Origin of the sequence: Anaerovirgula multivorans (assembly GCF_900188145.1) — a bacterium.
GTDB lineage: Bacteria > Bacillota > Clostridia > Peptostreptococcales > Natronincolaceae > Anaerovirgula > Anaerovirgula multivorans.
In genome coordinates this window covers 1-57,671 of the sequence record NZ_FZOJ01000010.1, presented here as the reverse complement: position 1 = coordinate 57,671, position 57,671 = coordinate 1, and the positions used below count along the sequence as shown (strand labels likewise).

40 protein-coding genes (1 of these 40 running past the window's edge) are annotated in these 57,671 nt (G+C 34.9%); 39 read left to right on the top strand and 1 reads right to left on the bottom strand.

From position 1 onward, the window contains the following. A protein-coding gene (locus CHB72_RS11810) for a hypothetical protein (protein WP_089283082.1) crosses the window boundary here: on the bottom strand, positions 1 to 1,609 show its 5' portion. Its footprint begins 809 nt before the window's first position; only the first 1,609 of its 2,418 coding nucleotides appear in the window; the start codon lies at positions 1,607 to 1,609; the stop codon falls past the left edge of the window. A gap of 269 nt (positions 1,610 to 1,878) precedes the next feature. On the opposite strand from CHB72_RS11810, the gene CHB72_RS11805 reads away from it, so the two are divergent. From CHB72_RS11805 to CHB72_RS11610, 39 genes are all read left to right on the top strand, one after another. Then, the gene (locus tag CHB72_RS11805) at positions 1,879 to 7,869 is read left to right on the top strand and encodes an IPT/TIG domain-containing protein (protein ID WP_089283081.1); all 5,991 of its coding nucleotides are present in this window, start codon (positions 1,879 to 1,881) and stop codon (positions 7,867 to 7,869) included. 249 nt (positions 7,870 to 8,118) lie between these two features. Then, positions 8,119 to 10,941: an S-layer homology domain-containing protein gene (locus CHB72_RS11800; protein WP_089283080.1), complete on the top strand. Its 2,823-nt coding sequence runs from the start codon at positions 8,119 to 8,121 to the stop codon at positions 10,939 to 10,941. A 204-nt stretch (positions 10,942 to 11,145) separates the two neighbouring features. Further along, positions 11,146 to 12,633 (top strand): S-layer homology domain-containing protein, encoded by a 1,488-nt coding sequence (locus CHB72_RS11795; protein ID WP_089283079.1) that lies wholly within the window; start codon positions 11,146 to 11,148, stop codon positions 12,631 to 12,633. A gap of 168 nt (positions 12,634 to 12,801) precedes the next feature. Beyond that, entirely contained in the window at positions 12,802 to 13,107 is a 306-nt protein-coding gene (locus CHB72_RS11790; RefSeq protein ID WP_141131391.1) for a hypothetical protein, read from the top strand. A gap of 573 nt (positions 13,108 to 13,680) precedes the next feature. Next, positions 13,681 to 15,279, top strand: coding sequence for a CTP synthase (locus CHB72_RS11780; RefSeq protein WP_089283076.1), 1,599 nt, complete (start codon positions 13,681 to 13,683; stop codon positions 15,277 to 15,279). A gap of 649 nt (positions 15,280 to 15,928) precedes the next feature. Beyond that, positions 15,929 to 18,139 (top strand): copper amine oxidase N-terminal domain-containing protein, encoded by a 2,211-nt coding sequence (locus CHB72_RS11775; protein WP_089283075.1) that lies wholly within the window; start codon positions 15,929 to 15,931, stop codon positions 18,137 to 18,139. A gap of 110 nt (positions 18,140 to 18,249) precedes the next feature. Beyond that, entirely contained in the window at positions 18,250 to 19,371 is a 1,122-nt protein-coding gene (locus CHB72_RS11770; RefSeq protein WP_089283074.1) for a TolC family protein, read from the top strand. A 19-nt stretch (positions 19,372 to 19,390) separates the two neighbouring features. Continuing rightward, complete coding sequence (locus tag CHB72_RS11765) at positions 19,391 to 20,161, top strand: stalk domain-containing protein (protein ID WP_089283073.1); 771 nt, start codon at positions 19,391 to 19,393, stop codon at positions 20,159 to 20,161. A 220-nt stretch (positions 20,162 to 20,381) separates the two neighbouring features. Then, positions 20,382 to 20,957, top strand: a complete 576-nt coding sequence (locus CHB72_RS11760) for a hypothetical protein (RefSeq protein WP_089283072.1) — start codon at positions 20,382 to 20,384, stop codon at positions 20,955 to 20,957. Between the two features lie 47 nt (positions 20,958 to 21,004). Further along, on the top strand, positions 21,005 to 22,171 hold the full coding sequence (locus CHB72_RS11755) for an efflux RND transporter periplasmic adaptor subunit (RefSeq protein WP_089283071.1): 1,167 nt from the start codon (positions 21,005 to 21,007) through the stop codon (positions 22,169 to 22,171). Further along, on the top strand, positions 22,171 to 25,227 hold the full coding sequence (locus CHB72_RS11750; protein ID WP_089283070.1) for an efflux RND transporter permease subunit: 3,057 nt from the start codon (positions 22,171 to 22,173) through the stop codon (positions 25,225 to 25,227). Before CHB72_RS11755 ends, CHB72_RS11750 begins: the two co-directional genes overlap by 1 nt. Before the next feature lie 229 nt (positions 25,228 to 25,456). Continuing rightward, positions 25,457 to 27,970 (top strand): CotH kinase family protein, encoded by a 2,514-nt coding sequence (locus CHB72_RS11745; protein WP_089283069.1) that lies wholly within the window; start codon positions 25,457 to 25,459, stop codon positions 27,968 to 27,970. Positions 27,971 to 28,079: 109 nt separating this feature from the next. Next, positions 28,080 to 28,283, top strand: coding sequence for a hypothetical protein (locus CHB72_RS11740; RefSeq protein ID WP_089283068.1), 204 nt, complete (start codon positions 28,080 to 28,082; stop codon positions 28,281 to 28,283). Between the two features lie 320 nt (positions 28,284 to 28,603). After that, positions 28,604 to 30,502: an S-layer homology domain-containing protein gene (locus CHB72_RS11735; RefSeq protein ID WP_089283067.1), complete on the top strand. Its 1,899-nt coding sequence runs from the start codon at positions 28,604 to 28,606 to the stop codon at positions 30,500 to 30,502. A gap of 296 nt (positions 30,503 to 30,798) precedes the next feature. Further along, complete coding sequence (locus tag CHB72_RS11730) at positions 30,799 to 32,004, top strand: GumC family protein (RefSeq protein ID WP_089283066.1); 1,206 nt, start codon at positions 30,799 to 30,801, stop codon at positions 32,002 to 32,004. 197 nt (positions 32,005 to 32,201) lie between these two features. Further along, positions 32,202 to 35,165 (top strand): O-antigen ligase family protein, encoded by a 2,964-nt coding sequence (locus CHB72_RS11725; protein ID WP_089283065.1) that lies wholly within the window; start codon positions 32,202 to 32,204, stop codon positions 35,163 to 35,165. 121 nt (positions 35,166 to 35,286) lie between these two features. After that, positions 35,287 to 35,820, top strand: coding sequence for a winged helix-turn-helix transcriptional regulator (locus tag CHB72_RS11720; protein WP_089283064.1), 534 nt, complete (start codon positions 35,287 to 35,289; stop codon positions 35,818 to 35,820). A gap of 41 nt (positions 35,821 to 35,861) precedes the next feature. Continuing rightward, positions 35,862 to 36,467 (top strand): sugar transferase, encoded by a 606-nt coding sequence (locus CHB72_RS11715; protein ID WP_089283063.1) that lies wholly within the window; start codon positions 35,862 to 35,864, stop codon positions 36,465 to 36,467. A gap of 239 nt (positions 36,468 to 36,706) precedes the next feature. Next, on the top strand, positions 36,707 to 37,786 hold the full coding sequence (gene rfbB, locus CHB72_RS11710) for a dTDP-glucose 4,6-dehydratase (protein ID WP_089283062.1): 1,080 nt from the start codon (positions 36,707 to 36,709) through the stop codon (positions 37,784 to 37,786). 3 nt (positions 37,787 to 37,789) lie between these two features. Further along, positions 37,790 to 38,662: a glucose-1-phosphate thymidylyltransferase RfbA gene (gene rfbA, locus CHB72_RS11705; RefSeq protein WP_089283061.1), complete on the top strand. Its 873-nt coding sequence runs from the start codon at positions 37,790 to 37,792 to the stop codon at positions 38,660 to 38,662. 20 nt (positions 38,663 to 38,682) lie between these two features. Then, complete coding sequence (locus CHB72_RS27965) at positions 38,683 to 39,672, top strand: WxcM-like domain-containing protein (RefSeq protein ID WP_089283060.1); 990 nt, start codon at positions 38,683 to 38,685, stop codon at positions 39,670 to 39,672. Next, a complete protein-coding gene (locus CHB72_RS11695; RefSeq protein WP_089283059.1) occupies positions 39,669 to 40,778 on the top strand; it encodes a DegT/DnrJ/EryC1/StrS family aminotransferase in 1,110 nt (369 codons plus the stop codon). Before CHB72_RS27965 ends, CHB72_RS11695 begins: the two co-directional genes overlap by 4 nt. Continuing rightward, positions 40,775 to 42,205 (top strand): lipopolysaccharide biosynthesis protein, encoded by a 1,431-nt coding sequence (locus CHB72_RS11690; protein ID WP_089283058.1) that lies wholly within the window; start codon positions 40,775 to 40,777, stop codon positions 42,203 to 42,205. The genes CHB72_RS11695 and CHB72_RS11690 overlap by 4 nt, the downstream gene beginning before the upstream one ends. A 260-nt stretch (positions 42,206 to 42,465) precedes the next feature. Further along, on the top strand, positions 42,466 to 43,401 hold the full coding sequence (locus CHB72_RS11685) for a glycosyltransferase family 2 protein (protein WP_089283057.1): 936 nt from the start codon (positions 42,466 to 42,468) through the stop codon (positions 43,399 to 43,401). Positions 43,402 to 43,572: 171 nt separating this feature from the next. Next, complete coding sequence (locus CHB72_RS11680) at positions 43,573 to 44,823, top strand: hypothetical protein (RefSeq protein WP_089283056.1); 1,251 nt, start codon at positions 43,573 to 43,575, stop codon at positions 44,821 to 44,823. Positions 44,824 to 44,846: 23 nt separating this feature from the next. Then, positions 44,847 to 45,965: a glycosyltransferase gene (locus tag CHB72_RS11675; protein WP_176431337.1), complete on the top strand. Its 1,119-nt coding sequence runs from the start codon at positions 44,847 to 44,849 to the stop codon at positions 45,963 to 45,965. Positions 45,966 to 46,023: 58 nt separating this feature from the next. Beyond that, positions 46,024 to 47,148 (top strand): glycosyltransferase family 4 protein, encoded by a 1,125-nt coding sequence (locus CHB72_RS11670; protein WP_089283054.1) that lies wholly within the window; start codon positions 46,024 to 46,026, stop codon positions 47,146 to 47,148. A 25-nt stretch (positions 47,149 to 47,173) separates the two neighbouring features. Beyond that, complete coding sequence (locus CHB72_RS11665) at positions 47,174 to 48,019, top strand: glycosyltransferase (protein WP_089283053.1); 846 nt, start codon at positions 47,174 to 47,176, stop codon at positions 48,017 to 48,019. 47 nt (positions 48,020 to 48,066) lie between these two features. Further along, positions 48,067 to 48,816 (top strand): hypothetical protein, encoded by a 750-nt coding sequence (locus CHB72_RS11660; RefSeq protein ID WP_089283052.1) that lies wholly within the window; start codon positions 48,067 to 48,069, stop codon positions 48,814 to 48,816. A gap of 13 nt (positions 48,817 to 48,829) precedes the next feature. Beyond that, positions 48,830 to 49,597 (top strand): hypothetical protein, encoded by a 768-nt coding sequence (locus tag CHB72_RS11655; RefSeq protein ID WP_089283051.1) that lies wholly within the window; start codon positions 48,830 to 48,832, stop codon positions 49,595 to 49,597. A gap of 64 nt (positions 49,598 to 49,661) precedes the next feature. Continuing rightward, the gene (locus tag CHB72_RS11650) at positions 49,662 to 50,531 is read left to right on the top strand and encodes a polysaccharide deacetylase family protein (RefSeq protein ID WP_089283050.1); all 870 of its coding nucleotides are present in this window, start codon (positions 49,662 to 49,664) and stop codon (positions 50,529 to 50,531) included. Then, positions 50,503 to 51,441: an NAD-dependent epimerase/dehydratase family protein gene (locus CHB72_RS11645; protein WP_089283049.1), complete on the top strand. Its 939-nt coding sequence runs from the start codon at positions 50,503 to 50,505 to the stop codon at positions 51,439 to 51,441. The genes CHB72_RS11650 and CHB72_RS11645 overlap by 29 nt, the downstream gene beginning before the upstream one ends. Positions 51,442 to 51,500: 59 nt before the next feature. After that, complete coding sequence (locus tag CHB72_RS11640) at positions 51,501 to 52,541, top strand: NAD-dependent epimerase (RefSeq protein ID WP_089283048.1); 1,041 nt, start codon at positions 51,501 to 51,503, stop codon at positions 52,539 to 52,541. Positions 52,542 to 52,605: 64 nt separating this feature from the next. Then, on the top strand, positions 52,606 to 53,775 hold the full coding sequence (locus tag CHB72_RS11635) for a nucleotide sugar dehydrogenase (RefSeq protein ID WP_089283047.1): 1,170 nt from the start codon (positions 52,606 to 52,608) through the stop codon (positions 53,773 to 53,775). A 45-nt stretch (positions 53,776 to 53,820) separates the two neighbouring features. Beyond that, positions 53,821 to 54,810 carry a UDP-glucose 4-epimerase GalE gene (gene galE, locus CHB72_RS11630; protein WP_089283046.1) on the top strand — a complete coding sequence of 330 codons (990 nt, stop codon included), beginning with the start codon at positions 53,821 to 53,823 and terminating at the stop codon, positions 54,808 to 54,810. A gap of 485 nt (positions 54,811 to 55,295) precedes the next feature. Further along, positions 55,296 to 55,586 carry a transposase gene (locus CHB72_RS11625; protein WP_242975113.1) on the top strand — a complete coding sequence of 97 codons (291 nt, stop codon included), beginning with the start codon at positions 55,296 to 55,298 and terminating at the stop codon, positions 55,584 to 55,586. Positions 55,587 to 55,691: 105 nt separating this feature from the next. Continuing rightward, positions 55,692 to 56,528, top strand: coding sequence for a transposase (locus CHB72_RS11620; protein WP_089283045.1), 837 nt, complete (start codon positions 55,692 to 55,694; stop codon positions 56,526 to 56,528). Positions 56,529 to 56,663: 135 nt separating this feature from the next. Next, positions 56,664 to 57,095 (top strand): nucleotidyltransferase substrate binding protein, encoded by a 432-nt coding sequence (locus CHB72_RS11615; RefSeq protein WP_089283044.1) that lies wholly within the window; start codon positions 56,664 to 56,666, stop codon positions 57,093 to 57,095. After that, positions 57,092 to 57,394, top strand: a complete 303-nt coding sequence (locus CHB72_RS11610; RefSeq protein ID WP_089283043.1) for a nucleotidyltransferase domain-containing protein — start codon at positions 57,092 to 57,094, stop codon at positions 57,392 to 57,394. Before CHB72_RS11615 ends, CHB72_RS11610 begins: the two co-directional genes overlap by 4 nt. The last annotated feature ends 277 nt before the right edge of the window (positions 57,395 to 57,671 follow it).

Sequence of the window (57,671 nt, the reverse complement as noted above, 5' to 3'; positions counted from 1 at the left end):
AATCATCAAAGACTTTACTTGGATAGGTAATACTGAGGCGATAGCTACTGTCCCTAGAATGGCTGAGAGAAATATTCATCTCAATTCCCTCAAAGTCCTCAAAATAATCTCTTAAGTAGCCTTGCATTTTAGATATGGAAAGAATATTTCTATAAGGATAAGCTGCCTTTTGATTTCTTTCCATTTCTTCCTTTTTGATCTCCAAATCTTTTTCAAGCTTTGTCTTTGTTTCATCTCTTTGGTCTAAGAGATTTCCTCCAAAGGCTAAGTAATTTTTACTAGCGAAATTGCTATCAGTTATCTTCAGGAGGCTTTCCTCTGGAAGATATTCAAATACCCAATAGAGAGCATCTCCTAAATCTGTGATAGGCATATAGATCTCTTCATCAACCATAAAGGGCTCCTTTAACATAGTAAAGGAAGTGCCGTCAATTTCTAGACCAGCATGGCTAAACCAAGCGGCAACAGTTCGCTTCACCACTGGATTTTGTTCCACCACCTTGGTCTCTGTCTTTATGGTAGAGGAGGGCCTTTTAGAGGTATAATCATCATCTGTTTTGTTATCTAAAAAATCAAAAAGAACAACCTCTTCTTCGGTATCGCTGTTAATAATCTTACCATAAGCATCTATTGGTCCATCGTAACTTCGAAGCACTCTTTCTAGGCGATCCAAATAGTTTCGCTGGGTAGTAGTGCTCCAGTCATAGAAGTTTTCATCATCAAAATATACAATCAAATCAATATCGTGGCGATTGGCATTTACTTTATAGTCAAAGTCTACACTGCTGTAGGTAGGTAGATTCTTTTTTAAATGCTTCTCCAATCTCGCTTCATCTATATCGATACGATTGCTATTACTGCGGTTACTGCTGGAGGTAGAGGAATCAAAACTATAGTTGAGACGATCTCCGCTGGTATCAAAGGAAACATGGGTTCTGTAGGGAGAAGCATTATCGCGGATATAACCATCGATACGAGCGCTATCATCATAGAGATGTCTTACAGTATATAAAATATCATCTAACCATTTCTCAACTACTCTTCTGGAGAGATCATTAAAGTAACTACTGTCTCCACTGGGGAGAGTAATATAGAGACGATAACGATAACTACTATCGTGACGGAAATCTATGGTCATAGAAATTCCATAGAACTTCCCAAAATAATCCTGTAGATAGGTTTCCATTTCCTTTACAGAGTCTATTTTCTTATAGGGAAGCCCTGTCTCCCCATTTAGAACCTCATCTTTCTCCTGCAGCTGTTGGTTTAAAACTTGGATTTCATAATCCTTCTGCAGTAAATTTCCTGCTAAAGTCCTAGCATTGGCGTCCTGCAATATATCGCCAGTACTAATCTTGACTATATTATTTGTGGCATCATACTGGCTATTGAGATAGAGCCATTGGGATAGGTCTTTAATCGGTACATAAACCTCCCCTTCATAAATAAAGGGCTCCCGAACCAGTGGTATGGAAGTATTATTTATGTTAAGTTGTATATTGCTAAATTCTCCTGTAATATTTCTACGATAACTCTGTCCATAGACAAAAGGTTGAAAGGCCAGGAGGATGAAAAGCACACTTAACAAAAGACATATTTTTCGCTTCATTGACAGTACTCCCTTCTTTATTATCTTCTATATAATTATATCGGAGAAAAGCCAAGAAAACTATAGCTTTTTTTCCATTACTTACCTTCACTACTTACGACCTATTGCTACATATTTTTCATTTTTATTACAATTAAAATAGAAAGGAAGGAAATATAAGAAATATATGGTATAATTACCATAATTAATTATGGAAAAATATTCTACTGAATATTATGGCGAATTTTGCCGATAAAAGAATATAAAGGTAGATAGACGGAGGGATAAAAATGCGGAGAAAAATGGCAATTATATTATTAATGGCTATGATAATGCAATTGATACCAGGAGTTGGGTTTATGGAGTATAGTTATGCCGATATACCCCCTAGTATTGACAGCATAGAGATAGAAGAAATTGTTAGTGTAGTGAATGACCAAAAAGTTAGCTCCTATCGAGTTATTTTTAATGGATACAATGTTAGACAGATACAGGCTATCCGAGTGAGAGAAATAAATTCATCTCCAGACCCATATCAAGTAGCACGAACAATCGGTCCAGCCCAATGGACTGTATTGGACGATAGCAACTTGGTGGCGGAGAATATCACCACTTTGACAGGCTTTTTTGGACAGGTTTTAGATAAAGATATTAAGCTTGGTATCGTTTATGACGGAGTAGAAGTTGATTACATACCTACGAATACCTTTAAAATTCCCAGTGAGAACCTTCCCGCCATTAACAGGATTCATAATGGGAATCAGTGGATAGATCCTCCTGATTGGCCTGCCAATGTTATAAAAGAAGCTGGTAATATCATGACATTAGAGGGAACAAACTTCTCTAATTTCTCAGACTATTCTCTTTGGATTCAAGGGACTGGATCCCCCAGCAAGGTAAACAGTTATAATGTTGTAGATAATACTGTAACTGTGGATACAGGACAAGCAAGTGTGCCTATAGGCAACAACATGAGAATAATTCTAGAAAAGAGCTTAGGGACTGTTACCATGCGGTATCGATTGGAAAATGCAATCAGTATCATCAGACCTTTGGATCTTGGAGAGGTTGATGAAATAGATATCTCCCCCTTGAAGGGTACCCAAGGAACTTTAGTAAGGATAAAAGTACCAAAATACAACGAACTGATTAATCCTCAGACTAAGGTGTATATCGGTGGGGTAGAAGCACCTAGAAATATTGTGGTTGCTGAAGGTAGGGACGGTACTTTTACCTACACGGAGAACGGGGTAGACAAAAAGGGTTTAGAGGTCATTGTTCCCCAGATGGCGGTGGAGGGACCAAAACAGATTATCATTCAAAACTATCTTGGAGATATCTATGTGCACAATAAAACCTTTTATTATTATACCGCAGACTATCCAAGATTGAGGGTAATAAGCACATTGCCTACATCCGGACCAGTAGGAAGAAGGAACAATATAGATTTTATTAACATAAGAAATGCTGTAGCGATACACAACCTAGAGGGTATTAATCAAGATACAGAGGTCACTGTACGAATAGCAACAAAAGACACCTTAAAGCATACCCCTTTTAAAACTGAAGCAGCACAAAATTCAAACTTATTATTTATTCAATACGAATTTGAGAAGGACGGAAGTACACACTTTATTGAACGTAGAATTTCCCTTACGATTGGACTGCCAGCAGAAATTACGGGGATTTCTGGGTTGCCTGGAAACCCGGTTAAACTTTCGGATTTGCCTTTAACAACGGATATGACTGCCATAACCGCTGCTGTAGGGACCGCAGGTAATGCCACTGTAAGGGTTCGAACAGAAACCGTACTGGTTAGTGGATCTGATCCTGACAATGAACTGGAATATGTGGTGGAACAGGCACCCTCTGTAGCCGCAGAGACCGTATATTATAATTTTATTGCCGATGAAACAACCCCTGTTATCACCAATATTATACCAAGTCAAGGTGCCTATGACAAAGATATAGTAGTAACCATAGAAGGACAGAACTTTAATGTTCGACATGTTGGAGGAGAAACATACTATCCTACCATAATTATTGGAAAAAATGGAAGATATAAAGTAATTAATGAAAAGGGTATGTTTTATAGTGACACATCCGATGGGAACTATGATAATACAAATGATGACAATATTTTTTATGGTTATAACAGCAATGGTGACTTGATTGATAGAACAGAAAACTATGTATCTATGACAGTTCTAGATCAAAATGGGAATGTGGTAGAGGGTCAGCTCCGTACCAGTGGAACCCGAATCAAACTTACAATTCCAGGAGATGACATAAGAGGTTATTATACAGGTGCGGCGGATGTAATAATAAGAAATCCTACTGCATCAGGAGAATTAGGAACTGCTGGTACCAAACAAAACGCTTTTGAATATCTGCCTAAGGCTAGTATAGAACCAACAATTACCTCAGTAATACCTGACAAGGTGCCAGTAGGCAGCAGAGAAAAAGTGACGGTAACTGGAAGCAACTTTCAACAAAACATGATTATCAGTGTAGACGGAGAGATTGTGCAAAACCCTGTTATTAATGTAGCAGCAGGAACCATACAATTTAACGCTCCTGATGGAAGAGCTGGAAAAACCTTTTTACAAATCATTATTCCTGCAACGGGAGGTATGGCTAGTCACCCGTTTGAGTTTATCCGTACCTATAGTAGTCCATATATTGAGAAAGTTATTCCCAATGAAGCAGGAAAAGACAGTCTTGTTATTATTAAAGGAAGCGGTTTTTACAAAGCAGATTCACAGGGACAAACAGAAGAGTTTAAAAAAGGCAGCACAGTGCTTATAGATGGTAAAGATGTTAACAAGAGCTATTCTCCAATAACAGGTAACGCTACGGCTTTTGTTCATCCAGTTACGGGAGAGACCATTAGAGACGACAATGGAAATCCTATTTTAACCTACGGATCCAACATAGCTGTTATAGACGATAAAACCATCTATATGATTGTACCGGATCCCAAAGATAGTTCAAAACCCTTCTTTATGAATGAATGGTTAGATATAACAGTGCTTAACCCTGACCTTGGAAAACATACTTTAACTAAAGGGTTTAGATTTATAGACGTAGCGAAAAAGCCTACGATTACCTCGATCACACCTACTTTGGGAGATTATAGAGGCGGCAACATTGTGCAAATAGAAGGAAGAGACTTCGTAGAAGGAGTGAAAGTATACTTTGGCACACAAGAGGCTCAGGTTTATCGCAGAAGCAATGTTGGACAAACCCTATGGGTTTATGTTCCAGCCTATCCCAACAACCTTCAGGATAACAACAAGGCAATTGTTCCAGTGACAGTGATAAATCCTGACAATGGTTCCTTTACAAAATATGATGGTTACACCTATGTAAATCCAGGGTATACACCTAAGATTACAAAACTCAGTCCAAACACAGGAAATACAGCAGGTGGAGATAGAATTTTAATTTCAGGAGAAAACTTTAGAAGTGTTACGGGCAGCGTATATGCAGGAGGTATGGTAAAACCAGATGTGTATTTTGGCGGAATCAAAGTGAAACCAGAGGATGTAACCTTTGTGCTCTCTCCAAATGATACTGGTGAGGGAACAAAAACCTCAGATATGATTATTGTTGAAAGTACTCCTGCAAATCCAGCTGGCAAAGTGGATGTTACAGTGATTAACTATGATGGGGCCACTGCCACCTTAAAAAATGGATTTGAATATGTTTCAAGAAAACCAACCATTACTCAAATTCTTCCTAACCAAGGTAGCCTTTTAGGTGGTGGAGAAATCACCATTATAGGAAAGGATTTTGTTGAAAGAGGATTACATGTTGTCTTTGGAAATGAAATTGGAAAACAGGATATATTATCGGGGCAGGCTACTGTTAAGGTAGGAGATATTATTGTACACTACAATGCCTTTGCTCCAGATGAAAACATCAAGCTTTATTATAAAAATTTCGATCCACAAAACCCTGACGAAAATCGTTTAAATGTTTTTGTAGAGGGAGAAACCACAAGAAGCAGCAGTTTCGACCTTCCGGATGATGATTTTCAAATATTCCGTTTACCTTGGAAAACCATAGCTCAGGAACAAGGAGAACCAGATAAGGAAGTGTGGGGAGATGAGAAGGTAAAGGTAGAATTGAATGGTTCGGAATTAGTGGTTACAAGAAGACTCGGAATTGTCCAGCGGGTAGAGGGTTCTGAAAGAATCGTCTTAAAAATACCCCCTGCTGCTGCCACAGGAAAAATAAAACTAACAGTTTATAACCATGATGGCACCAACGTTTCTGGAGACTTCACCTATACCAGTCCCTATCGACCACCTATCATTACACAGATTATACCTACTACTGATGTGGATGGGGTAAATGTGGAAGGAATACCATCAGAGATTAGTGTTGCTAATGGCGCCCCTAAAGGAGGCTCTCCTTTGATTATCGAGGGACAAAACTTTAGGGCAGGAGTGAAGGTCTATATAGGAGACAAAGAAGCAGAGATTAGAAGCAGGGGGCTAAATGATGATGAATTAATTATCACAGTCCCTGAAGCAGCTGATGGGACAGTAGGTCCTTATTTAAGAATTATGGTAAAAAACGAAGATGGCGGTACCGGTTATGGTGATGTGGTACCAGAGGGAAGCAATCGACGACCCTATTACTTCCAATACATTGTAGAGGGTAGTAGTCCTACCATTAGTTCAATAGATCCCAACAAAGGACCTATCTCTGGTGGCACAAAGATTACCATTAAGGGAAATGAGTTTAAAGATGAAGATTCTCTAGGAGCTAAGAAGGATGTAAGAGTATTTATAGGAGGCATCCCAGTAGCACAAACAGATGTAACCTATATTGACTATAACACCTTAGAGGTGAAGGTCCCAAAAGGAAAATTAGGTACCCAAACAGTAGAAGTGGTGAATTTTGATTATGGTCGAGCCATAGAAACAGATGGCTTCACCTATATTAGCGAACCAGAGATTACATCGGTGAATCCAACTAAGTTATTTACTAACGATACTGAAACAGAGGTTACCATCACTGGTAAAATGTTTTTACCAGGTGCAAAGGTGGTAATCGGGGGAAAAGTTATTAACGAAAATGATAAGACAGATGGTATGGTAGTACATGGTACAGGAATTAGAGGAGTTGACAATGAAGGGAAAAACAAGAATGTAACGGTTGTTGGGGGGATACTTGCAACCTCTGTAACCGTAGAAAATGCTGAGACCCTTAAGGTGAAATTCCCTGAAGCCTTTGACTTGGAAAGCAGCAGTATTATCATTATTAACCCTGATGGTGGTGTTTCTAAGGAATATGATGATTTCAAGCATGAGATTCCAGTCCCAATAAAACCTCTAGTACTAGAGGCCATCCCGGGATTTGAATCCACCGTACAATTGATATGGTCTGACTCAGCACCTGAAGTATTAAACGCAGCAGATAAATATGAAATTTATGCGAAAAGATCCAGCGACAGCAGCTACAGCTTTGTAGGGGATACCCAAGGAGCGGAGTTTTTGGTAAGAGGACTAGAACCTAGTACCCGTTATGATTTTATGGTAAGAGCTTTGAACCGCTATGGCAGTGCCTTAGAGTTTGCAGAGGTCAGAGTTAGAACCTTAAGCCCAAGCGAAGATGATAAGCTAAAGGATAAATTGGAGGAGCTTGAAAAGGCAGATGACAAACTGAAGAAGGAAGGAAAAGAAGAGATCGTGGATGGAGTTCTTGTAAAGACCATTGGTACAGAACAGATCGGCACCGGTACTTCTGCTTACACCATCGATTTCTCTTTAAGCCAATACAATAACCATAACAAGTTTGTCGTAGCAATCCCAGTATCCTTGTTATCCTCATTAAATAGAAACATCACGATCACTGACGGAAAGGCAAGTTTTACCTTTAGCCCTAAAAATCTTTACACCCGTGAAGTAATACAGGGGGCCAGCGGCAACCTAGAGGACGCTCACGTACAGGTTACCTTTGAAAGAGTAACTGGACAAGAAGCAGAGGGATTATACTCAGCGGTTGAAAGAACACAGAGAAGGGCTTCTGGTATCTACAGTGTAGACTTTAACCTACAGGCAGGCAAAAATAGCTCCACCATTAGACAAATGCTGCAAAGTGGAAATTTATCCATGACCTTTGATGCTAAGGCTTATCCAAATGTCGACAGCAGCAAACTATTTGTAGGAAAATATGATCCATCTAAACACGAATTTACCAGACAAAGAAACGGCAGTGCAGCCACTGTACAGGAACCAGCAAAATTTATGCTGATTGCCGATAGATAAAAAAGATATGTAGGGGCGTGGTTTCCACGCCTGTAGTAAGAGAGAACAAGGGGATTAGCAGAGCCATGGGGACTGTCCAACTGTCTTGCTAGGTTTTCAGCAAGACTGAGGGACTGTCCCCATGGCGTAGCGGAGCACAAAAACATGACAAACGAAACGTCCCCTTGTCTTGCATGGAGTCATGGGGACTGTCCCCGTGGCGTAAGGTGGTTATATTCAACCTGAAACTTAAGAAAGAGGAGGGCTACTATGCTATCCCCATACAAAAAAATATCCATTGTGTTAATAACGATTATCCTACTACAGCTTATTCCTTACCAAGCCTTTGGATTGGAGGCACTAACCCCTCATCCTACCTACAACGGCTTGGAAAATGGGGAAAAGCTGTATCAAAACATACAATTTAATGATATAGAAAACCACTGGGGAAAGACAGCTATCCAAGAAGCGGCTGCTCTATCTCTTATGACGGCAGCTGCAAACCAGCAGTTTCAACCAAATAACTCCTTAAGTCGTCTAGAGGGGTTGACCACCTTGGTAAAGGCCATGGGTCTGGAGGAAGAAGCTCAGCGGTTAGGAGAACAACAGGCACCAGCAAACCAACGGAATATTGTCATACTAAGTACAGCTGATCACTGGGGAAAGGGATACCTACAGGTGGCATTGCAAAATGGTATCGTGACACCTCAGGAAGCCAATCAAATCACGAACCTGACTCCACAGCAGATAGAAAATCTACAGGAACAGGTAGATGATCGTATGACTGCCTATGAAGACAGAGACTTAACTCCAGCAGAATTAACCAATCTTCAAAACCAAATTAGAGATCAGTTGGAGACTAGAGCCACATGGGGGCAGCCTGTAAGTCGCCAGCAAATGGCAGCATGGATGGCTAGAGCCTTGAATCTAGAAGGTCTATACGCCAACAATATGCTGAAGATTAATCAATTCAACGATAGGACACAAATAGATACAGAGAAGCTTCCTTTAGTAGAGGCAATACTCCAAAAGGAAATCATGTCTGGTACCTCCGATACCAACTTTTCCCCTAGACAATCGGTGACAAGGGGAGAAATGGCCCGTATGATAACCAAAGTGCAAGAGGAGTTATTAGAAACAAGGGGACTCATAAAAAAGGAAGGAGAAATTCTTTCCATAGAGGACCTGCAGCATGAAGGAGCAGGGAAAAAGGTATTTACCATCAACAATGATGACAATAGTAAAAACCTCATTGTAACGGGAATCTTCAAAGATGGAACGAGAACCTCCAAACATGATTTTCCCGTGCAAAAACAAGGGACATTAGGGCTATCCAATACGCTGCGAAAGGGAGACTGGATTCGTTACTATATCAATCAGAACAATGAAGTCATCTATGGAGCAGTAGATACCCAACCTATGACTGAACTGGAGGGTTTTATAGAAACCATTGATACTGCAAATCAACAGTTGATTATGACAGATTTTCAAAATAAACGACATATCTTACAGACACAGCCAGCCGCCAAAATACAAATTAATGGCAAAGATACCTCTTTAGCAGATCTGCTATACGGCATGGAGGTGGCAGTAACCCTAAAGAACAATAAGATCACTGATATCCAAGGCTATTTGGAGGAAGACCCAGACCGACATGGTTATATCCCTCCTGGCACCCGAGTCAAAGTGGGAGATGTGCTGTTTATCAGCAGTGATACAGTAGAGATAAATCATGGTGGCAATAGAGAAAGATATAAAATAACTACCAATACCCGTATATTGAGAAGTGAAAGACCCGCCAATCTGTTTGAGATAAAGACCGGCGATAGGGTAATGCTTTTCTTCGATGATATCTATAGTCCAGATATCGCCACCATCAGGGTGGAAGATCACGAACGACATCTTGATGGCATTTATCGAGGACAGATAGAACAGATAGACCAAAGAAACAAAGAAGTCATTCTTAAAAATGTTTACACCTATCAACAGGGAAAATGGACAAAATACTCTCAAGATCAGGTGAAGCTAAAGGCAGAGGGAGACCTCTTATACGAAGGGTCAACAAAGGTTTCCTTGAAGGATTTAAGCAGCAGAAAGGATCAAGAGGCCTATGTGGCGGTGGAAAACAGCTATGGGGTACCAAGAATAGCAAAACTACTATTAAAACAAGGTTCCTCCACACTACACCAAAGTACCATCAGCGATATTCAATACGGTACCAGCAGAATGGTGGTAGACAATGTAGGCTTTACCTTCCATGAAGGAACCATCGTAGTACAAAACAATCGCTTGGTGGATATGCTGAATCTAGATTTAAAACAAACAGTACATGTAGTAGGGGATGTTGCCAGAGGCAACCGAAATGCCTCCTTTGTCTCCATCGAATACACCGGCATGCTGGAGGAACGCATCGACCAAACACGATTAGTGATCTACAGAGGTACTGTGGCGGATATCTATGACTACGGCATTACCTTGGGAAGACTAGGCTATCGATTGGATTATCTGAAGTTAGAAGATAACCAGTGGACAGAAACTTCTGGAAGAAGAAGACTAACTTTATCAGAGGATACCTTTATCTTTGATAGCGAGCTAAAGAAGGAAATAGAATCTACTTACTTTATTGATACACGTTTCATTGATCCTGAGGACATAGAGGACAGAGAACTTCGTAGACGCATAGAAAACAACTTCTACCTAGGAAAAGGTGCTTATTTCGTTGTAAGAGAAACCGATATGGATGGGGAAACCTATGAAGAGGTACTGGCACTGAACTTGACGCCTAAAGCTATCCATGAGGGAGGAAAACTTCATATCGAACACAGTGCTATAGGTGAAATTGGAGATATCAATATAGACAATGAAACCATTACGTTAAACAATGTAAAACTCTGGAACAGCCTCAACAAACGTTGGGAGACATCTAGAACGGGTGAAACCATCAGCACAGATAGGGCAGTTATTCTTCTAAATGACACACCAATCAACAAAGATGAGCTTCATAAGTTGAGAAGTAAGGCAAAAGCCTATGTAGTGAAAAGCAAAAATGTCTCCACCGGCGATGATGCCTACGTCATTATAGTAGAACAGTAAGATATATAGAAGGAGCTAGTTAGTTAAGGGTTAAGGAGCTTAAATCCTTTCCCTCCAACTAACAGAGCCACGGGAACGAAGCCATGGGGACTGTCCATATGGCACACGTTTCTCAGTGTGCCGGAGGGACTGTCCCTGTGGCGTAGTACAGCAACCATGTAGGGGCGGGGTTCCCCCGCCCGAATACTCTAAGGGGGAAAAAACATGAAAAAAAGAACAACCCAAATCCTATTAATGTTCCTACTAATACTATCCTTTATTACACAAAGCTATGCCTTAGAAATCCCCGGCTATGAAGGGGGCATACAAAATCAAACCACCTACAAAGAGGTGATTTTTATCACGGGAGAACCCATTGTATTGGAGGGAACAGTAACCATCAGAGACCATGGAGACCGCATCACCTATACCTATAGAAAATTGGCCAATCCTAAAATGAATACAACCTTGACAAGAAATGTTACCTTAACAAGGGAAACAACCACCGACGGAAAGGATCAAAAACAAGAGGTATTAACCCTAGATAAATATAAGGAAACCATCAATGCCAACGGCGTTAGATATGAAACTGATGAAGAACAGTATCCTTGGAGTAAAGCCATGGTCTTTCATGAAAAGCCAGGGGCCACCTATTTTGCTGGCAACTGGGACGGAAGAAAAACCTACACCATCAATAAAAACCAAGGCACTGTAAACGTAGAATCTCAAGGAACGGTGGTGGGATATGACCACAACTGGGGAGCTACCAATACCCAAAGTATAGTCCACTTTATTGAATACAATAGAAGAATCAATAATGCAGATAATGGGGGAGAAGACGTTTCTTGGGAAGGAACAGCAGAAGTAAATGTAGTTCATAATCGTACCAAGGACTACCATTATGAAGCCAATACGCCTACACAAATCAGCTTTAGGGGAGGCTACCTAATAACAGAAAAGGAAGAAAACATTGTAAAATACAGCTATGACCTACCACGCGTAGCTGAGGACGGTAGTGTTTTAAGGGGAAGAAATTCTAGCTCCAGCAGCTTCACCCTGGATACCAATCCGATAAACAAGCGACTTAGCATCCCGACATTAACAGATATCTCTGGTCATGCAGCAGAAAAGGATATATTACTCCTAGCCAGTCTAGAGGCCCTGTACCCCAGCGGTAGTAACTTTGGTCCATCCCTCCCCATGAGTAGAGGAGAGTTTGCCAGGGCATTAGGGGTAATTCTAGGGATAGAGAAACAACAGGAGGAAACAACCAGAAGAAGAACCATCCAAGCTCAGGAACCTTCTACACTCTTTGTAGACGTACCTGCTGTGGACCCGAACCAACCTTATATTGAAGCTGTATTTGAAAAGGGTATTATGAAAGGCATAGGACAAGATCACTTTATGCCTAACCAAAGCATTACCAAGGCAGAGGCAGTGGTAGCTATCATCAAGGCTATAGGCTTTGAAAACCTAGCCCCTATTCAGCAATACTCCACTGGCTATAGAGATGACCCAAGCATTCCCCTTTGGGCAAGAGATGCCATCTACTTAGCTACAGAACTGGAATTACTGGAAGGTAACACCAACGATTATTTCCAACCCAACAGAGCTTTAACTAAAACAGAGGCAGTGGATATGCTGACAAGATTAATCAACTACCTACAAAAAGATATACGTTATGATTATAGAGAAAGAATCTTAAATTATTAAATCAAAAATAGCTTGAAAAAAAATATAGAAAAAAGATATAATGATAAAGTATATAAGACAAATTATCTATTTTACATTTCAATTTCCCCTAGAGCTGTCCCCTTGTGATGCATGGATTGGGGGAAAAGCTATTTGTCTAATGATGGGTATGAAAGGGGGTCGCCTGCATTGGAAGAAAAGATGTTTCTAATGTTAGAAAAGATTTATGGTGAATTACAAGAAGTCAAAGGCGAAGTAAATGGTTTGAAAGGTGAAGTCAAAGAAAACAGCAAGAGGTTGACTGGTGTAGAGGGTCGATTAACGAAACTAGAGACAAAAGTAGAGAACCAAGTGATTGATAAAATCGATGTTCTCTTTGACGGATATGTACAAAACACAGAAATTAGCAAAAGGATAGAAACGAAAGTAGATTACTTAACAGATCAAGTAGAAAAACAAGAATTAGAAATAAGGGTCATTAAAGGGGGAAGGTAGCATTTCTCTTCCCCTTTTAGGGTGACCCTTCCCTTTTTGTTATGTACAATAATAAAGCAATGATAAAAATTGATGTATTAAGAAAATTAGATATTGACATAATAACTAAATGTAGGATAAACTACTATAGTTGTTATGCATAAGAAAAATAAGCACCCAGTTAGGGTGCCCTCAAGAAGGTCACCCCTTATATAGGTGACCCTTCTCTTTTTTTGTTGTGATTTTACTATTTTTACCATGGGGATTTTCGGAATGTCTCTCTCACTTTTCGGTAAAGCTGAGGGTGAAATGACACTTGGAGAATTGAGGGGAGACGCGGCGACTGCACGAAGCCACGGGGACTGTCCATCTGGTTTATGTTCCCCAGCGAAGCCATGGGGACTGTCCATCTGGCTCACGTTTCCCAGTGAGCCCGAGGGACTGTCCCCGTGGCGTAGCGAAAATAAGCATGGCGTAGCGAGAACAGAACGGAAGATCAAGTATATAAAGGGATAAGGGGACAGTTTACCTGCCCCATGTCCCATGGTATATATCATAATTTAAATTGATTTATATAGGAAAGGATGAAACCATATGTCAACAAAATACATCTTTATCACAGGAGGGGTAGTGTCCTCCTTAGGAAAAGGCATCACTGCTGCCTCACTAGGACAGCTTTTAAAAAGCAGAGGATTAAAAGTAACCATTCAAAAATTTGACCCCTATCTAAACATTGATCCCGGTACCATGAGCCCCTATCAGCATGGAGAAGTATTTGTGACAGAGGATGGTGCCGAGACAGACCTAGACTTAGGTCACTATGAAAGATTCATCGACATTAACCTAACCAAGTTCAGCAGTGTAACCTCTGGTAAAGTTTACTCCGCCGTCATCAACAAAGAACGTAAGGGAGACTACCTAGGGGGAACTGTACAGGTGATTCCCCATATCACCAACGAGATTAAAGAAAGAATCTACCGTGTAGGCAAGGACGGAAACTTTGATGTGGTTATTACAGAGGTAGGAGGAACCGTTGGAGATATCGAAAGTCTTCCCTTCCTAGAGGCTATTCGCCAAATTAAATATGAGGCCGGTAGAGAAAATGTAATGTACATCCATGTAACCCTTGTACCTTACTTAGGAAAAGCAGGAGAGCTAAAGACAAAACCTACCCAGCATAGCGTAAAAGAACTAAGAAGCATCGGTATCCAACCAGATGTTGTGGTATGCCGTACAGAAAAACCACTATCACAAGAAATGAAGGACAAGATTGGACTCTTCTGTAACCTTGACCCAGGCCATGTGGTACAAAACTTAGATGCCGAAAGCCTATATGAAGTACCTCTATTACTAAAGGAAGAAAAATTAGACGAAATCGTCATCAAAAGATTAACCCTACAGGCTAAAGAGGCTGACTTAGTCCAATGGAAGGAAGTCGTAGTGAAGGATAAGAATCCTAAAGGCAGAACAAGAATCGCACTAGTAGGTAAGTATGTAGAGCTAAGAGATGCCTATCTTTCTGTATCAGAGTCTTTAACCCATGCTGGTATTCATAATGATGTAAAAGTAGATATTGATTGGATACATTCAGAGGACGTTAATGAAGAGAATGTAGAGGAACTCTTAAAATCAGCAGATGGCATCCTGATCCCTGGAGGCTTTGGAGATCGAGGTGTCGAAGGAAAAATTACTGCCATCAAATATGCTCGAGAAAAGAAGGTGCCATTACTAGGTATCTGTCTAGGAATGCAGTTAGCGGTAGTGGAGTATGCTAGAAACGTACTAGGGTTAACAGATGCCCACAGCTCAGAGCTAAACCCTGAAACGACGAATCCTGTCATCGATTTAATGCCAGATCAAAAAGATGTAGAGGATATGGGGGGCACCATGCGTCTAGGACTATATCCATGTAAGGTTTATGCCGATACCAAAGCTAGAGAAGCTTATGGTGAGGACCTAATCTATGAAAGACATCGTCACCGATATGAATATAACAATGAATTTAGAGAGCAGCTAACAGAAGCAGGACTTGTCATCTGTGGCATCTCTCCTGACGAAAGATTAGTGGAAATGATCGAGTTAAAGGATCACCCATGGTTTGTAGCAGTACAGTTTCACCCAGAGTTTAAGTCTAGACCAACAAGACCACATCCGCTGTTTAGAGACTTTGTGAAGGCATCTGTTACGAAATAACAAAAAAAACAGAAAAAAATATCATAAAAATTGGAAAAATAGCAGGAATTTTTTAAAGGACATAGAATATTATGATAGTGGGACAACAAGTCCTTGCCTAATATAGTGCTATTCTCACACTAAACACTTCGATTGTCATCCTGAACAAAGTGAAGGATCTTTTAAAGTGTATTGAGCAACAAAAAGGACAAGGGGACTGAGTAGCGGAGCCATGGGGACTGTCCATCTGGCTCACGTTTTCCAGTGAGCCCGAGGGACTGTCCCCATGGCGCAGCGGTGTGAAGTAAAACACCAACAAATAACCCTGTTGTTAAAAAACGAAAAGAATTTGTAACATACTTGTAATGGTTTTTTGCTGCGATTATGTGTATAATGAATTTAGTAGCGAGGAAAACACTAATTTTACAATTATGTTACAAACTACCATCAGAAGTTGACCTATTTACAAAGAGGTGGTATAATCGTAGCTACAGGTGGGTAAATAATGACTGTACAGTTAATTGCTTCTAGATTTTACATTTACTTACTGATTCAAAAAGCTTTTAAAGGTTTTAGCCTTTAAAATATATGCTTTGGGGGGTTGAAGAAAAAACATCCTAAAGTAGAAATTAAAAAAACATTATAAAAAATAAAAGGAGGAAGAAAAAGCATGAAAAGAAAAATAGCTTTATTATTAGCGGTAGTAATGATTCTTTCATTAGTACCAATGATGTCTTTTGCTGCTAGTGACAACAGAATAAATTCTGTGCCTACGGTATCAGATGAACATGAGTTTGATTTGAGTAAAGATGCTCCACTTTTAAGAATTGAGGAAAAAGATTCTGACTGGAGCGACAAAAAACAGATAATTAGATTGAAATTAGAGAATGCAGAATGGTTAAACGAGAAAGACAATGCTAACAAGAACATCGCAAGTGCGGCTGTAATAGCCGAGGTCTATAAAAAAAGTTCTGACATAAGTTCTGTAAAAATCTACAGAGATAGTGCTACTACAATTTCCGTAGAATTTGAAGCAAAACTTGATGAGAAGGGTGAAGTGCCGAAGAAAAGAGAAGCTGTGTTAACAATTCCTATGGTAGCAGAAATAACAGATGCAGGTGAAGCTAAAGTAACTATCGAATCTGTAGATTCTGCTGTAAGTACGGGTACCTATGTATTTGCTAAATCTGCTGAAGGCAAAGCTATAGTAACTATTGATGATTCTGTAACCTTTGGCAGTGGCGAGAAAGAATTAAAAACAATTGTAATTGATGAAACAAATTCTGGTGCTTATAACGGCGACAGAACAGTAACATTAAAATTAAATGGAAACTTTGACTGGAAGGACTTGGATCTATATAACTCAATTCAATTCCGTGGAGGGTATGAAAAGTATGAGCCTGAGACTACTCCAGAAGGTTCTAGTACAAAAAACATGACATATAACTTTAAAGATGATACTTTAGAAATCAAATTCAAAAACTTAACTGATACTAAATCAGGTACTAAAGGTACCATATATATTGAAAGATTAGTAATCAAATCCAATTCAGATTCTAAATTTGGAGATGTAAATGTAAGAGTAACTGGTAAAGATATTGACTCTACTACTTTATTAGTTGCTAAATACAAAGATTATGGTGTAATTGTTGAAGCTGATGGCGATGCAAAAGAAATCGTAGCTGGTAGATTAGAATCAAGCAAAACAGATGAAGCACACGAATTACAAAAACTTATCATCAAAGAAGATATCAAGGGTTCTTGGTTAGAAAGAACAACTAAGATTGAGTTTCCAAGCTGGGTAAAAATCAGAGAGATAGAAGTGGAAAAAAGCAAAAACATGGATGATCCTACAAGTGAATTTTCTTACAACAAAAACAGAAATGAAGTTGAATTCACACCTAAGATTAAAAGCGGTGAAAAAGGCGAACTAGAGCTTATCTTCCATGTATCTGTAGAAGGTGATGCAACTGGTGACATTACAGCTTTAGTATCAGGCAAAGCTTTAGACGAAGAACAAGAAGTTAAGCTTGGAAAAGCAGTAGCTCCAATTGAAGTAAAAACAGAAGTTAAAGATGTAAAAATTGGTGTTCAAAGCCAAGAATTAGGAAAGATTACTTTAAGTGAAAATGTAGCAGGGGCCTTCATGAAGGACGAAACTGTTGTAGTTAAACTTGAAGATGACTTTAGATGGAGAAATGAACCTACTGTTAAAGTAACAGAAGGTAAAGATGATTTAAGAATCGATAGAGTCAAAGTTGACAAAGAATCCTTAACATTCAGAGTAACAAGAGAAAGTGATAAACCAGCAGTAATCGAAATCACGGATGCAAAAGTAGACTTATACAGAACATTACCAGAAGGTGAATTTAAAGTATATGTAGGCGGAAGCGCACTTGTTCAAAACTTTGAAGAACTATACGATTCTAAGAAGGACGCGGACGAGTACGATGTTTCTTTCAAAACAGAATGGGTAGCTGAGCCAGTAGTTGCTAAAGTAGTTACACCAGCTCCTGGTGATGTTACAAAAGATTCAGTTAGCTTGACAATTGGTCAAATTCCAGCAGGTGGAGATGCTGCCCCATACGTGAAAAACAACAGAACTTACGCACCAGTAAGTGCTGTAGCTCAAGCTTTAGGCGTTAGCAAGAGCAACGTTGTATGGAATGCAGAAAGCAGAACAGTAACTGTATTTGGTAACAAAACTGTTCAAATGACAATTGGAAGCACAACATTATTAGTAAATGGAACACCTGTAGTTATGGACGCAGCTCCAGAAATTACAAGCAGCAGAACATTCTTACCAATCGCTTGGTTAGCAAAAGCTCTTGATGTAGAGTATAGCTGGGATGCTGCAACACAAACAGTTACATTTTACTAAGATATAGTAAATACTAAAGATATAAGATAAAAAGAAGACTCCTTCGGGAGTCTCTTTTTACATAGTACTATAAATATTGAATATAATGATATGGAGGAAGGAGGAAAAAAATGAGACTTAAAAAAGCAACTATATTTATGCTTATTCAACTTTTGATGATGTCTTTTCTTGCTGGCACTGTAGTTTATGGATTAGAAACTCAAGTTGAGGAAGAAGAAAAAACATTAACATATACTTATGAAGAACTCCTTGAAATAGCCAAAAAAAATAGTAAAGAACTTAAGAAAAAAGCACAGGAAATAGAACGTAGTGAACTTGTAAGAAAAGAAGTGGCAGACCAGAAAAACTATACACCAACAGGTATTGGAACAGGTGAAGCAGCAGATTTACAGGAAAGATCTATTTTGCAAGGGTTGGTAAGCGCTGATATAGGCCTACAAATGAAGAAAAAACAAGTAGAAATAGAAGAAGATAGGTTGGCTTATAACCTGAAAAAAGCATTTAACAAATTAGTATTGTCTAAAAGTCAGCTGCAGCTTGATGAAAACGCCAAGGAAATCAGCCAGCTAGAGCTTAATCTAGCCAATGTACAACATAATAATGGAGCTATTGGTAGATTTGAATTAACTCAGAGGCAAAAAAGTTATCAAGAAACAGAAAAAAAACTAGATGCTTCAAAAATTTCTTTGGAAAGTGCTTATCTCGAATTAAATAATTTGACTGGATTAGATAAGAGCCTGCGCTACAATTTAGAGGTAGAAGAAAAAGAAGAAAAAGAGTTATCATCACTGGAGCATCATGTCAACAGAGTTTTATTAAACAATCCCAGCATTTGGACATTAGAACAAAATGTAAGACTTTCTGAATTAGCAGTAACTCTCCATAGCTATAATGCAGGACAGGATCCTTATAATGCTAAAAAGATTGATGTTTCTACAGCAAAGTTAGACCTTGGTAACGCTAAAGAGACGCTAGAGTATTCTTTAAGAACCTTATATCACTCAATGGAACAACTAAAGGAAGCAAAGAATATACTGGAGATCAACTTAGAAAAAGCAAAAGAAAGCCTTGAAATGACAGAGCTTAAGCTGGAATTAGGAATGGCGGTACCATTAGAAACAAAAAAAATACAAAATACAGTAACAGAATTAGAGCATCAGCTATTGGATAACAGTTTGAAATATGAAGAAACTTTAGCTGTTTACCAAAAACCATGGGTAGCAGGTAATTAAAAAAATCGGAGGTGAAATTATGTTAAATAAAAAGTTGTTTAGCATAAAAATTCGATATTTAATCATAGGTATAGTTATAGGTGTATCTATCATGTCATCGGCTTTAGTTTTTGCCAATACCCCTATAACCGCTTGGGTAGCAAGCAATATAGGCTTTTACTTCAACGATCAATTTACAGAATTACCCCAAGGCTATGATGTTATACTTCACAATGGCAGAGTCTATACCCCTGCAAGATTTGTCGCTGAAGAATTGGGTGCAGAAGTCGTATGGGATGAAGCCACAAATAGGATTTACATCAATTATGAAGAAATAGTACCAGAAGTACCTTCTGAAAAAGCGATAGATATTGATGAAGAAAAAGAAGAAAAAGAAACAGAAACAGAAACAGAAGAAACTCAAAAACGAAAAAAAAATTATCAAAAACTCCCTATCAATATAACGGCTGAGGATGGAAGAATCGCTGTAACAAGTGTATCGTTTGATAATAATGAGACAATTGTGTACATAGAAGTTGAAGGCAGAAAGAATTACCCCATACAGCTAGACCAAAGTGCAGCTAGAATAGAGACAGAGGAGGAGATCTATAGGCAAAGTGAACTACAAAGAACAGCTAATCCTGTAGATACCAAATGGTATAATGATATTAGGGACGAAGAAAGAGTTACTGGATGGATAAAATTTCCACCTATGCCTGAAGATACGAAGGAGATGACTTTGTATTTAGAAATCTTTAGAAATGATGGCAGTAAGAAAACTACAGAATTAGAACTTGATATTGCTTTATAAAAAGACTTATATATTCTCTCAAGGAGAGATGAAGAATGAAGATTTATGATGAGGGCGGGCCTGAGGCCTGCTCTATTTGTATATGCGGTGAAAACAATCTTAATGTAAAGTTATATATTAGCAAAACTTGCAAAGTATGAAAAAAAAGGTTAATATTGATTTGGAAGGTAGATTTTATAAAACGATAATAGCAATATAATGCAGTAGGGAGATTGTATTAATGAAAAAGAAAGTATTTCGCATCATGATTCTTACATTAATTTTAATTTTCACATTGAAAGCGTTTCCCATATCTTCTCTAGTAGAAGAGGCAAAGTCTATAGATGTAATGGGATTGCATGCTAAAAGTAATCTTCATAAGGACAACCAAAATTATAAGGATTGGATCCACTCACAGGCTATTAGAAATAGATTGAGTGACTTCCGAAAACATTATTATTTTGGAATGATAAGCGAGAAAATGATAGCGTATTTGCCAAAGGTAATTTCAGAAATTGGTGAACTGCGGCATTCTCTTAGAGATAGAATCGATAGAAATAAAGAAATGCTGGCGCATTATAATATTCATGTAGAAAAAGAGGCTATTCTTCTAACCTCAACAGGCAGTAAAGAGATAACAGAACTTCGAGAAGACATATCAATCGTTGTAGATGTATTTGATGATGATATAGTGGATCAAAAGAAGAAAACATTTTTAGAAGCGTATCAACCTTCTGTTATCGCGAATCTAATAGAAGGGAATTGTATAGGCTTAAGAAGTCCGCCTGCCTTTAAAGGAGCTATACATTTAGTATAACTTAACCACACTATCGAAGGATAGTGTATTTAAAGGAGGAGACTACTTTGAAATTTCATAAAAAATATGCTTTAATAGCAATCTTAATCGCTGCTATGCTACTGCAGGGCTGCAGTAAATCTTTAGCTGATGAGGGGCAAGAAATTCTAAAACCAGTAAAAGTTAAGGCAGTAGAGACAGAAAATTATTCAAAAACAATGGAAATTAGCGGGAATGTAAAACCAGCTCAATTAATTCGAACAGGTTTTAAATCAGCTGGTGTGATTGATTATATTCATGTAGAGGAAGGAGATATGGTAAGAGAAGGGCAGGTTTTGGCGGCGTTAGAAACTTATGACTATCAACTAGGGGTGGATGCGGCATTAGCACAATATGAAGCAGTGGAAAGGCAATCTGACAGTGCTATTAATTCTGGGGTAAACCAAGCCCAAGCCAGTCTAGACTTTGTTCGCACCCAATATGATAGAATGAAAAGACTCTATGAAGAAGGTGCCATTCCCAAGACTACACTAGAGGAAGTAGAAACGCAGCTGGTGGTAGCAGAAAATAAATATCAAGAGTCACTGGATGCCTATGCCATTTCTGAAGCAAAATTGAAGCAAGTTAAAACAAGCTTAGAGGTGGCAGAAACAAAATTGGGAGATACTGTTTTAAAAAGCCCTATCAATGGCACTGTCATTCAGAAACTTTTTGAAGCAGGGGAGACTGTTGCGGCAGGTTATCCGACGATTGTTTTAGGAAGATTAGATACATTAGAAGTGGAGATCGGAGTTCCAGATACATTGATCGATACGATAAAGATAGGAAAAAAAGTAGATGTCCTGATCTATGGTATTGATAAAGAGTTACAAGGCAGCATTATTAATATTGATACAATAGCAGATCAAGAGACAAGAACCTTTGGTGTGAAGGTAGAGATCGATAACAAAGACAATAGAATTCGTCCGGGGATGATTGCCAAGGTAATCATGAACACTGACAACGTCACAACCATTATGATTCCTTCAAATTGCATCATGAACGATCCTGATGGAGCGAGTATATTTGTCTATAAAGAAGAAGGGTATGTAGAGGAAAGAAGCGTAGTACTAGGAGAGGTGTTTGGCGATAAAATCGAAGTGTTAGAAGGGCTGGAGGATGGAGAAAAAATTGTAGTTGAGGGCCATTATAGGCTAATAAATGGTGATAAAGTAAAAGTGGAGGTTGTAGAATAATGACGAAATGGTGCATAGAACATCGTAGTATTGTTGCGGTATTATCTATCTTCATCTTCTTGAGCGGGATTTACGTCTACACTACAATGGAAAGACAAGAGAATCCTGAAGTTGTTTCTCCAGGCGCTATTATCAAAACCATTTATCCCGGTGCTACACCAGAAGATATTGAAAAGTTTATCGTCAAACCAATGGAAAGTAAATTTGGAGAAATACCAAATATTAAATTGATGACCTCTTATTCTTTAGACAATGTAGGTGTTATCACGATACGGTTAGAGGATTTGAGTGACGAAGAGATCGATGATACTTGGAATACATTACGCCGAAAGGTAGATGAAGTAGAACTGCCAGAACAGGCATGGCAGCCTGAAGTCGATACCGAGCTCATCGATACCTATGGGATGCTCTTTACTATAAGTGGTAATCGCTTTAGTTACAAGGAGATGAAGGAGGTTGCCGATGACCTGCAGGAAAGATTAGAAAAAATGGAAGGTGTTTCTCAAGTAGATATCGATGGATACATTGATGATGAAATACAAATCAATCTAGATCTTCTACGGATGAGGAACCTCAATATCTCCTCCGACAATATTGCTACGGTTTTAAAGGCAGGTAACGTAAATATTCCTGGAGGCAGCTTGGATCTAAGGGATACCAAGGTAGCGGTCAGTACTACAGGTGAGTACAAAACTTTAGATGATATTAAAAACACCATTGTAGGCATGTCAGAATCGGGAAATGTCATCTATTTGAAAGATGTAGCAGATGTGCATCAGGTAGAAGGAGAAAGAGATGTTTTTGTTAGCAGCGATGGGGAAAAAGCCCTATTGATCAGTTTAAAATATTCTAAAGGAGAAAACATTGTAAAGATTGGTCATGAGATAAGAGACTTCTTGGATGAATATCAAAAAAGCTTGGCAGAAGATATGCATATTGCCATTGTTACCGACCAAGCGGACTATGTAAATAGTGCTATCAAACTTTTTGAGAAGAATTTGTTATCAGCTATTTTATTGGTGGTAGCGGTTATATTAATCAGTATGGGTCTTAGAAGTGCACTAGTAGTATCTTCTGCTATCCCTATTACGGTTATGGCCACCTTTGCCTTTATGCGATTTACGGATATTGTTCTTCATCAGGTATCCATCTCTTCTTTAATCGTATGCTTAGGCCTCTTGGTAGCGAATGCTATTGTGGCTAACGACAATATGTATCTCTATTTGTCTAAGGGAATGTCAAAAAAAGAAGCCATTGTTTATGGAATCAACGAAGTGAAAATTCCAATTCTGACATCGACCTTAACAACAGTGGCCTCCTTCTTACCGCTATTGATGATGGAAGGTGTGGCGGGTAAATTTATTAAGAGCTTACCTATTATGGTGACGGTTGCGCTTTTTAGTTCTTTTATACTATCCCTCACCGTTGTGCCAGCAATGGGATATACTTTCTTAAAGGAAAAAAAAGAAGAAAAAAAGGAAAAGAAAAAGTCTGCTTTTGATGGCATTAGAAACTTCTTTTTAAAACAATACAAGTTTGTACTAAAGAGTGCGTTGAAAATGCCAATCATTACGATTTTGTTAGCGATAGCACTATTGGTTTCCAGCAGCATGGTTATACCAAGCTTAGGCGTGCAGCTTTTTCCTTTCGTAGAAAGAGACCAATATATTGTTGATGTCACGTTGGTGGAGGGAACATCTGCTGAAAAGACAAAAGAGATCATTACACAAATCGAAGATATCCTTTCAGAGGATGCTACCGTAGATAGTTTTCTTAGCAAAGTAGGAGACGGTATTCCTAAGTTTTATCCTTCTTTTTTTCCCAACCAAATTGCCAGCAACAAAGGACAATTTGTAGTGAATGGTGAAGTAGCTGGAATGGTGGACTTACAAAAAAAATTGGAAGAAACGATTATAGGCGCTAGAATTGAAGTGAAACAATTAGAAAATGCTATACCGGTGGGATTGCCTGTACAGGTAAGAGTCAGTGGTAAGGGTGTAGATACTTTGATTCTCATAGCCAATGATGTCAAGGAAATACTTTATGATGTCGAAGAGGGGCAGCATGTTCAAGACGATTACGGCTATGAAGTACTGAAGATGGTGGTGGATGTCCATCAAGATAAAGCCAGCATGGTAGGGATCAGTAATTACGACATTGCCAAAACCATCAGAATGGCTATCAATGGTCTAGAAGTTACAAAAATGCGACCAGATGATAGCGATGATGATATACCTGTTGTTTTACGGATACCAACAGAAGAAAAAAACACTGCACAGGTACTGGAAAATATATTTGTGACTTCACAAATCACTGGGAAAAATGTGCCAATTCAACAAGTTACTGATATCGGCAGTGAATTTTCCATCAGTCGTATCTTGAGGCGGGACAGAGAACGTACTATTACGATAGGGCTGTATCCAAAACCAGGGTATTCTGCTGCAGAAGTATTAAAAATTGTAGAAGAAAAAATGGAAGGCTTTGAAGTCCCACAAGACTACACCTTAGAATTCGGTGGAGAAAATGAAGATCGTACAGAAGCCTTTGAATCACTTGTAGGACCCTCTTTACTAGCTGTTGCTTTGATTTATTTGATTCTGATGTTTCAGTTTATGGATCTAAGACAGCCATTGATCATTATGGGGACCATTCCCCTATCCTTTATTGGGGTTATCTGGGGCCTTAAGATAACGGGCTACCCTCTAGGTTTTATGGCTCTCATGGGCACGGTTAGTTTGATGGGCGTCGTTGTAAACAATGGCATTGTGCTATTAGACTACATCAATGTTTTAGCAAAAACTGGCATGGACACCAAAGAAGCAGTTATAGAGGCTTGTGTTACAAGATTAAGACCTATTATGATTGGAATGGTAACTACTGTCATCGGACTAGTACCGATGGCGCTAATCGGAGGAAGTCTATGGGCACCTCTTGCTTATGCTATTATTTTTGGGCTATTGATGTCCTCAATACTGACAATGCTTGTAATTCCAGCAGCATTTATGATGTTTCATAATAAAAAGAAAAAAGATAAAGAGCAGGTAAATAATTCTTAAAAACACATAGTATCAAAAAAGGATATCCTTTCTGTGAGGATATCTTTTTTCATACTATGTCGATCATTTGTGTTGAACTAAAACTTATTAAAAAAACAATCTCTTGAAACAATAAGAAATATGCATTACTATAAGTATAGAAAGGCAAAAATACTATTTGTTACCATGAACAACTATTTAACAATAGCGTTATTCAATAAACTGCACTAATATATAACAGGAGGAAATCATGCAAAAGAAAAAAGTATTGATTATAATGTTTAGCTTGCTCGTATTGATCTTGGGGTTACTAGTTTTTCTCCCCAAGCTAAAAGTTGAAGGCACATTATTTATCAACGAAGTCATGTCCTCCAATGGGGACATCATTCGAGATGAAGATGGAGATTTTAGTGATTGGATTGAACTATACTACACAGGAGAAAAAAGGATCAACCTGCATGGCTATTATTTATCAGATAACCCCGATAATTTAACAAAATGGAGATTTCCCAAAGTGGTACTAGAACCAGGAGAGTTTTTATTAGTATGGCTGTCGGGCAAAGATAAAATAGGAGTAAGTGGAGAATTGCATACTGATTTTAGCATCAGCTCAGCGGGTGAACCCATCTTTCTCACAGCACCGAATGGAGGAACGAATATTGATACGGTGGATTCGGTAGCGATACCAAGAGATAGATCCTATGGGAGAACGGTTGATGGTGGTGGAGAATGGCAGTTTTTTGATAGACCTACGCCGGGCACTTCCAATGCTGGCACAGAAGGATACACAGCAGTACTACAGCCCCCAGTTTTTTCTAAAACAGGAGGATTCTATAAAGACAAGTTCACCTTAGAGCTTACTGCCAGTGAAGATGCTGTTATCTATTATACTTTAGACGGCTCAGAACCTACAGAAGATTCACTGCTTTATGATGGGTTCATTGAAATAGAGGAACAAATTATTTCTTCAAATAACTCCGCTCAAATCATTACAGAAGGCGCAATCCCTGAAATTCCCATATCCTTTATTCAAACCGCCAGCGACGAACTATATGAGGAATGGGGCTACAAAAGATACCGATGGTACCCTCCTGCCGGAGACTTTAAGAAGGCTATAATTGTTCGTGCAAAGGCATTTAAAGAAGGAGCGCTTCCTAGCCAGATAGCAACCCAGACCTACTTTATAGATGATCATATTGATCAGAGGTTTGATTTACCTGTTATTTCTATAACTACAGACAAAGGAAACCTCTTTGATTATGAAAAGGGTATATATATACTAGGAGAAGCTTTTGATAAATGGAGAGCTAAAAATCCTAATGAAAAGGTATTGGGCAATATACCAGCCAACTATAACCAAGAGGGAGCAGAATGGGAAAAACCTGTTCATATAGAGTTTTATGAAGCCGATGGAACCTTAGGCTTTTCACAGGAGGCAGGTCTACGGATTCATGGAGGTTTTACCAGAGCCTGGGCACAAAAAACCTTAAGAATCTATGCTAAAAGAGATTATGATCAAGAAAGTTATTTTAACTACGAAATTTTTCCAGGTCATAAAAAATCTTCAAATAATGGAACTTTACAGCAATTTAAACGTCTAATATTAAGAAACTCTGGAAACGACTGGACCTATACTTTGTTTAGAGATGGATTGATACATGAATTAGTAAAGGATTTCCGGATAGACACACAGGCCTATCGTCCAGTAGTTGTTTATATCAACGGAGAATACTGGGGCATCCACAATATACGAGAAAGATATGACAGCTATTATTTTGAAACCAATTATGATGTAGATACAAACAATCTAGTAATGATCGATATAAGAGAATTGAAAAAACTAGAAAAAGAGCAAAATGAGGATGTAGAGCATTATCTTCATATGTTAAACTTTATTGAAGAACAAGATATAAGCTTAGATAAAAACTATGAATACCTAAAAACCCTAATGGACATTGAAAACTTCATAGACTATCAAATAGCAGGTATTTATATTGCCAATACCGACTGGCTGCAGAATAATCTACAGTTTTGGCGTCTGAAAACAGATGCCTACGAGCCAGATGCTCCTTATGGCCAGGATGGAAGATGGCGATGGATGCTGTTTGATACAGATTATGGGTTTGATTTAGAGAATCAAGGAATGTACAACCACAATACATTAGATTGGGCCACTACAGATAAGGGCAGCGACAGAAACGCACCAGAATATACATTCTTATTACGTTCTCTTTTAGAAAACGAAGCATTTAGAAATCAATTCATCAATCGATTTGCAGATGTGATGAATACCAACTTTAGCTCAGAAAATGTTGACACCAAAATAAATGAAATGCAATCAGCACTAGAACATGAGATGCAATACAATATTCAACGTTGGGTTAACTTTGACAGCATCAAGGAATGGAACAACAATATTGATGTAATGAGAAACTTTGCTGAGAAACGTCCTAGAAATATGAGACAGCAAATCATGGAGCACTTTGGCATAGCCAAAACAGTAACCTTCAACATAGAGGTACCAAATATAGAAGAAGGAACAGTAAAAGTCAATACCATCACCATAGACAAGAACACTCCTGGACTGGAAAGAGACAACCATTGGAAAGGAAGTTATTTTACAGGCATACCCATAGAGGTTACAGCATTACCAAAAGAAGGCTATCGCTTTGTGGGCTGGGAAGGCAGAGAAGACGAGACGCCTACTCTCTATATCATCCCATGGGAAGATTTTATATTAAAACCCATCTTTGAAAAAATGTAGGATACAGGCTGGAGATTAGCGGAGCCGTGGGGACTGTCCATGTGGCTTGCGATTTTCAGCGAGCCAGAGGGACTGTCCCCGCGGCGTAGCGCAAGTAGGGAGAGATAACATGCTATTTTACTGGTTTAACCGTAACAAAACAATAAAAGACCTCAGAAAAAATGTCAGCCTAACAACAAAAGAACTGGCAGAAAAGCTAAATTGGCATACTAGAGAAGTAAATAAAATTGAAGAATTATCGTTAAAGGAATTACCAAAAGAAATAAGACAAGAACTTATTCCTATCTTCAGACAAGATGATTTAGGCCAATAGAGTGCAAGAGCCAAGGGGACTGTCCATGTGGCTTGCGTTTTTCAGTGAGCCAGAGGGACTGTCCCCTTGGCGGATGAGATGCTTTAGGTAATATTAACCATTAATCAAAAAAGTGTAGATAGATGCAGGATTTTAAGGAAAAATATAGAATAATAACTATAAAATGAGACTTAATTCAGAGAGAGTTTTTACTGTCGCTGAATTATAGTTGGATTTATTTCGAGGATGTAGTGCTTAGTTTCTCACTTTTATAAAAGCGAGCGTCTTAGCACTACACCGAAGGGGAATATTCAAAAAAATCTAAGGGGGATAATGAACAAATGAAAAGGATGAAAAGATCAGTCATAATCATGTTTACGCTGCTAATGTTATTGACAACCACTATGACAAGCTTTGCTGCAACCTTTGCTGATGTGGGCACAAATCACTGGGCAAGACAGCATGTTGAAAAAATGGAAGAGAAAAGTATTATTAGTGGAATGACAGAAGGAGGTAAACTTGTATTCAAACCAGAGAGCGCCGTCAGTAGAGTACAGGCGATTCACATGATATACAGAACACTAAGAGCCACCAACAAATTACAATCCACAGAGAATTTTACCAGCAAGTATCAAACCGTAATGGCTTCTTATAATATTCCTGAATGGGGCTATGAAGCAGTGTCCTATGCCTATGAGAAGGGAATTATCACTGGAGCAGAGTTAGGTAATCTCATGGTGGGAACACAACAGGTTAGTGCGACAAGACAGCAGGTGGCAGTATATCTAGGAAAAGCTATAGATGTAAATGCACAGGTTAGTTCTACATCTCCCTTGACCTTTATAGATAGGGAACTGATAGATACAGCAGCACTACCTTATGTACAGTTATTAGTAAGCAATAAAATTATTTCAGGAGACAACAACAATAAATTTAATCCTAAAAATACCATCACAAGGGCACAAATGGCCTCCATATGCTCTAAAGCATATGATGTGTTAGACACAGTAAATATCGTGGTAGAGGTACCTGTACCCGTACAAGAAGAAACCAAAACTACAACTAAATTTGGTACCATTGACTATGTAGTCATAGAAACCAACACGGTTTTCGTGCGAGATGGTGATAACATAGAAATATATCAAGTAGCAAGTAATACTGAAATAATAGTAGATGGAGTAAAAAGAGTTATCAATAGTTTATCTAAAGGGCAAGATGGAAAATTTGTTTTTGATGGAAACAATAAACTCATTAAAATTGAGATAAACGCCTCTGCAAATAAATATAAAGGTTTTATAGAATATTTAACAACAGGCGAAAGCTACAATACCATTATTGTAAGAGATGATTACAATACTACCAATAAGAGAAAAACCTTTAAGGTTTATAATAGTGATCATGTCAACATACAACTAGATGATAAAAATGCTACATTCAAAGACTTAGAGGAAGAAACACAGGTTGAAGTCATATACGATGGAGATAGGGCGTTAAAAATAGTCAGTTATTCTAATAATATGCAAGATGTTGCTGGTATACTGGAGGCTTCAGTAAATTTCGCTAAATACCCTTTTAAAATTACAGTAAGAGTAGCAAATAATGAAATAAAGGATTATGAAATTACTGAATCCGTTACTGTACGAAGAAATGGAAAGAAGGCAGATTTAGAAGACCTGGTAAGGGGAGATATAGTAAGCCTTATCGTAGAAAAAAACAATAAGATAAGCCGTATTACAGCTACCAGTACCAAGACCAGTAATAAAAAGAAAGATGAAGGTATTATTCAATCTATCGCATTTGATAGACCTAATAAAATAACAATAATAAATGAGGATGATGATGAAATAACCTATGAGGTGGACAACAATGTCAGCATTTACCTTGATGACACCAGATCAACTATTTATGATTTAAGGATAGGTCATAATATAGAAATTGAAGTTCAAGGTAATGTAATCACTGAAATCGAAGGGAAGAAAACAACAGCAGGAAATAGGATTACAGGAGAAATAGTAAGTATCTACGATAACATTGACAGAATTATAGTGAGGATTTATGATAGCTCTACAAGAAAATATGATGAAATATCCGTATATATAAACAAGGACACCACCATATATACAGACGACGGTAAGGAAAGAGAGTTAAGATATTTGGCAAGAAAGGATGAAGTGTTTATTTATGGAAGTTATGAACATGACGTGTTTGTAGCTACAAAAATCATGGTGATCAATGATTAAATAAAATACTTGCAATATTCAGTGGAGAGGAGCAATCTTCTCCACTTCTTGTATGTATGCCAAAATATATCATAATTTTACAAGAATTAGTATATTATTATTTCTTACATTTATTGATTTAATAAAGAAACTTTTATACAATGGTAAGGGGAATACTACATACTTTTTTAATGATACGACAAATAAAGTAAATTTCAGAAAAAAATGAAGGAATTTATAAATTTATGTAGAATCTATTTATGTTTTCCAAAATATTCCTTAAAACTAACACCGATCAAAAGAGGAGCTGAAATAGAATGGAAATGGAAGAAATAAGCTTGAGGGAACTCATAGAGACTTTATTAAAAAGAAAGACACTCATTATTGGGATAACCATAGTATCTATATTAATGGCTGGAATTGTAAGTTTTTTTATGCTAGATCCCGTATACGAGACAAGAATGGTGTTAATGGCATCTCATTATGCTGACAGATTGCAGTCTACTCAAATACAAGGAGAAGGAATTGACAACATATTGAGCTCACTATCAAAGCTTCCCGCTATGACATTAGAGACCTACCGTGAGCAGATAAAAGCTCCTAGAATCATGAGAGCTACGATAGCGGATTTAGGGTTAGAAGAAGAATATGATATTGAAAACTTAGCAGATGCTATAACACTTGAAACCACAAAAGATACCAATCTAATCACCATCAAAATGCAGCATGCGGATCCAGAAAGAGCTGCAGAGATTGTTAATAAGGTAGGAGAAAACTTCGTAACCTTTGTATCTGATAAGGCGAAAGAGCATGCCACCACCTCTTCAAAATACGTGGAGACACAAATGGAGATTGAAAAGGAAAAACTGGAAGAGTCTTTAGAAGAATTAAAGGAATTTTTATCTCAACCAAGAGGAGTTTCTGAGCTAGAGAAGGAGTTAGAAGCTAGACTAGAACAAATAACGTCATATAAGACAAGGTTAACCGACCTACAGATCCGACAAGAAGCTCTTAAGGCAGCTATTCCTGTAGCAGAAAGAGAATCAAAGGATACCAACAAAATCATCTTACAAAATCAATCGGGTAGTCAATCTAGTAATGGAATGCAGTTGATCATAGAAGATTCAGCAACCCTGCTAAAAATTGAACTAGCAGAGGTAGAAGCAAATATCGGTAGTGTTAACACACAAATGGCTATGATTCAACAACAAATTGAAGAATTGCAGGTAGAGTTACAGGATAAAAAGCATCAAGAGAGACTAATCAATCAAAAAGTGGACATAGCTGAAAACACTTACGATGCTTTTGTAAAGAAATATGAAGAACTAAGAGTAACTGAATCCTCACAAATAGGTGAAGCTACGATTACTATCATATCAAGAGCCTTTGCAACTACGCGACCTGTAGGACCTAGAAAAGCATTAAACGTAGCCATAGCAGCAGTATTGGGGGCAATGATAGGCGTATTCGCTGCCTTCTTCATAGAATACTGGCAGACATCAGGAAAAGAAAAAGCCATGTAGGGACGGGTTTCCATGCCCGCCCCAAGGCTTAGGAGCGGAGCCATGGGGCCTAGCGGAGCCAAGGGGACTGTCCATCTGGCTCACGTTTCCCAGTGAGCTCGAGGGACTGTCCCCTTGGCGTAGCGTGGATCATCCTAAAAAGCATTTCACATTAATTTTACACTTCAAATTTTAAGTACCTTTAGGAGTTGTTAACATTGAAAGCAAAAGAACTTAAGAAAAAAAATAAATCCATTGAAAATAAATTACCTTCACAAGCAAAAGGAAAAGGCATGATAGTTTTTGCTTTATTATGCATCCTATTATTCTATCCTCCCTTTTTCAAGGGCTTGTTTTTTGAGAAAGAAATATTATTCACCCATATTCTTTCCTTTGGGTTATTTATTATTTACTTAACCAATAAGATTACCAAAGGAGAAAAAATCACATTTAACAGTCCCTTTGACTATATAGGTGTATTTTTTATCATAGCCTACCTCTTTCCTATTGTTTTTAAACAATGGGCAAACTTAAGGGATGCTATCGGAGTCACACTAAGATATGCTAACTTCTTTGTCGTGTATCTGATGGTGAAAGAGTACGCTCAGGAAGAAAAGTACAAAAACTGGATACTAGATGTATTTATAACAAGCGGTGTTGGAACTGCTATCATTGGGCTGTTAGGAGCAGCAGGATACGTTAAACTACAGGATGTAGTGCTAGGAAATCGTATATCCTCTACCTTTCAATACCCTAACACACTGGCAGCTTTTCTTATGACCTTGTTTTTTATAACGACAGGAAAGCAAGCTCTAGAAGAAAAACTATGGAAGAAAAACCTCTATGCTGCAGCAGGATTTATCATGGTATTTACCTTTATTTTCACCTATTCTAGAACAGCATGGGTGCTTTTCCCTATTTTCGCTATTCTCTATTTAGGGATTATTCCATCTGCGATGAGAATAAAGACTATATTCTATTATATAGCGGTTGGTTTACCAAGTCTGTTATTACTTCAACCATTCACCAACTATACATCCAACATAGAAGAGAAAAGTCCTAGGGCAGTTTTAGTAGTAGTTATAGGTATAGCTATGTTTTTAGGGATTTACACAGGACTTCAATTCGTGATACAAAAACTTGAAAATAAGCACTTGAAAAAGATCTATATAGGTTTAGCATCTATTGTAGTTATTTTTGCTATCCTTATAACAACAGCTTTCAATATGACGAAACCACTAACCTTTGACAATACCAATGTTACAGAAGATAGACATAACCAAATTCACAGAATTATTAGAAACGTAGAAGCCAATCAAGACTATAATTTACAAATAGATGTAGATGCCATTAGCGATGAAGAAGGTCAATGGCCCTGGAGGATCAAGGTCTATGGCTTTGATGGTGAGGGACAACAACATACCCTTTTAACCAGGAATGGAGAAAATGAGGAAAACGGCAAAATTCTCATTCCTTTCACCACCAATGAAGATACAGAAAAATTAGCCATATACTTTGATAATGTATACCCGGGCACCAAAGTCACTTTTAATGAAGCAAGGTTATTAACAGATTTAGAAGAATTGGTGAAAGATATCAAACTAAGTTATCAATTTATTCCTGAAAACATAATCAGTCGAATTAATGTACTAGATTTAAATCAGCAAAGCTTTACTACACGAACAGCCTATTATAGAGATAGCTTTACTATATTTAAAAGCTACCCTATCTTTGGTGCTGGTGGAGGAGCTTGGAATGGACTTTATACTAAGTATCAGTCAGAGCCTTACTTTAGTACTGAAGCCCATAATTATTTTTTACAAACCTTAGTGGAGCTAGGGATAGCAGGAGTATTATTAATGATAGGATTGTTAGGAACCATCCTTGCTTTATTTATCCTGTTGATAAAAAAGAAAGACTTAATGCAGATGACAATTTTATTTGGGGTATTATCTTTGTTAACCCATAGTGCCTTAGACTTTAACTTCTCTTACTTGTCTATACCTCTATTGATGTGGGGATTGATAGCGTTAGTAGATGTAGAATCAATAAAAGACATCAATAAAACAATAAAAAATAAGTTTAATAAACAAATACATTCTCTAATACCACTAGTATTGATACTACCCTTAATTTTCATCGCCGTTTCTTTTTACGGAGGACATCAATCAGCAGCCAGTGGGATACGGGTGATACAGCAAGAAGGAGACTTTGAAAAGGGCTATGCACTGTTAGAAAATGCTATCACAAGAGATCCTTTTAACAAAGACTTCCGAGCTGATATCGCACAGCTGCAAATCATGGTAGGAGAACAGAATCAAGAGCAGGTATGGTTCCAAATGGCAGAAGAAAATTTACAGGCAGCCATGAAATATGTTCCTTACAATGATAATATATTGCAACAAATAGGACAGGTTTATTTATCCTATGGAGAATTTGATAGAGGGTTTGAATATATAGAGAAAATGATAGAAGTCGCTCCTATGAGACCTACTAACTATGAAGCTAAAGTTAGTGCTTATACAACTGTAGGCAATCATTATCTTGATGTAGGAGAAAAGGGTAAGGCAGTGGAGATGTTTGAGAAGGCTGTGAGCATAGTAGAAGATGTGAAGGCAGTTAATGTTGAGGAAGAAAGAACAATTGTTTTAAATCAAGAGACAATGGACGGTATTTTTAAAGCGAGGTATGTTTTAGAGAATATAGATGATAAAGATAAATTGGCGAAGTTAGAGGATATGGTTTATATTTCTTATCCGGATTTGGATGTTGATGGAGATGGCATAAGTGATGGGTGGAGGATTTCTCAGCCAATGGGAGGAAATATTATAGTAGAAATAACAGAAAGTGGTCTTCTTATTACTAATGATGGAGAAGCAGCAGGAATGCTTATTTCACAACAAATGAATTTAGAACCCTCTAGGACCTATGGTATCAGCATGCAAGTTAGTGGTGACACAGAAGATAACTACATGTCATTTCGTATCATAAGTAGGAATGGAAAATCTATGCAATTTTATCAAAGCCCCCTAGGACAGGCTATAAAGGATAATACCTATAGCTTCACCTTTGAGACAACGGAAGATATAGGATCAGGAGCTCAAGAGATAAGATTTTATCACGACGGAAACACAGATAAAGCCTTTACAGTTCGCAAAGTAATTATCTATGAAGTATATTAAAATATCATAAACTAATGAAATGAAAGCCTCAGAATATATTGACAAATTATTGATATAATTATATACTAAATCTACAACGTTCAATATTTGAACGCTGTAGATTTAAAAACAAGGTGGGACTATGGATAAAGAATACATTATATTAGAAAAAATTAATGAAAATCAAAATATATCCCAAAGACAATTGGCACAAAAGACAGGGCTTTCTTTAGGAAGTATAAATATACTATTAAAAAAAATGATTAAAGAAGGTCTTATAAAAGTAGAAAATATACCAGCTAATAGGGTGGCTTATATGCTAACTCCTAAGGGCATGGTGGAAAAGGCAAATAAGACATATACGTACATAAAGCATCATTATACGGTAATACATGAGACAAAGGAAAAGATAAAAAACGTATTATATAATCAACTAGAAGAATTACAAGATGAAGAAAAGTTATACATAGTATTTAAAGATGATGAAATAAGTCAATTGACTAAAACATCTATTACAGAACTAGAATTACACTTCAAAGAAAATATTATATCTATTGATGAAAAAATGAATCAATTGAAATATAATAAAGGACTCTTAATTGTATCGAATGATAGAGATTATGAGAAATATCAGAGCTTAGGTTATAGAGTAATGAATATATTAGAAAAATTATAGAAATTGACTAAATGGAGTTAAGTAGCATGGGAGGGGAATGTATGGAGGTTTATCCGGTTATTAAACGTGTTTTAGATTTTGTTTTATCTCTTATAGCAATACTTATACTTTCGCCAGTCTTTTTAATTTTAGCAGTCGTTATAAAAATAGACTCAAAAGGACCAATATTCTTCAAACAAAAACGTATAGGTAAGAATAAGACACATTTCTATATATTAAAGTTTAGAACTATGAGAACTGATACACCTAAGGATATGCCAACCCACATGTTACAGAATCCTGAAGTTTTTATCACTAAGGTTGGTAAGTTTCTTAGAAAGACAAGTCTTGATGAGCTTCCGCAAGTGCTTAATATCTTAAAAGGTGAGATGAGTATAATTGGTCCAAGACCAGCTCTTTGGAATCAGTATGATTTAATAAAAAAAAGAGATAAATATGGTGCAAATGACATATTTCCAGGTCTTACTGGGTGGGCACAAATTAATGGTAGAGATGAATTACCAATAGATGTTAAAGCAAAATTTGACGGGGAATATGTTGAAAGAATGAGCTTGGTCTTTGATATGAAAGTGTTTTTAAAGACGGTCTTTAGTGTGATTAAAAGTGAAGGTGTTAAAGAAGGAGAGCAAAAGACTACTTCAAAATAGCCATAAACTAGCTTTGTTAGAAAGTTATAGTATGTTTTGTCTATTAAGGTTTATATTTTTAAAAGATAAATTTAATCTATAAAGCGCTTAGAAAATCATGTATTTATAGAGTAATGTTTTTCTAAATAACAATTTATTATAGTAGAAAATTATTTGGAATTGTGCATAAGATACTTTAATACATTTAAAAAAGCAAAATTGAGTATTGAGTTATAAAACGCAAAAAAGGATGTGGGAAATTGAAAACTTATTTAATAACTGGTGGGGCAGGATTTATTGGATCAAATTTTATACAATATATGTTTCGAAAATATGATAAAGATATAAAAATTATCAATGCAGATTGTTTAACCTATGCAGGTAATCTAGAAAACCTAAAAGGCGTTGAAGATAGAAGGAATTATATTTTTGAAAGAGTGGATATTACTAATAGGGATGATATAGATACTATATTTTCGCAACATGAAATAGATTGTGTAGTACACTTTGCGGCAGAAAGTCATGTGGATCGCAGCATTAAAAGTCCAGAAGCGTTTGTAAAAACCAATGTGTTAGGCACACAAATTTTACTAGATATAGCAAAAAAATACTGGGAAGACAAAGGCGAGTTCAAAGAAGGAAAAAAGTTTATACAAATTTCAACTGATGAAGTCTATGGTTCACTAGAAGAAAACGGTTATTTTACAGAAAATACTCCTGTAGACCCCCATAGCCCTTATTCTGCTAGTAAAGCAGCAGCAGATATGTTGGTAAAGGCGTATTATGACACTTATAAAATGCCTGTAAATATTACAAGATGTTCTAATAATTACGGAGCTTATCAGTTCCCAGAAAAGTTGATTCCTTTGATGATTAATAATGCCTTAGAAGGAGAGGATTTGCCTATTTATGGTGATGGAAAAAATATACGAGACTGGCTATATGTAGACGATCATTGTAAAGCAATTGATTTAGTAATAAAACAAGGAAAAATAGGAGAAGTTTATAATATTGGTGGACATAATGAAAAACAGAATATAGATATTGTGAAAATTATCATTAATGCATTAAGAAATTTATTATCTGATGATGACTACCGAAAAGAACATATTAATGAAAATCTTATCAAGTATGTAAAAGATAGGAAAGGACATGATAGAAGGTATGCCATTGATCCTACAAAAATAAAGAACCAATTAGATTGGGAACCAGAAACAAAGTTTGAAGAAGGTATTAATTATACTATTAGATGGTATTTAGATAACGGAGAATGGATGAACAACGTAACTTCTGGTGAATATCAAAAGTATTATACTGAAATGTATGTAGAAGGGGTGTAAAATATGAAAGGAATCATATTAGCAGGAGGCTCTGGTACTAGACTATACCCTTTAACAAAAGCTCTATCAAAACAAATGCTACCTATTTATGATAAACCCATGATTTATTATCCTCTATCTGTATTAATGTTAGCGAATATAAAAGATATATTAATTATATCTACACCAAGGGATATTTCGACGTTCAAAGAGTTATTTGGAACAGGAGAGCAATTAGGATTAAATCTAACCTATGCCGTACAAGAAACTCCTAGAGGATTAGCTGATGCCTTTATTATAGGAGAAGAATTTATAGGAAACGACAGAGTAGCGATGATATTGGGAGATAATATATTTTATGGACAAAACCTTGTTCAAACACTTAAAAGTGTAAGTGAAAGAGAAAAAGGTGCAACAATATTTGGTTATTATGTAAGAGATCCGAGAACCTATGGAGTGGTAGAAATAGATAAAGAAGGAAATGCAATTTCTATAGAAGAAAAGCCAGCTAATCCTAAATCTAATTATGCAGTACCGGGGTTATATTTTTACGATAACGAGGTTATTGACATCGCTAAAAATGTGAAACCTTCAGTAAGGGGAGAAATAGAAATAACTGCGATAAACAAAGAATATATGAGTCGTAATAATTTAAAGGTAGAATTATTAGGCAGAGGGATGGCCTGGTTAGACACAGGAACACACGATGGTTTGTTGGAAGCAAGCAACTATGTAGAGGCAGTTCAAAAAAGACAAGGTTTATATATTGCATGTATTGAGGAAATATCCTATCGAAAAAAATTCATTGATAAACAACAGTTAATTAATCTCGCCAATAGCATGAATAAAACAGAGTACGGAGAATATTTGCTTTATGTAGCAGAGAGTTTTCAATAAGATATAGGTGGAGGAACAATATGGAAGTAAAACTTTTTAACTTTAAAGAAATAGGTGATAAAAGAGGGACACTTACACCTATTGAAGCTAGTAAAGACATCCCCTTTGAAATTAGAAGAGTGTATTATATGTATGGAACTGTTGAAAATGCTAGGAGGGGTTATCATGCCCATAAAGCATTGAAACAAATTTTAATCTGTATTAACGGATCTTGTAAGGTTCTCTTAGATGATGGTAAAGAAAAAACTATTATAGAGTTAAGCAAGAGACATCAAGGCTTATATATCGGTGAATATATGTGGCGTGAAATGTATGATTTTTCTAAGGATGCAGTGCTGATGGTTTTGGCATCGGATTATTATGATGAAACTGACTATATAAGAGATTATGAAATATTTCTGACTATTTTAAAAGATAACTGTCAAAATATAGATGTATTTATTCACCCAAAAGCTATAGTTGAATCCAGTAATATTGGAAGTAAAACAAAAATATGGGCTTATTCTCACGTCTTATCTAAAGCAGTTATAGGGAAAAATTGCAATATCTGTGATCATACTTTCATAGAAAATGATGTTATTATAGGCGACAATGTTACTGTAAAATCTGGAGTATATATTTGGGATGGTGTAAAAATTAGCAATAATGTTTTCATAGGTCCAAATGCAACTTTTACTAATGATTCTAGACCTAGATCGAAACAGTATCCTGAAAAGTTTAAAGAAACAATCATTAAAGAAGGTGCTTCAATTGGAGCAAATGCAACTATAGTGGCAGGAAATACAATAGGAAAATATGCATTAATAGGTGCAGGAGCAGTCGTAACTAAAAACATACCTGATTATACCATGTGGTATGGTAACCCTGCTAAATTCAAAGGATATATTTGTTCATGTGGAGAGCAATTAGAGTCAGATTTTAGGTGCCCTAGATGTAAGGTTGAGCACCCAATAAAGGGAGATATAGGTGAAAATGAAAATATATGTGAAATTGAGAGGAAGGCACAATGATACCTTTTTTAGATTTAAAAAAAATTAATGATCAATATCATGAAGAAATCATAGAAAGTATGGAGAAAATATTAAACAGTGGTTGGTATATCCTTGGAGAGCAAGTGAAAGCTTTTGAAAAAGAATTTAGTGATTATTGTGGTAGTAAACACTGTATAGGTGTAGCTAATGGGCTTGATGCGCTTATACTAATATTACAAGGATATAAGGAATTAGGGTTAATTGATGATATGGATGAGATCATTGTGCCAGCTAATACTTATATAGCAACCATTTTAGCTATTTCCAAAAGCAATTTAAAACCAATATTAGTAGAACCTGATTTATCTACATATAATATTGATAGTACTAAAATAGCAGAAAAGATAACATCAAAAACCAAAGCAATTATACCAGTACATTTATATGGACAATGTGCAGCTATGGATGAAATAAAAGAAATTGCTACAAAGTATAATTTGCTAGTTATTGATGATTGTGCTCAAGCTCATGGTGCAATTTATAAAAGGGAGAAAGTTGGAAACTTAGCTGATGCAAGTGGATTTAGTTTTTATCCTGGTAAAAATCTTGGAGCATTAGGAGATGCAGGTGCAATCACCACTAATGATGATCAATTGGCTGAAATATTAAAAACTATAAGAAACTATGGTTCAGAAATCAAATATAAAAATATGTTCAAAGGTGTAAATAGTCGGTTGGATGAAATGCAAGCAGCTGTATTAAGAGTAAAGTTAAAAGGATTAGATGAAGATAATAGAAAAAGAAGAAAATTAGCTGATGCTTATTTGAAAAATATAAGTAATAGGCATATTATATTACCTAACAAATCAGATGAAGAGTCTCATGTATGGCACTTGTTCGTTATAAGGACAAAAGAAAGAGATAGATTTAAAAAATATTTACAAACAAATGGTATTAATACTATGGTGCATTATCCTATACCTCCTCATAAACAAGAAGCCTATAGAGAATGGAACAAATTAAGTTATTCTATAACAGAACAGATTCATGATGAAGTGTTAAGTTTACCCATTAGTCCTATAATATCGGAGGATGATTGTTGGAAAGTAGTAAAAACAATAAATAGATATAGAGGTATAGAATGAGTAAACGAACAAAGCTTTTTATAGAAAATTTTTTAGTGTATGGATTAGGACAGGCAATTAGTAAAATAATACCTTTCTTAATGTTACCAATTATAACGAGACTTATTCCAGATACATATTATTATGGGATAAATGATGTTTTAAATGTAGTTGTTTCATTTGGATCGGCTTTAGTTATTATGGGACTTTATGATGCGCTTTTTCGAATGTTTTTTGATAAAGATGAATTAGAATATAAAAAAGAAGTTTGTAGCAGTGCGTTATTTTCTATTCTTATAAGTGGTGGAATAGTATTTCTTATATTAAGTATTTTTATAAATTTTTTTGAACAGTTGTTTTTTGATACCCAACAATATCCTATACTTATTTTTATTGTAGCTGTAGATATTTATATTAAGGCACTAAAAACAATTATAGCGGCTCCGACAAGAATGGAGAACAAAAGAAGAACTTATTTAATAATTAATGTTATTTCCCCTATTATAGGTTATTCATTGTCAATACCATTGCTTTTAAAAGGTTATTATCTTTTAGCGCTTCCTTTATCTAGTATGCTCTCATCTATAATAACTTTGATCATATTCTATAGTATAAATAGAACATGGTTTCAATTTAAATTTATTAATAGAGAGATAATATATGCTTTGTTGAAGATTGGATTACCATTAGTTCCTACATTTATATTTTATTGGATATTTTCTTCTTTTGATAGAATTATGATATCAAAACTAATTGGGATTGAACAGGTAGGCATATACAGTATTGGGGCAAAAGTAGCTTCGATAAGTCAACTTGTATATACAGCTTTTTCAGGAGGCTGGTCATATTTCACTTTTTCTACTATGAAGGATGAAGATCATGTTGAATTAATATCTAAAGTATATGAATATTTAGGAATAATTGCTTTTTCTTCTACGATTTTATTAATGCCTTTTTCAAAAATTATTTTTGAATTACTATTTACAGGGGAGTATATAAAAGGCTATATTGTTTTTCCATACTTATTTTTATCTCCTTTGATATTAATGTTATTTCAAACTGCTGGCAGTCAATTTTTAGTAATAAAAAAAAGCTGGCCAATAAGTGCTAGTCTTTTACTAGGAGTAATGGTCAACATTATATTAAATTATATTCTTATACCTAGATTTGGTATTGTAGGAGCCTCTGTAGCAACTTTATTAGGATATATTTGTTCAGCTTCTATATTAACTTTAGTTTTAATTAAAATGAAGTTACTAAAAATTAAATCAAGATTTCTAGTTCCAATTTCTGGAATTTCAATTTATTTTGTGTTTTTTAATATATTACGTTTAAATTCAGATTTTATATTTCGATTTATTTCTTCTTTATTAGTTATAGCAGTATATATACTACTATATTTGCAAGACTTTAAAAATATTTCTAGGATTAAAGAGTATAGGTATTGAAAATTCACAAATGTTTTTTTAGATAATCAAGAAATATTGAGTAATCTAAAGTAAGAATACTATATTTAAAGCTATATTTTCTTGTTTATTCTATGATGGAAAATTCTTATTTAAGTTATAAGTATTTTCCATTAACAGGGCCTTAAGTAAGAGCAGTAGATATTATTAATAGTATATGCTATTTATCATAATTTAGGTATCTATAAATGAAGTGCTGTAATCCAAGTTAATATGATAATAGAAAACAATGGAGGAAAACAATGGGAAATAAACCACTTGTATCAGTAGCCATAATTACTTATAATCAAGAAGAATATCTAAAAGAGTGTATAGAATCAGTATTGGCTCAAGATTACGATAATATTGAAATAGTAGTAGCTGATGATGCTTCTCAAGATGGAACTCAAGCTATGTTAAAGGAATATGATAAAAAATATCCTGAAAAGTTTAAGTTGGTTTTATCTAAAATAAATCAAGGTATAACTGCTAATTCAAACAATGCTCTTTTTGCATGTAAAGGGAAATATATTGCATGGTTGGGAGGGGACGATCTCTTTTTGCCTAGTAAAATTACAAAACAAGTAAAATTTATGGAAGCTAACCCTGAACTAGTAATTTCATATCATAATATTGATAGATTTGATTCAAATACAGGAAGGACTTTATATTATGTAAATGATGTTCGTGGTAGACATGAGGGAAACGTGGATGTAATTATTGAACATGGTACATTTATGGGTGCATGTTCAGTGATGGTCTTGAGAGAAGCCTGTCCTAAATGCTTTAATCCTAAAATACCGATTGCTAGTGATTGGCTATTTTGGATAGAAACATGTTATAACGGCAAGATTGGTTATATAGATGAAATTTTAAGTAAACAAAGGAGACATTCTAACAATATTACTAAACTTACAACATACAAAACTAAACTTAAAGAAAGAATATTGACCTTAAACTTGGTTAATACAAAAAAAATTAGTAATCCTAATTCAATACGAAAAGCTAAAGCAAGAGTACAATATCATTATGCGTTAAATTGCATACTAAATGATAGTAATGAAGCTAGCGTAGCAATAAAAGATAGTATTGAAAGTCACGATTTAGGATGGAAACAAAAATTAATTCAGATTTTAATAAAGTTTAAAATCCAAGATATATATAAATTTTATTATAAACACTTTAAAGCTAAAGAATAAATTTAGGTATTTCTATGTACATTATCTTTAAATTAGGCAAATGCTTTATTTTATATAGTACGTTTAAATACAAAAGTTACTATTTATTGTAACTAAGATTATCCTTTAATATTTTAAAATTCAAAAGGAAAAATTCTCAATTAAGTGTATTTTATTAAGGAGCAAATGAAAATGTTAAAAAAAACTCTAAAAATAACATTATTATTCTTTTTAGTATATAGCCTATTATTTAAAGGAATACCTTATGTTACAACTGGAAGAATTTCTATGATACTATTTTCCATACACTTTTTTATTTTTAAATTTAAACCTAAGAAAGATTTACGCTTTAAAAGGATAGAATTTGTAGCAATAATAGCATATTTTCTGATATACCTTTATGCAATATACAGCTATATACAACTGGGTAGATTAGAAACAACAACTATATCAAGATTTTTTTACTTCGTAACAACAAATATATATATGAGTTTTATACTGGTAAAATATTTTGACAATAAATCTGAATTTATTAGAGCATTTTCAATTATTAGTTTTATTCAAGCATGTTTAATAATTGTTAGCTTTTTTTCTCCAAGCTATAGGTTTTTTTTAGCAAGCATCTTAGAACAAACCGGAAATAGAGAATTAATTAGTGACTTTAGAGCACCAGGACTATTTAATTCAGCAGGAGCTACATTATCAATAATACAAGGAATTGGAGCATTTTCAAGTCTATATATTTTGCTGCATTCCTCAAAAGAAAGACTTAAAAAAAAGAATTATATAATTTTAATGATTAACATAATTTCTATATTCTTTATTGGTAGAACAGGGATTATACTATTTATAATATTAGCATTAGGGTTATTTACGGGATATAAAACTTTATTTTTAAAAAAATTATTACCCCAAATATTGATAATAACTCTTTTAGTTACTTTTATAGCTGGTATTTCAATTAGAGGTAATATCCAAGAAGATACAGTTCAACGAATTAATGAAAATAAAGAATGGTTTCTTGAAATTTTTTCTACACCAATAAAACAAACGGCGTTTTATAGGAATTTTGTACAAAAAATGGATGTTCCTCAACTTAATTATAATACAATAATTGGAACTTCAAAGGTTAGAGCTGAAATAAGAGGACATGATTCTGGGTATATTCAAATGTATTATTCAATTGGATTGGTTTTTGCTATTCTATTTTATTTAATATTACTAATTCATCTTTTAAGTATGAACTTTACTTTGAAGAAATGTTCAGATAATAAATTTAGACGGATTGGTATTTTTTTAATTATTACATTATTTTTTATTGAAATAAAAGAACCGTTTCTTTTTAAGTCATCTTACTTATTATATATTTTAGTTGTTCTGCGATTGGATTATAAAGAGAAAAAGAAAGAGTTTACAAAAAATCAAATAGTTATTAATACATGAAAATCATAAAAGAGGGCGATAAATTGGAACGTAAAAACCAAGATAAAACAATTCATATTTTTATAGGGTCTTTGAGAGGTGGGGGTGCTGAGCGAATATGTGTAACTATAGCGAATGGACTAATAAATAGAGGATATAATGTAAAACTTATAGTGTTAAATTTAAACAATGCTGTCTACCAAAAACAGTTACATCCTCAAGTTCAAATTTTTAATCTTAAAAAGAAACATACAAGAAGATGTTTCTTCTCAATATATTCGTATATATTGAAAAATAAACCAGCTACTATTTTAGTATTTAATTATCAAATTGCATTAATACTGGTACTTATTAAAATTACTAGGCAATATAACTATAAAATTATTGCAAGAAATATAAATACATTATCTGTAAAGCTAAAACATGAGAAATCATTTTGGAATAAATATATAATAAATGGAATTACGAAAGTTTTGTATAAAAAAGTAGATCTAGTAATAGCACAATCTGAAAATATGAAAAATGATTTAATAAAAAACTATAACTTTTCAATAGATAAATTAAATGTTATTAATAATCCAATTCCATATCATATAGAGGCACATAGAAAAACTGAAAAAAATCATATTAAAAATAATAAAAGGAGTATAAAAGAAATATTGTTTATAGGAAGATTAGAAGAAGCCAAAGGATTAGATATGTTATTAAATGCAATAAAGATTTGTATTAGTGTAGATAAGCATATTATTTTAAGAGTTGTCGGAAGAGGATCTTTGGAGCAGAAATTGAAAAAACGAGTTCAAGAAGAAGGAATGGACTCCAATGTGATATTTGAAGGATTCGCTCAGAATGTAATATCCTACTATGAAAATGCTGCTGTGACAGTCTTATCTTCATATTATGAAGGTTTTCCAAATGTTTTAGTTGAATCAATTGCTTTAGGAACGCCAGTAGTGGCATATGATTGTCCCTCAGGACCTAAAGAAATCATAAATAATGGAGTAAATGGTTTCTTAGTGGAGTATTTGAATGTGCAAGAGCTATCTAAATACTTATTAAAAGCTTTAACACATGAATGGAACGATTTTGAAATTATTAATTCGATTAAGCATTTATCTTTAGATAATGTTCTTGAAAAATATATAAAAATTCTTGAGAAATAAAATTTTTTAAAGAGAATAAGAAAGATATTTGTATATATTATTATAAGGAGAATGCCTTATGAATAAAACTAAAATATTATACGTTGTATCAACACTACGTAGAACTGGGCCTACTAATCAGTTATTTAATATAATAAAACACTTAGATAGAAATATGTTTAAGCCATATATATTAACCTTATCGCCAGAAACTGAAGATAGTAAATATAATAATTTTATCGACTTAGGGGTAATAATTAAATCACTACAATTATCAAGGATGAGAATGCTTTTTAATGGAGATAAAAAGCTTAAGAAAATAGTAAATGATGTAAATCCAGACGTTATACACACTCAAGGGATTAGAGCAGATACCTTAGTGTCAAAGTATTTATATACTTATAGACACTGTAACACTATAAGAAATTATGCTTGTTATGATTATAGCATGAAATATGGAACTTTTTTTGGGAAAATAATAGCTAACTTTCATTTAAATACAATTAAAAAAATAGAAAAACCAATTGCATGTTCATATTTTGTATCAAACTTACTAAATGTGAACCACAAAATTAGTGTAGAAACAATACAGAATGGTGTAGATGATGATGTTTATAAACCAGTTGATAGAGAAGATAAAGAAGCTTTGAGGAAAAGACTTAACCTTCATAATGGAAAAGTTATATTTATAGCTACAGGAGATTTGATACCTAGAAAAGATCCTATTACTATGATTAATGCTTTTAAGATTGCCAACTTAAATAGAAGTGCTCAATTGTTACTTTTGGGGGAAGGTGAATTAAAAGAAGAATCCATGAAGTTAGTAAATAATGATGTTTTAATGATTGGCCGCGTTGAAAATGTAATAGATTATTTGAGAGCAAGTGATGTTTTCGTATCTTCCTCAAAAGCTGAAGGTCTTCCCAATGCGGTATTAGAAGCAATGAGCACTGGTTTGCCAGTATTATTATCGGATATAGAGCCTCATATAGAATTATTAAACAAAGATAAAGAAACAGGGGATATTTTTAAAATAGGGAATGTAGAACAGTTGAGTGAGTTGTTTGAAAGGTATATGAAAGAAGATAGAGAGCATAAAGGTAGAAAAGCAAGAAAGATTATTGAAGAAAATTTTAGCGCTAAAATAATGAGTGAAAAATATCAAAGTACATATAAAAATTTGTTAAATATTAGTTTAAATTGAATTATGCATTTAAGGAGGTGATTTTTTGGAAAATGAGATATTATTTAATGACGAGTTTTTAATACATGGCATAACAGTTGGAATTCCCTTCTATAAGAATAGTAAAAAAAACGAGCTGAAATTAGCAATAGATTCAATTTTAAATCAAACACTTCTTCCATATGAAATTCATTTAATTCAAGACGGACCTGTAACAAAAGAAATAGAAGAAGTGGTTAGGTACTATGTAAATACATTAAAAGAAGTAAAAATAAAACACATATTAATTCCGCAAAATGTTGGACTTGCTCAAGCTCTAAATATTTCAATATTAGCAACAAACACTTGTTATTATGCACGCATGGATGCTGATGATATTTCTCATCCAGAAAGATTTAAAAAACAGTATGATTTTCTAGAGGTAAATAGAAATGTACATATTCTTGGAACATGGGAAGTTTTATTCCAAGATGAATTGAATTATACAAAGGGATTTTTGAAAAAGGTTCCTACTACAGAAAAAGAAATCCACAATTTTTTTCATTACAGGAGCCCTTTTGTACATGCATCTGTTATGTTTAGAACAATTATTTTTTCTAAAATTGGGTTATATAATATTTCAACTAAAAAAATAGAAGATTATGAATTATGGGCAAGGGTTTTAAAAAATAAAGTAGGGGTAGCGAATATACCAGAAACATTATATTTTATGCGCTATACTGAAGCTATGGAAAGAAGATTTGGATTTGATGCATTCTTGAAACGTTTAAAAATTCAATACAGTTACAATACACCATCTCCTAAACTTAATCTTCTTAAAATAGCATCTCTAGTTTTCTTTTTATTGCCAAATTCAATAAAACGATGGGGATATAATAATTTAAGAGGATAGATTGAAGTTGCTCTAAACATAAATGGACGCAAGTAAAGGTGGATATAATGAGAGAAAAACAAGATTTACAAATAGAATACAATGTTGACCTTTCAACAGAAGAATTATATCTTTTTCTAAACCATTGCTATGGAAAGTGGGGAAATATTAATTACTTAAACTGGAAATATAGGCTAATTAATGGTGTTAAATTAGATACAATTATCATAAAGAGTAATCAGAAGCCTATAGCATTTAGGGGAGTCTTTACCAGAAATTTAAAGGCTAATGATAAAAGTTATAATGTATCAACAGTTGGTGATACTTCTGTGTCTAAAGAATATAGAGGGCTAAAACTATATAGGTATTTAGTTGATTTTGCTGATAATGTAGTAAGTGAAAACAATTGTCAATTTCTATCTTCCTATAATCAAATGTCTAGTATAACGTTTTTAAAAAATAAAGAAAGAGGTTGGCAACCCTTTGACTTTTCAGTGAAGATGAAAATATTTTCATATAATAAAGTTTTCAACTACTATTTAGATAAAGTATTAGAAAACAATAAAAAGCTTAAAAACCTTACGCTTAAATATATTAACAAGATACAATTATTTATTGAAAATGAAAAAATAAATTTAAGTGATAAGGATGATTGTTTAAAGTTAACCACAATTAAGATATCTAAGAATGCATTTGAGTCCTTAATAAATAACAGACACAAATCTATTGCTAGTCTTTTGATTTTAGGAATTAAACTATTTCTCAAAAGAGAGGTTAAATTGAAACTACATTTTAATAAATTAGTAAAATTTAAATAAGGATGGAATGAAAATGGCAGAGATGTTTTTTCGTATATATAAGAATGAAGATAAAGAAAGAGTTTTAGATTTATATAATAAAATGTATCAGCAATTCATTATGTTTGAACGTAATGAAGATTACCTAAAATCATTAATGAGTCGACCAGATATAGTAGATGAAGGAGTAATTGTTGGAGAGTTAGGCGGAATGGTTTCCGCTTTTATTGTTTTGGCAGTTAATGAAGTAGAAAATTTAAGGGAAGGTAGAGTATTAGAACTAGTAATTAATACTGATGTTGAAATAGATATAGAGTATCTATATAGGTATATCGAGAATTCTTTTAAAGAGAAAAATGTGGATATGATAGTAACACCAAACTTATTCTTTGTAAAGGAATCAAATAGATGTAATGATTGGTTAGAACTTAGAGACCATATGTTTATGACTTATCCTTTAAATATAAAAGAAATGATAGAGGATACAATTAAATATAATGATACAGAAGCCGTTTGGTTAAATAAGAAAATAGTTTTTAATACGGAAAAGGGTAAGTTTCAAATATACCTGCAAGACAATGATATTAAAGAAGATATAGATCAAAGCAATATAGTTAATTTAGAAATAACAACAACTATAGGAGTACTGTGGGGAATCATGCTAAAACAAATAACAGTTACAAAAGCTTTAGCAAAAAGAAAAGTAAAGATGCCTATACTTCAGATAGCGGACTGTCATAAACTATTAAATTCAATTGTGTTGAAAAAAGATTTTTTATTGACATTTGCAGATCATTTTTAAGAGAGTTGGTTGTCGGTATAGGATTGGAAGAAAAAGGCTTTCAAAAAGAAAGGTATGAATTAGAATGAAAAATTTTTTTTTAACTTTAGATTTAGAAGAATGGTATCATCTAGAATATTTAAAAAAATATAAAGTTAATGATAATATACAAATGATAAAGCATATTAGTGAATTTTTTGACTTGCTAGATAAATATGATATTAAAATTACAGTATTTGTATTAGGTGAATTAGCAGATCAACATGCAATTATAATTAAGGATATTAGTAATAGAGGGCATGAAATAGCTTGCCATGGTTATGACCATCAGCTTTTATATAATAAAACAAATGAAGAATTTAGGCAAAATATTTTACAAGGTAAAAAGGTACTAGAAGAGATTATAAATAAAGAAGTAATTGGCTATAGAGCATCTTGTTTTTCAATGGATAATGAAAAATTAAGGATTCTTAAAGAATGTGGCTATAAATATGATTCAAGTTATATTCGATTTTCTCAACATGACCTTTATGGTTCTTTAGCTATAGATGATTTTGAAAGTATAGAAGATTTAGTATATAGACAAGAAAATTTTTTTGAATTTGAAATACCTACTTATAGAATTTTTAAATACGATATTCCTATTTCAGGAGGGGGATACTTTAGACTTTTTCCACTTTTTCTTTTTAATTACATGTTTAATAATTATAGCAACTTATTTAAGAACTTTGTTTTTTACATACACCCTTTCGAGTTAACAGATGTAACTATTAATTTTGGAAAGACGGTAACCTATAAAGATAGATTTCGATTTGAAGTAGGTAGAAAAGGTAATCTGAAAAAATTCGAAAAATTTATAAAGTATTGCAAAAAAAATAGTTATCAATTTCAAACTTTTTCAGACTACATCAATTCAGGAGGAGATTATGGAAAAAATACTAATAACAGGGGGTAATGGTTTTGTAGGTAGTTATTTAATGAGACAATTAGCCCCAAAATATGAAGTATATGGACTGAGTAAGAGAGGTGGACAAAGTCATAATTTTATACAATGTGATATTACTAAAAAAGAAGAAGTGATAAATAAGTTAAGAAATATAGACTTTGACTATGTGATACACTGTGCTGCTATAGCTCATAATGATAATAATAAGTTTACTAAAGATGATTTTTTTCAAGTAAATACTATAGGTACACAAAATTTAGTTGAGGTTTTTAAAGAAAAGGAAAACTTAAAACTATTCATTTTTTTTAGTACAGTATCTGTCTATGGTGAACGCGATTATAAAACAGATATTACAGAAAATGCAGACAAGAGACCTATTATCTCCTATGCCAAAAGTAAAAGTAAAGCAGAAGATATTTGCTTAGAGACACAAAAAATACCTTGTACGATTTTGAGATTTCCTGTGATTTATGATAAGTGCTTTATGAAGGATATTTACAAAAGGGTGTTAACTAAAGGTGACGGTGGAAGACTTATGTTCAAAATTGGCAATGGACAACAGCGGTTTTCCTTTTGCAATATAGAGAATGTTCTATCAGCAGTGGAAATTGTACTGAAAAATTATTCTAATACGAGAAACGAAATTTATAATGTTACTGATGAAAATAGCTATACTATCAATAATGTAATCTCTATATTCAGAGAACTTAATAGTACTAAGAAAATCATTATATGGGTACCTAAAATACTTGTAAAGGCATTATTTAATATTTCTTCTGTCGTTTTAAGAGAAAAGAAACAACAATTGAAAACTTTTTACTGGAAGCTTGCGGAGAATAATATTTATTCTACAAAAAAAATAAAAAGGCTAGGGTATATGCCCTCAAAAGATTTATATTCGATATTAGACAAAATATAGCTGTGGCTTTCTAAAGCAAATAGCATATAATTTGTATATTAATTAAAAGGAGTTGCATTATGGATAGTATAAAATTTAATGAAAAGCCTCTAATTCTAATAACGGGTATTGCTGGTTTCATAGGTTTTCATTTAGGAGTTCTATTACTAGATAAATCTTATCAAGTGATAGGAGTGGATAATCTAAACATGTATTACGACTCCAAGCTAAAAGAGGATCGTCTAAAAAAACTACAAAGACACGATAATTTCACATTCCATAAGATAGATTTAAAGGATAAACTGTCTGTAGATGCTATCTTCAGAAATTGCAAACCAGACTATGTAATTAACTTGGCAGCTCAAGCTGGCGTCAGATATTCAATTGAAAATCCCTATGCATATGTGGATTCAAACCTTATCGGCTTTATGAACATCCTAGAAGCTTGTAGAGATTATCCAGTTAAGCATTTGCTCTATGCTTCTTCAAGCTCAGTTTATGGAGGTAATAAGCTTGCACCGTTTTCTACGAATCAGAATGTAGATCATCCGGTAAGTCTATATGCTGCGACGAAGAAATCTAATGAACTTATGGCTCATGCATACAGTCATATATATAGAATTCCAACCACAGGACTTAGATTTTTTACCGTTTATGGCCCTTGGGGAAGACCAGACATGGCTTACTTCTCTTTTACAAAAGATATCTTACAGGGCAAGTCGATCAAGGTATTCAATCACGGGAAAATGGAACGTGACTTCACTTATATAGACGACATTGTTGAAGGAATCTACAAGCTCATTGGCAGACCACCCGTAGCCAATGAAGAGTGGGATGAAAGCAAAGACGATTTAAGTACAAGTTTTGCACCATATAAGATTTATAACATCGGAAATAATCAGCCAGTACAGCTGATGAAATTTATTAATGTTCTTGAGGAGAAGATTGGCAAGGAGGCTGAAAAAATTTACATGGACATGCAGCCTGGAGATGTATTAAGAACTTATGCAGATGTTTCTGACCTTGAAAGAGATATTAACTTTAAACCAGGGACAAGTATAGAGGAAGGACTTGGAAAGTTTGTGGAGTGGTATAAAGAGTATTATAATGTTGAAAAGTAGGGGCTGGAAGTTCAGAAAATTTGGCTCTGTAAATAAATTAAGCAATTCAAGGGGGTACAGTCAAATGAAAATAACAATAGCAGGAACAGGTTATGTAGGATTATCCAACGCTGCTCTTTTAGCTCAACATAATGAAGTCATTGCGCTGGACATTATCCAGGAAAAAGTAGATATGATCAATAACAAGAAAGCTCCTATTGTTGATGCAGAAATTGAAAAATATCTAGCAACTAAGGATTTGAACCTTAAAGCAACAACCGATAACTACATTGCATTTAAGGATGCAGAGTACGTCATTATTTCTACACCTACCAACTACGATCCGGACAAGAACTATTTTAACACTAGGACCGTAGAGGCCGTGATTGCAAATGTACTGTCCATCAATCCTGATGCAGTGATGGTGGTTAAGTCTACAGTACCGGTAGGATATACAGAAAAAGTTAGAGAAAAATTCGAAACAGAGAACATCATCTTTTCGCCAGAATTCTTAAGAGAAGGAAAAGCTCTTTATGATAATTTGTACCCCTCTAGGATTGTTGTAGGTGAGCAATCGGAAAGAGCTAAGAAGTTCGCAGACCTTCTAGTTCAAGGTGCTCTTAAAGAGGACATACCAGTTTTGTTCACTAATTCGACTGAAGCAGAAGCTATTAAACTTTTTGCAAACACTTACCTTGCTATGAGAGTTGCGTTCTTTAACGAACTTGATACTTATGCTGAGGTTAGAGGGCTAGACACTAAGCAAATTATCGAAGGAGTAGGACTGGATCCAAGAATCGGAACCCACTATAACAATCCATCCTTTGGCTATGGTGGATATTGCTTGCCTAAAGATACCAAGCAGCTATTAGCCAATTATGCCGATGTCCCAAATAATATAATGGTAGCGATTGTTGATGCCAACAGGACCAGAAAAGATCATATTGCCGATATGATTATAAAGAGGGATCCTAAGATTGTAGGAATCTATAGACTCACTATGAAGATGGATTCAGATAACTTTAGACAATCAGCTATTCAGGGTGTCATGAAGCGCATCAAGGCCAAGGGAATAGAGGTTGTGGTGTATGAACCGGCACTTGTTGATGCAGATGATTTTTATAATTCAAGAGTTATAAAGGATTTTGATGAGTTTAAGAAGATAAGTGACGTAATTGTTGCGAATAGATTATCTGATGAGATTAGAGATGTAGTAGGCAAGGTATACACGAGAGATCTGTTTAGTAGAGATTAATGTAGAATCTTAAGTTGTAATAGAATTGAGGTGAACTAAACAATTATGAATATACTAGTTGCTGGCGGGGCTGGCTATATAGGAACACATACCTGTGTTGCTTTATTAAAAGCAGGTCACAAAGTTATTGTTGTAGATAATCTTTGCAATAGTAAAGCTGAGACTATAGATAAAGTAAGACAAATAACGAATAAAGAAATAATTTTTTATAAGATAGATGTGACTGATGAAGCAGCTGTAGATATAATGTTCTCTAACCATGATATTGACGGCGTGATTCACTTTGGCGGACTTAAGGCGGTAGGGGAGTCGTTGAAAAAGCCCCTAGAGTATTATTACAATAATATCGTCAGCACGATGGTGTTGAGTAAGGCATGTATTAAATATGGTGTAGGGAGGTTTGTGTTCAGCTCATCGGCCACCGTGTATGGTGAGAATGAAGTACCATTTGTAGAGATCATGGATTTGTTGCCGACGACTAATCCATATGGGGAAACGAAAGTCATGAGTGAACGGATTTTAACTGATGTTGCGAAGGCTTATCCCGGGTTTGCTGTTTCTCTCTTAAGATACTTCAATCCAGTAGGTGCTCATGAGAGTGGTCTGATTGGTGAGAATCCTAATGGTATTCCTAATAACCTGATGCCGTATATAACTCAGGTGGCAAAAGGTGAATTGAAGAAGTTGAGAGTCTTCGGAAATGACTATCCAACAATTGATGGTACTGGAGTAAGAGATTATATACATGTAGTAGATCTGGCTGAAGGACATGTTGCTGCCATAGAGAAACTGACAGAAGGTGTGCATGTCTATAACCTTGGAACAGGTCGAGGCACTTCTGTATTAGAGTTAGTGAAAGTTTTTGAAGAAGTTAATAATATAAAAATACCTTATGAAATAGTGGATCGCAGACCTGGAGATATTGCTGAGTGTTATGCTGATGTTAGTAAAGCAGAAAGAGAGCTTGGCTGGAAGGCTAAACTTGGTGTAAAAGAGATGGTTAGGGATGCTTGGAAGTTTGAAAATGGAAAGTAGTTTTGTTGGGGAGTTGTTTTCTCGGAACACCGGCATCACTCCAACTAAGTAACTCATACCCAACACAGAGAGGTGGTTTCGTGTTGACATCAAGAAATCATTAAAGCAGGCTTATTTCTTTGATTTTAGAAATATCTATAAGCGAGAAAATATCGAGAAGCAAGGATTAAAATATATTGGAGCAGGTCAAAGAAGTAACTTGTAGAATATTTACAGAAAAGGAGATTATAACATAGATAGGTACTACTACTTTATTCAATTAATTAAGAATTACTAACCTTGGTGCCAGTGAAAGCTCCGAAAAACGCTAACAAATAAATAATTATACCTATACAAGAATAAAAATACATTCGCCGAGGGTTTAAGAAAAAATATCCCAATATCCCTAAAACCCTTGATATTTCAACATAATCCCTTTATTAGACGTAGTATATATGATATAATATAAGCATATAAAACGTTGAAATTTAGGAGGTTATAGAGATATGATGGGAAAGAATAATGGGCAAATTGATGTATTCGATCATATGATATTTGAGAAATTAATTCCCAAAAATCATTTATTGGTCAAGATAGATTCTATCATTGATTTTTCATTTGTATATGAACAAGTACAGGAAAAATATAGCCACTTAGGAAGAGACTCTAAAGATCCTGTTATGATGGTAAAAATATTTTTGTTGGAATATTTATATAACCTTTCAGATGTAGAAGTATCTAAAAGAATTGAAACAGATATTGTCTTCCGTTATAAAAGAAATGCAAAAATTCAATGAAGACTTTAAACCTGGGTGTTAAACCTGGGTGCCAGTCACTTAACTTATTAACTTATTGCAAAGAAAATCACCTTCTGGTAAAATAAAGCCAGGAGGTGGTTTTCTTTGGGAAGAAGGCCTAGGATAGAGTTTAAGGGAGGGGTTTATCATGTCATTCAAAGAGGGAATAATCGAGAGTATATATTTGATAAAAAAGAAGATAAGGAATATTTACTAAAACTAATAGGGGAATATAAAGAGGTTATGAATTTTGAACTATACGGATTTGTTTTAATGGGTAATCACTATCATATGGTTCTGAAGACCTTAGACAGCCCATTGCAGGATATCATGCATCGAATCAATAATAAGTACAGTAAATATTACAATCATAAAAATAAAAGAACTGGACACGTTTTTGAAAATAGATATAAAGGAATTTTAGTGAAGGATGACAAATATCTCTTATCTTTGCTACGGTATGTCCATCAAAATCCCTTAAGGGCAAAAATGTGTAAGGAATTGAAGGACTATCCATGGAGTAGTGACCCATACTATAGAAAAAATAAGGGAAGAGACATTGTAGATATTGAATTTATTTTAAATATATTTTCTAAAAACAGACAACAAGCCATAAAAGCCTATGTAAAATTTATGGATATGGGTCAAATGGAGGAAAGTAGTGCCTTTGAAAAAGTGGTGGCTATTGGTGAAAACCAAGAGACAGTTATCAGCAAAGCATTGGAGGCTCCTGCAAGAAAAGGTCTGGATGAAATCTTATATGAGGCAACAAAGGACAAGTCAATTTATGAGGATATAAAAAAAGGTTCAAGGAAAAGAAATCTAACCACCTATAAACAAACATATATTCAGCAGGCTTTGGCTGCTAATTATACCATGAAGGAAATTGGAGAAAGTATAACCATCAGTGAAGTTGCCATATTTAAAATCCACCATAAATAACAATCCTCTAACAACCCTTCTGACAATCCGTATCAGAATATTTCAAAAGCTATAGTAAATAGTTTGATGTTTTGATAGAATAGCCATAAGGTAATCAGTTAAAAGCACTAACTTATCTTGAAGGGAGGAAATTTTATGGATTTTCAAGATACTCGTTGGATACAAAGATTTAATAATTACAAGAAAGCATTGAAACAGCTTGAAGAAGCAGTGGAATTGATGGGAAAAAGAGAACTTACAAACCTTGAGAAACAAGGGGTTATACAAGCATTTGAATACACCCATGAATTAGCCTGGAAAACTTTAAAAGATTTTCTTGAAAATAGAGGCAATACCAATATATATGGTTCAAGAGATGCTACAAAAGAAGCCTTTACTCTAGGACTAATAGAAAATGGAGAAGTTTGGATGCAGATGATAAAAAGCCGTAATATTACAAGTCATACATATGATGAAGGTACAGCCGATGAGATTATTGGTTTAATAAAAGATTCATACTTTGAAGTTTTTGAAGAATTTAGAATCAAGATGAATGAATTTCAAAGAGAAGAGAGTAAAAAACTATGAAATATGGCCTAAAAGAAAGTATATTGGCAAGTATTCTTGAGATTTTTTCTAGACACTCAAAAATTGAAAAGGTATTACTTTACGGCTCACGGGCAAAAGGAAACTATAAAAATGGCTCAGATATAGACTTGACTTTGGTTGGTAAAAATATAAATCTAGAGGATATAAATAAACTGCATTTAGAATTGGATGAACTATATTTACCTTATGGTTTTGATTTATCTATATTTGAAAAGATAGAGAATAAAGATTTAATTGATCACATTAACAGAGTTGGAATAATAATATATGAAAGGTAGATGCGCAGGCACAAGCAGACACAAGGGGAAAGTTCTTTTGTGTTCTTTTGTGCTGACTCTACCTCGAGTTTATGCGCGCACTAAGGGACGTCAGGTTGCGTAAAAACTTTTATTTGATTAATTGCATGCATAATATATGCTTTTGATAAGCTTATTTAATACTATATATTGTATACTTGAGTCACTGTCATCAACTTAAGAAAATAAGTTTTTTGATCCTTGAAAATTGCATAAGAATATAATTAACAAATAGTGCTAATTCACTATTGACAAACAA

Excerpts from the sequence above, each read along its gene's own strand:
- galE (WP_089283046.1), top strand. The coding sequence starts at position 53,821 with ATGAATATACTAGTTGCTGGCGGGGCTGGCTATATAGGAACACATACC.
- CHB72_RS11610 (WP_089283043.1), top strand. The coding sequence starts at position 57,092 with ATGAAATATGGCCTAAAAGAAAGTATATTGGCAAGTATTCTTGAGATT.
- CHB72_RS11655 (WP_089283051.1), top strand. The coding sequence starts at position 48,830 with ATGGCAGAGATGTTTTTTCGTATATATAAGAATGAAGATAAAGAAAGA.
- CHB72_RS11740 (WP_089283068.1), top strand. The coding sequence starts at position 28,080 with ATGCTATTTTACTGGTTTAACCGTAACAAAACAATAAAAGACCTCAGA.
- CHB72_RS11670 (WP_089283054.1), top strand. The coding sequence starts at position 46,024 with ATGAATAAAACTAAAATATTATACGTTGTATCAACACTACGTAGAACT.
- CHB72_RS11730 (WP_089283066.1), top strand. The coding sequence starts at position 30,799 with ATGGAAATGGAAGAAATAAGCTTGAGGGAACTCATAGAGACTTTATTA.
- CHB72_RS11720 (WP_089283064.1), top strand. The coding sequence starts at position 35,287 with ATGGATAAAGAATACATTATATTAGAAAAAATTAATGAAAATCAAAAT.
- rfbA (WP_089283061.1), top strand. The coding sequence starts at position 37,790 with ATGAAAGGAATCATATTAGCAGGAGGCTCTGGTACTAGACTATACCCT.
- CHB72_RS11695 (WP_089283059.1), top strand. The coding sequence starts at position 39,669 with ATGATACCTTTTTTAGATTTAAAAAAAATTAATGATCAATATCATGAA.
- CHB72_RS11635 (WP_089283047.1), top strand. The coding sequence starts at position 52,606 with ATGAAAATAACAATAGCAGGAACAGGTTATGTAGGATTATCCAACGCT.
- CHB72_RS11685 (WP_089283057.1), top strand. The coding sequence starts at position 42,466 with ATGGGAAATAAACCACTTGTATCAGTAGCCATAATTACTTATAATCAA.
- CHB72_RS11760 (WP_089283072.1), top strand. The coding sequence starts at position 20,382 with ATGAAAAAGAAAGTATTTCGCATCATGATTCTTACATTAATTTTAATT.
- CHB72_RS11640 (WP_089283048.1), top strand. The coding sequence starts at position 51,501 with ATGGATAGTATAAAATTTAATGAAAAGCCTCTAATTCTAATAACGGGT.
- CHB72_RS11775 (WP_089283075.1), top strand. The coding sequence starts at position 15,929 with ATGAAAAGAAAAATAGCTTTATTATTAGCGGTAGTAATGATTCTTTCA.
- CHB72_RS11715 (WP_089283063.1), top strand. The coding sequence starts at position 35,862 with ATGGAGGTTTATCCGGTTATTAAACGTGTTTTAGATTTTGTTTTATCT.
- CHB72_RS11645 (WP_089283049.1), top strand. The coding sequence starts at position 50,503 with ATGGAAAAAATACTAATAACAGGGGGTAATGGTTTTGTAGGTAGTTAT.
- CHB72_RS11690 (WP_089283058.1), top strand. The coding sequence starts at position 40,775 with ATGAGTAAACGAACAAAGCTTTTTATAGAAAATTTTTTAGTGTATGGA.
- CHB72_RS11680 (WP_089283056.1), top strand. The coding sequence starts at position 43,573 with ATGTTAAAAAAAACTCTAAAAATAACATTATTATTCTTTTTAGTATAT.
- CHB72_RS11805 (WP_089283081.1), top strand. The coding sequence starts at position 1,879 with ATGCGGAGAAAAATGGCAATTATATTATTAATGGCTATGATAATGCAA.
- CHB72_RS11625 (WP_242975113.1), top strand. The coding sequence starts at position 55,296 with ATGATGGGAAAGAATAATGGGCAAATTGATGTATTCGATCATATGATA.
- CHB72_RS11615 (WP_089283044.1), top strand. The coding sequence starts at position 56,664 with ATGGATTTTCAAGATACTCGTTGGATACAAAGATTTAATAATTACAAG.
- CHB72_RS11800 (WP_089283080.1), top strand. The coding sequence starts at position 8,119 with ATGCTATCCCCATACAAAAAAATATCCATTGTGTTAATAACGATTATC.
- CHB72_RS11735 (WP_089283067.1), top strand. The coding sequence starts at position 28,604 with ATGAAAAGGATGAAAAGATCAGTCATAATCATGTTTACGCTGCTAATG.
- CHB72_RS11765 (WP_089283073.1), top strand. The coding sequence starts at position 19,391 with ATGTTAAATAAAAAGTTGTTTAGCATAAAAATTCGATATTTAATCATA.
- CHB72_RS11660 (WP_089283052.1), top strand. The coding sequence starts at position 48,067 with ATGAGAGAAAAACAAGATTTACAAATAGAATACAATGTTGACCTTTCA.
- CHB72_RS11795 (WP_089283079.1), top strand. The coding sequence starts at position 11,146 with ATGAAAAAAAGAACAACCCAAATCCTATTAATGTTCCTACTAATACTA.
- CHB72_RS11650 (WP_089283050.1), top strand. The coding sequence starts at position 49,662 with ATGAAAAATTTTTTTTTAACTTTAGATTTAGAAGAATGGTATCATCTA.
- CHB72_RS11745 (WP_089283069.1), top strand. The coding sequence starts at position 25,457 with ATGCAAAAGAAAAAAGTATTGATTATAATGTTTAGCTTGCTCGTATTG.
- CHB72_RS11750 (WP_089283070.1), top strand. The coding sequence starts at position 22,171 with ATGACGAAATGGTGCATAGAACATCGTAGTATTGTTGCGGTATTATCT.
- CHB72_RS27965 (WP_089283060.1), top strand. The coding sequence starts at position 38,683 with ATGGAAGTAAAACTTTTTAACTTTAAAGAAATAGGTGATAAAAGAGGG.
- CHB72_RS11770 (WP_089283074.1), top strand. The coding sequence starts at position 18,250 with ATGAGACTTAAAAAAGCAACTATATTTATGCTTATTCAACTTTTGATG.
- CHB72_RS11780 (WP_089283076.1), top strand. The coding sequence starts at position 13,681 with ATGTCAACAAAATACATCTTTATCACAGGAGGGGTAGTGTCCTCCTTA.